This window comes from Desulfuromonas acetoxidans DSM 684, from assembly GCF_000167355.1.
Lineage (GTDB): Bacteria > Desulfobacterota > Desulfuromonadia > Desulfuromonadales > Desulfuromonadaceae > Desulfuromonas > Desulfuromonas acetoxidans.
Genome location: NZ_AAEW02000008.1, coordinates 57672 through 115342, shown reverse-complemented (window position 1 = coordinate 115342; position 57671 = coordinate 57672). Strand labels below are relative to the sequence as shown.

The following is a 57671-nucleotide window of genomic DNA, read 5'->3' as shown; positions in this document are numbered from 1 at the left end:
GCTTTGTTCAGGAGGCGGATGAGCTGCTTGAGACTGCGGAGCAAAGTCTCCTCGAATGGGAAAAAGAGCCGGACAGCCAGGACCATGTGGCCCTTATTTTCCGCAGCATTCACAGCTTCAAAGGCAACAGCGGCTTTTTTGGCTACGGCACCCTTGAAAAGCTCAGTCATCAGATCGAAAACGTTCTTGATGTGGTGAAAAGCGGCGGCTCTTTTGCCACGGAAAACCCCTTTGAAGTTCTCCTGAACTCAGTGGATGCCCTGAAAGACGGCCTCAACGCCCTGACAGAAGACGGCCGCGACGACATTGATGAAATCGACAGCCTTATTGACGCCCTCAAAGCCCTGCCATCACCACGCATTGGCGAGGTCTTAGTAGACAAAGGTGTTGTCGACGAAGAAACCGTCAACGCGGCACTCAACCAGCAGAAAAAACCGCTTGGTGATGTGATTGTGGACATGGGCAAAGCAACCAAAGAACAGGTTGACGAAGCCCTCACCACCCAGACCCAGACCAAAAAACCTGCGGCTCCGGCGCCAAGAGCCAAGCCCAAGGGCAGCGCAATTAAGCGTCAGGACATCCGGGTCGATCTGGAAAAACTCGACAACCTGATCAACCTGATCGGCGAGCTGGTTATTGCCGAGAACATGCTGATTCATAACCCCGACCTTGAAGGGCTGGAGCTGGAAAGTTTCAACAAGGCCGCCCAACAGATGGGCAAACTGGTGCGTGAACTTCAGGAGATGGCCATGATCATCCGGATGATTCCGGTGTCCGGCCTGTTTCGTCGCATGATCCGCCTGGTGCATGACCTGTCGGTCAAGTCCGGCAAGAAAGTTGACCTGAAGCTGTCCGGGGAATCCACCGAAGTGGACAAAACGGTCATTGAAACCATCACCGACCCACTGGTTCACATTCTGCGCAATTCGATGGACCACGGCCTTGAGCCCCCTGACGAGCGCATCGCCGCCGAAAAAGATGAAACAGGCGTCATCCGGCTCAACGCCTGCCATGAAGAGGGCGAAGTGTGGATCACACTGGAAGATGACGGCCGTGGCCTCAACAAAGAAAAAATTCTTGCCAAAGCCATCACAAATGGCCTGATTGAGGGAGATGGTTCCGATCTGACTGACAAAGAGATCTACAACTTGATCTTCCAACCCGGCTTCTCAACGGCAGATAAGATCACCGACATCTCCGGCCGCGGCGTCGGCATGGACGTTGTTAAGCAGAACCTTGAGAAGATCAAAGGTAAAGTTGACGTTGACAGTATTCCGGGCAAGGGAACCAAGATCAAATTACGCATCCCCCTGACCTTGGCTATTATCGACGGCATGCTGGTTCGGGTGGGCACAGCACGATGCATCGTCCCCATCTTGTCGATCAAAGAGGCATTCCGCCCGCAACCGGATGCCATCACAGTCACTCCGGATAATGAGGAATTGGTTCGGGTGCGTGAAAACTTCTTCCCGGTGGTTCGCTTGCATGAACTTCTTGAAACCACACCGGAGCATTCCGACCTTGTGGACGCGATTCTGATTGTTCTGGAATACCAGGGCCGCAGCATCTGTCTGATGGTCGATGAAATTATGGGCCAACAGCAAACCGTTATCAAAGGACTGTCCGAATATATCGGCAATGTCCGCGGCTGCTCCGGCTGCACCATTCTTGGCAATGGCGATGTCAGCCTCATTCTTGATGTTGGCAATCTGGTTGAAATGAAATAGATTGGGCCGAGGTTCTACATGACCCCTAACGACTCAAACGGCGTTCCGGAAATGCCACGCAGTGTGTCAATGATGACCATCAGCGATGAGGAATTCAATGCCTTGCGCCGGTTGATCTATGATCGCTTCGGCATCAACCTCACCGATGAAAAACGTTCGTTGCTGGTCGGCCGCCTGCAGAAGATGCTGCGAACCAGTAAAATCGCCACGTTTCAGGATTATTACGATTACCTGAAAACAGATACCAGTGGCAAAGCGGTCAGTGATCTGGTCAATATGGTGTCGACCAACTACACCTATTTCAATCGTGAAAAAGACCATTTCGACTATTTTTCAAAAACAGCTTTGCCGGCGATTTGCCAGAAACTTGAACAACAGAAACGCAAAGATCTGCGCGTCTGGTGCGCAGGCTGTTCCAGCGGTGAGGAAGCCTACACCCTGGTGATGCTGATGCATGAATATCTCGGCTCACAATACGGCAACTGGGATGCCGGCATCCTGGCCACCGACATCTCTGAGCGCGTCTTGGCGACAGCGACCCAGGGAATTTACGGTGCCGACAAAGTGGCCTCCCTGCCGAAAAACCTGCAGAAGTACTTTAACCGGCTGCCCGATGGCCGGATGCAGGTTATCGACAAAGTTCGCAAAGAGGTGACATTTCGCCGTTTTAACCTGATGAATACGACGTTTCCGTTCAAAAAGCCGTTTCAGATCATTTTTTGCCGGAACGTCATGATTTACTTTGACCAGCAAACACGCAACGCGTTAGTACAACGCTTTCACCGCAGCATGGAGCCGGAAGGATATTTCTTCATCGGCCACTCTGAAACTCTGGGCCGAGACAGCCAGCTTTTCAAATACATCATGCCTGCGGCTTACCAAAAAGGAACTTTGTGATGGCAAAACCGGTACGTGTGCTCGTTGTTGACGATTCCGCCCTGGTGCGGCAGATCCTCTCCAACGGCTTGGCCATGGACCCGGGGATTGAGGTTGTCGGTTCTGCGGCCGACCCCTACATGGCTCGCGATAAAATTGTTCAACTCAAACCCGACGTTCTGACATTGGACGTGGAAATGCCGCGCATGGACGGGGTTGAGTTTCTGCGCAAACTGATGCCGCAATATCCGCTGCCGGTGGTAATGGTCAGCTCTCTGACCCAAAAGGGCAAGCAGATCACCATGGAAGCGCTGGAAGCCGGAGCGGTTGACTTCGTCACCAAGCCGACGACCAATGTGGCTCAGGGGCTCAATGCCATGCTCATGGAGTTGCGCGCCAAAGTCAAAATCGCCTCCACGGCCAATGTGGCGCACTGGAAAGGAAAACGCGTTGAAAAGCGCGCTGCTGTCGCCAACGGAGCATCCAAGGCATTGGCCGAGTCGACCGATAAGGTCGTCGCCATCGGTGCCTCCACCGGAGGAACCGAGGCGATCAAAAAGGTGGTTACTCAGTTTCCAGCCACCATGCCCGGCGTGGTCATTGTTCAACATATGCCGCCCGGCTTTACCAAAATGTTTTCTGAGCGCCTGAACCAATTGTGCGCCATGGAAGTTAAGGAAGCCGAAAACGGTGATCGCATTCGACCGGGACGCATCCTGGTTGCCCCTGGCGCTTTGCAGATGGAAGTTGTCCGCTCAGGGGGCATTTATCAGGTCCGCTGCGCGCCCGGAGAAAAAGTCAGCGGCCATTGTCCGTCCGTCGACGTGATGATGCATTCCGTTGCCAAACACGTTGGTCGTAATGCGGTCGGCGTCATGCTGACCGGCATGGGTTCAGACGGCGCGGAGGGAATGCTGGCTATGAAAAATGCCGGGGCACGCAATCTTGCCCAGGACGAAGCATCTTCGGTTGTCTTCGGCATGCCCAAGGTCGCGTATGAAAAAGGCGGCGCTGAAAAGCTGTTTCCGCTTGACCGCATCGCGAGCCAAGTGATTTCCCTGCTGACGGAGAAATAAACACGATGAGCAATGTGATTCTAGGTGTTGGCGAATTCGGCGCATCCCGAACAGCCGGAGACATTGTAAAGACGTTCGCGCTGGGGTCCTGTGTCGCTGTCATCTTGATGTGCCCTAAAACGCGCACGGTTGGCATGGTGCATGTCGCACTGCCGGAATCCAAAATCAATCCGGAAAAGGTGAAAACCCGCCCGGGTTATTTTGCCGACACCGGTATCCCGGCACTGCTGAAACAGATGGCGGACATGGGCTGTGATCCCCGCGGACGCGGGTTTATTGTCAAACTTGCCGGCGGAGCAAAAATCATGGACCCCAACAACACATTCAACATCGGCAAACGCAACGCGCTGGCCGTCAAGAAGGTGTTATGGAAATATGCCCTAGGTCCCGTTGCCGAAGATCTCGGCTCAACGTACAGCCGGACCGTTTCGGTGTCGGTGTCCAGCGGAGAAGTCATTCTCTCCTCGCCCGGACGCGGCGAGTGGAAACTATAGAAAGGGGGACTACGCATGAAACAACGCGCCAAAAAAGAAGAGATTCTCAAAGCGATTGAAGATGTCCCTCTGCTGTCTCCAAGTGCCTCACGCTTGTTGCAGATCACATCTCAGGAAGATCACGACATCCATGAAGTTATCGACATCGTCAAGTGCGACTCGTCCCTGACAGCTCGGGTGCTCAAGATTGTCAACTCGGTCGCGTACGGATTGGCTCATGAGGTAACCACCATTGATCGTGCCGTCTCCTACTTGGGGGAACGCATGGTCGCGGGCATTGCCTTGGGCGACAGCGCATCGGCCCTGTTTCATAAAGAGCTGCAAGGTTATGAAGGTCCGAAAAGCGAATTGTGGAATCATGACTTGCGTACTGCCATTGCCGCCCGCGAGATCGCCCGATTTGCCAAAGTAACCCTGAGTGCTGACCTGGCCTTTACCGCCGGCATCCTTCATGCCGTCGGTAAAGCTGTTCTCTCCGACTTTCTCGGCCAGACAGCCAACGATGTTCTGGTCAGTATTGACGACCACGAGGTTGAAGATTATCTGGCCGGTGAGCGGGAACTTCTCGGCATTGACCACACTGAGGCCGGTTATGTTCTGGCTAAAAACTGGGAGCTTCCGGAGAGCCTGCAGATGGCCATCCGTTATCACCACATGCCCGCTGAAGCACCAGATGAGTATAAACCTCTGGTTTATGCGGTGCACCTTGGTTGCATTGTTGCCATGATGTGTGGTAGTCAAGCTTCCGATTCATTGCAATACCACCTGGATAAAAAATACACTGATTATTTTGATCTGTCTTCAGAGCAAATTGCATCTGTTATGCTTGAAGTCAATGAAGAGTTCGACAAACTCGACTGCGCGATGTCTGATACAAAGGAGAAATCCCGATGAAAAGGATAGTCATTGCTGACGATTCAGCCACAGCACGCATGATGATCCGGCGGTGCCTGGAAATCGTTGGTCTGATGGATGCGGAATTTGCCGAAGCGGAAAACGGCAAAGAAGCGCTAGGCCTGGTCAAACAGGAACAGACCGATCTCCTCGTCAGCGATCTGAATATGCCGGTCATGGACGGCGAAGCCTTGCTAAAATGGGTCAAGGCCAGCCCGAGACTGACTGATCTGCCCGTACTGATCATCACAAGCGCCGGCAATCCGGCCAAATCGCAGGAATTGCTCGACATGGGAGCATTCTCTGTGGTCAACAAACCGGTCAATCCGGCGATTCTCAGTGAAGTATTAACGCCGTTACTGGACTCGGAGGAAGACTAACATGCAGGAATTCGAACAGATCCTTCAGGAAAAAATCACATCCGTTCTCGCTGAGACACTCGAAAACATGGCTTTTCTTGATGTCGACGAAAGCAGCCGTGAAGAGCTTGAGGAACTTGATGGCAAGCGCCTGAGTGTCACCCTGATGGTTGCTAAGCCGATTCTACTGGAGATGCGTCTGGAGATGGGCGAAGAACTGCTAATGCAGGTCGTTGAAACCGTTTACACCATGGATCGTGATGAGATCACTGAACAACAGGTGGAAGACCTTCTAGCTGAATTTCTCAATACCTTGGCCGGTCGATTCATGGCCGAAGTGCTTCCGGAAGACCAGACCTTTGCGTTAAACCTTCCGGAGATCAACCAAGGCGATGATTTCAGCGAAACAGACTCCCACAGTTACTACTACCTGGCAGATGAACTGCCGGTTATCGTCGAACTGACTTCGGCTAATGGCGACGAACTCGCCGAACTTTTAAGCGACTCATAAATAAAAACACCAAGAAAGGATAGACCGATGGGGAAACGTGTACTTGTTATTGATGATTCCAGCACCATGAGAAAAATCGTATCTCGTTCTTTGCGCCAGGCAGGCCTGGACTTTGATGAGATTCTTGAAGCCGGTGACGGCCAGGAGGCATTGAATCTGCTTGAAAATGAGAGTGTCGACCTGATCCTCAGCGATATCAACATGCCCAACATGGATGGCATCGAATTTCTGCGCCAGAAAAAAGACAACGCCGCCATTGCCGGAATTCCCGTGGTCATGATCACCACTGAAGGCGGCTCCGACATCATTGGTGAAGCAAAATCCCTCGGAGCGGCTGGCAATATCAAGAAGCCTTTCACACCGGACAAAATTGAAGAAGTACTCGGTGGCCTGATTTAATCTGTCGATTTCAACCTCAGATCACAGGTTCTGAGATTGCATTGATGCAGGAGGAGAATTTTGGATTTACAAAAAAACATCACCGACGCCACCAAAGAGATCTTTGAAACCATGATCATGCTGGGCATCACACCTGGCGATCCTCTCAAAGAAAGCGTTAAAAGCTTTACCTGCTCGGTTTCCGGTGTAATCGGGCTTGCAGGCACCTGCCAGGGGATGCTGGCGATTCACACCCCGGACAACGTTGCCAAAGCTATTACCAGCAGTTTTCTGGGAATGGACGTTGATGAAATCAATGATGACGTCACCGATGCCATCGGTGAGCTGGCCAACATGCTTGCCGGTAATATCAAAATGGTTCTCGATGGCGCCGGTAAAGATGTCACCCTATCCATCCCGTCCTGCATCCACGGGGATGAATACAGCATGGACTGTGTTGCTGATGCGGATTGGGTTGTCGTACCCTTTACCATCGAAGCGGGGAGTTTTCTCGTCGAATTGCAGCTGAAAACCTGTTGACCTGCAATCACCTTCAGACCATTTAACAGGCTGTTGAAATACAGCCTGTGGAACCCATGGACGGGATTACAGACTCAAAGACATGTATTCTCAAATGCTTGAGTCTGTAAGCAAGACGGAAATCACATTTTCGGTTTGTGTCGTTAAAAGCCCCCCGGATGGGGCTTTTTCAACATCCTGTAAATAGAGAACTTGACCAAACCTGTCGCAATGACTTGTCTTAACAGACCTTTGCGACAGGTTCTGCTTCGGAGAGTTGCGTGGATTTAGACCTGCAAAAACAAATCATAGACAGCACTCAGGCGGTGTTTGACACGATGCTGATGATGCCGCTGACCCCGGGAATGAGCCTGGCGGAAAAAGTGTATGAATTTAAAAACAGTATTTCAGGCATGCTCGGCTTTGCCGGTGAGATCCAGGGTATGCTCACCATCCATTGCCCTCAAGAAGTTGCCTTTGCCATCACCAGTGCACTGCTGGGTATGGATGTTGATGAGGTTGATGCCGATGTCAAAGACACTGTCGGTGAGATGGCCAATATGATCCTGGGTGGCATCAAAGATGGCTTCACCGAGCACGGCGTTGAAATCAACCTCGCCGTACCAACGGTTCTCGCTGGGCGGTCCTATCGTGTCAGCGGCATGGACGACGCCTCCTGGACCACGGTTCCCTTTTATCTCGATGAAGGGGAACTTCTCGTCGAACTCAAACTCAAAGCACCCAAGTAGACAGGTAACTTTGTGGCGGTTTCAGCAGTTGTACAAAGTGTTTTCAACACAATTTTAGAACAACTGGCGGAGGAAGTCGGTGCCCTGCTCGGCACGACAGTCGACCTGACCGACCACCGCATGGACGTCCTGAACAAAGAAGAGCTGTTTGCCATCAACCGTGGTCGTTCCGTTTTATCGACCATGGTCATCTCCGGCGATCACACCGGAGATGCGTTCATTATCAGCGACCTCAAGGATTCCGTCATTCTCGGCGGCACCCTGATCATGCTTCCCAAAGATCAGATTGAGGAAAACTGCAAAATGCGCACGTTTGAGGGGGAAGCAGCCGATGCCTATGGTGAAGTTGCCAACATCATTGCCGGCGTCTACACCTCGGTTTTTCTGGATATGTATCCGGAAAACATGCATTTCAAACGCACCACCGTCGACGACTTTATCCCTACCCAACTGGACCCTCAGGCAGACCAACCGTTCCCTCCGGGCGAATACTTTCATACCAGTTGCGCGATCACTCTTGACGAATACGAGATGCACCGTCTCGAAGTCATTATTCCGGCACAACTGCTTGGCTTGGGCAGCCAACCTGCCGAACCGCAAGTGGCGCCGGAACCCGAACCGGAGCAGGGGCAGGGGCAGGAGCAGCCACAAGCCACTGCTGAGCCTGAAGAGCAACCGACTGACGCAGATGAAGAGGTCGATGAGCCCGCCGTTGAGGAACCGGCTGAAGAGGTCAAATATGTCGACTGTCCGACCGCTGATCGCGCTCTTAAAGCATCATTGACTCAGTGCGCTGAAGAAGTTGGCAGCATGCTCGGCCTCGAACTCGAGCTGGAAAACCTGACGACACGCTACGTGTCCAAGGAGGAATACTTTTCCCGCCCCGGTAAAAAAGCCATTGCCGCTGAAATGCTCGTCACCGGGGATAGCGAAGGAACCGGTTATTTCATCACCGAGTTGAAAGATGCCATCTACTTCGGCGGCACCATGATCATGCTGCCGGAAGAGGAGATTGAAAACCACACCAAATCCGGGGAACTTGGTGAAGATCTCGAAGATGCCTTTGGTGAAGTCGCCAACATCATCAGTGGCGGCCTGGTTCAGAACTTTGATGAGATGTATCCGCGCAAGTTCCATCTCAAAAAAGGAGATCTGCACCTCTTCACACCGACCAAGGTTAAAGTCGAAGACCCAGAGCCCTTTCCCGATGATGAATACTACCAGGTCTCAGCCACGCTCAACTGCGAAGAACGTGACTTGGGGGAACTCAGCTTTTTATGTCCAATCTCTGTGTTGCATCTTGCACCACGTCCAGCTCCCACCGGTGGCTGGGGCGAGCCAGAGCAAGCTGCACAACCGGAGAAAAAAGCTACTGCAGCGCCGGCAGCAGCAACGGAACCGGCCGAAAAAGCAAAACCGGCGGCAGCCCCAGAGGAAAAACCGGCCGCCATCGTCATTGTTGGTGATGACGATGCTCAAAAGAACTTCTTTGCCTCCAGCCTCACAGCGGCTGAGCCGGCAATCCTTCAATTCAGCACCGGTGACAATTTCAGTGAGGCACGCCAGTTTTCCGTACTCGGCGCGTTTCTCATCATGAACAATGTTGATGAACAAAGCTTTGCTCACATGATCAAAGTGCGTTCTGAAATTCCGGCGCAGAAGCCGCTCATCGTTGCCGGCCCCCAATGGACCCGCTCCGATGTCATCAAGGCGGTTCGCTACGGCGCAAACGACATCCTGCTGACTCCGGCAACAGAAGATGAGATCCGTGAAAAAGTCGAAACAAACCTGAAAACATCTTGCCAATAGCGCCTCAAACAGCGACAATAACACCACGTTTTTTTCTGTGTTAACCCGTTTCACATCTCTGGAAACAATCGTGTCCCACATTCTTCTGTTTGACAGTGATAACAACACGCGCACAGCCCTCAATGAGGTCATCCGTGGTGAAATTCCAGCACCGGTCCTGACGGCTGATACGTGCCCGCACGCGCTCGAACAGATTCGTAATCACAGTGTGACACTGGCCTTTTGCCAACTTGGCGACCAAAACGATGATGCTCTGGAGTTAATACAACAGATCAACACCCTCAACCCGCACATTGTCACCATTTTGCTGGTGCCGGAAGAAACCACCATCGGCACCAAACGGATTCTCCAATCCGGCGCCCATTTTTTCCTACACGCACCGACAACGCCGCAGGAGATCATCCAGCTGACCCACAGGGCCCTGCAACATGCCCTGCTGCTGCAACCTGCCGTTGAATCCGAGCCCAAACAGGACGACGGATTCTCCGACATCATTGGCCAATCGTCGTCCATGCAGCACCTGTTCACGATGATCACCCGACTCGCCGATGACGGTGAGAGTACCATCCTCATCCAGGGAGAAAGCGGTACCGGTAAAGAGCTGGTTGCCAAAGCCGTTCACCTCAACAGCCCACGGCGCAACGCCAACTTTGTACCGCTCAACTGTGCGGCGATTCCCGACGAGCTGCTGGAAAGCGAACTGTTTGGTTATGAAAAAGGGGCTTTTACCGGCGCCATAAACAATAAGAAAGGCCGCTTGCAGCATGCCGAGGGCGGCACCCTGTTTCTTGATGAAATTGGCGACATGAAGCCATCTCTGCAAGCCAAGCTGTTGCGCGTAATTCAGGAAAAAGAGTTTGAACCCGTCGGCAGCGTCAAAAGCATCAAAGTCAACGTCCGCATTGTCGCGGCTACCCACCGCAATCTGGAAGAGGCCGTCGCCAAAGGATCGTTCCGCGAAGACCTGTATTATCGGCTAAATGTCATTCCACTGCAGATTCCGCCGCTACGCGACCGTAAAGATGATATCGCGTTGTTGCTCGAACACTTTACCCAGAAATTCTGCACCAGCAAGAAACGCCACATCTTCACCTATTCCGACCAGGCCTTAAACTGCCTGAAACGTTATCCATGGCCCGGCAATGTCCGCGAACTGGAAAACCTGGTTCAGCGGCTCTCGATCCTTCATATGGGCGAAACCGTAGCCCCCAAAGACCTGCCGGAAAAATACCTCCATGAGGAAGTGGCTCCCAGTCTGCTGACCCGCTTCAACGAACAGGGCACCACCGACTTCAACTCACGCGTCAGCGAATTTGAAGACCGCCTGATCCTTCAAGCACTGATGCAAACCGGTGGCAACAAAAAAGAGGCCGCGGAGCTATTGAACCTCAAACGCACCACGTTGTTGGAAAAGATCAAGAAAAAGCAGCTCGATAAAGCTTTAAACAAACTGGAAAACCAGTCCGGGCTGTAAACGATACGATTGCGGTTGCAAATTGTGCCGCAATAAGCTATACACTTGCCTCTATGCGCGATTAGCTCAGCTGGATAGAGCGCTGCCCTCCGGAGGCAGAGGCCATAGGTTCGAATCCTATATCGCGCGCCATAAACATCAAAGGGTTAGCCGTTTTCGGCTAACCCTTTTTTTGTTGCAATAGTTACTGCCCGAGGCGGCGCATGGCTTGGATGCGTTGATACAAACTGGGATGGGAATAATGAAAGAAAACATAGGCCGGGTGCGGCGTCAGATTGCTCAGATGATTAACCGACAGCTTCTTTAAGGCCGTAATCAAACTTTCCGCATCATGGTGTTCGACAGCAAAAGCATCGGCCTGATACTCATTGTGACGCGACCACAGATGCATCAGTAATCCCGTCACCAACGAAATGGGGCTGTACAACAGAGCAAAGGCCACCAGCCCGACATGAAAGGCCGCCTGATCAACACCAAGAGCCTGACAAAACAGCGCATGCTCCAAGAACAACGACATCAGATAGAAGATCACTCCGGTCTGGACGATGGAAAGCACCACGCCCTGCAACGTGTGCTTTTTCTGGTAATGGCCAATCTCATGGGCCAACACCGCCACCACTTCGTCGCAGCTCAGATCCCTGATCAGTGTGTCAAACAGCACAATGCGCTTTTTCGCCCCTAAACCGGTAAAGTACGCATTGGCCTTAGTGGAGCGTTTTGACCCGTCCAGAACGTAAACATCCTTCACCGGAAAAGAAACTCGTGAACTAAACGCTTCGATCGATGTTTTGAGTTCGCCCTCTTCCAGCTTCGTCTGCTTGTTGAATAGAGGAACAATCAGATTGGAGTAAAACAGGGTGAAAAACAGACTGAATCCGGTCACGGTGATCCAGCTATACAACCAGAACAGCGCCTTGGTCTGATAATAAAACCAAGCAATTCCCGTCAGAATCGCACCACCGAGAATCACCGTTAGCAACCAGCCCTTGAGTTTATCGGTGACAAAGGTTTTGCCATCCATGGTGTTAAAACCGAAACGCTGCTCAATCACAAAGGTCTGGTAAAGATCAAACGGCGTGGACAACAGATCTTGAGCCAACCATAACGCACCAAAAAAGATCAGCGCCTGGATAATCCCGTTGCCGGACAGTTGTTCGGCCATACCATGCAGCCAGGCAAAACCATCGACACCCAGAAACACCAGTACCAGAACCAGGCTGAAGGTTGATGTGGCAAAACCGAAACGGGTGGTCACCCGTTGATAGTTCTGTTGCTGGCGATACTTTTCCGCGTCATACAAATCCTGTAGTTCAGAAGGAGGAGTGTGCCCCATCCACCGACTATTCAGGACATCGACAACACGCTCCAGCGCATAATCGGCAACCAGAAGAATAACAATGATTGTGAACAGGATCGATGCCATGGTCATGGGTCAGATGGTGGATCTATACAGGGAAAGGATACGACTCAAGAAGGTGAGCCAAAAACTTTACGGACCAGCGGATAAGCTTTACAGGCCACACAAAAACTGAATGCAGCCTCCAGTGAGGCAAAAAAAGTCAGACAGGCAGCAAAAAATACGGCAACACCTTCATAACCCGCCAAACGGCTTAACAGCATGATAACAACAAAGACAAATGCCAGCTTTGCCGCAAACAGTTTGGGACCGGCATTCGTCATTCGGGGGCTCACATTACACTGACGCAGCAGGGCATCGCTGGCCATGTTGAATGGGCTGAACATCGGATTCAAAAAAGCACGAATCAAAAGATCCGCAGCCAATGGCAAAAGAACCCATTTTGCCGATGTAAATAAAAATACCACAAGACAGACCACCGTAAACAGTGCGTTGATTTGGCACGCCTTGCCATTGACTTGCTGCATTGATATTGGACACGCTTGTGCCATACGACCCCCTCCTCAAAACAAAAAAAAGCATACTTCCATAAACTGAAGGGTTATACCTTGAGGCGACGGATTTGTCCAGAGCATTCTACCTTCCAATACAAGATATAGCAGACACTAATTCATTACTCCACAGCCTCCCGTCATCCCAAAACAAAAGGGCTAGCTGATAACCAGCTAACCCTTTTACATAACACAAACATCTCAACAGAAAAGCCCTGTGGCATTCTCTGAATGGGCTTTTGCAGCCTGTTAGAAATATTTGGCGTTGATCAGCATATGAACGGCAATACTCGCCGCATAGCCCAAGGCAACGATCGGGGTGTAGACCAAGTGACGGCCAAAAGTGTAAATGCCGCGCGCAGTCCCCATCAGGCCGACGCCAGCCGCAGAACCGATTGACAGCAGACTTCCGCCGACACCAGCGGTCATCGTAACCAGCAGCCATTGGCCATGGGACATATGTGGTTCCATGGTCAAAACGGCAAACATGACCGGAATATTGTCGACAATTGCCGACAGAATACCGACAAGAACGTTGGCATTAAAAGCGCCGAGATCGTGATACATGAACTGGGATGCCGAAGCCAGGTAACCAAACTGGCTTAAGCCACCTACACACATAATGACTCCATAGAAGAACAGCAGGGTATCCCATTCAGCGCGAGCAATCTTACGAAACAGATCAAACCCTTCATGCTCCCCTTCCGATGAAACCACGGAGAGATCAAGGGCCGGATCAACATTCTCGGCAAATTGCTCATGGCGTTTGATGAAGTAGGAGAACAGGCCCAGATAGCTCAGGCCCAACATCATCCCTGCCGCAGGCGGCAGATCGAGAAAATTGTGGAAAGAAACGGCTGTGACAATGGTCATCAGAAACAGCACCATGATCCGCTTGGCACCAAACTTCATCACAACGGCTTCATCAGCAGCCTCTGGTTTCTCCTTGCTGATCATAAAGTTCATAATGAACGCCGGAACCAGCCAATTCACCAGCGCAGGGACAAACAGAACAAAGAACTGACCAAACTGAACAATCCCCTTCTGCCACACCATCAGGGTGGTAATATCGCCGAAAGGTGAAAATGCGCCCCCCGCATTGGCTCCGACTACGACATTAATGCACGCCATAACGACAAAACGCTGATTGGAACCACCCACGGCCATGACCACGGCACCCATAAGCAGAGCTGTCGTCAGGTTATCGGCGATTGGCGAGATAAAAAAGGCCAGTAAACCGGTGATCCAAAAGACGACGCGCAGAGAAAATCCACGCGACACCAACCAGGAACGCAGAGCCTGGAAAACATTGCGCTCTTCCATAGCATTGATATAGGTCATGGCAACCAGCAAAAACAGGAATAACTCACCATATTCAAGCAGATTGTGAGCAATAGCTTCATGAGCAGCAGTGGGTTCGCCCAAAGCATTGAAGGTAATAGCCACCAGCACCCAGATAATTCCAGCGGCCATCAGTACCGGCTTACTTTTACGCAGGTGCAGCTTCTCTTCCAAAATCACCAGCATGTAGGCGGCAACAAACAAAATCAGGGCGATAATCCCCAAAGGTGTTGTGGTAAGGTCATGCACTGCGCCTCCACCTTCATTGGCCATAGCCGGCAAAGCGATCAAACAGAACATCAGTGTCAAAAAACTTTTCATAAATCCCTCGTCAAATTCCTCGTCAAAAATATATCAAGATTGCAGACAGCAATCAGTCATCGACTATTTCAGCAGATCAAAACAGGTCCATAGCATGTTCGGCACAATAAGCAGGTCAGTGCATGGCCAACCTGATTCGGCAGTGCAGCAAATCCAGAAGGCCGCGCAACAACAATCAGCCACGCGCCACGACGGGCACATCGCGCATGAAAAAGGTCTGTCATTCACGAACACGGCACAGCAGAACACACAACGACGCTACAAACGCATACGGCTCTAACGAATGCAGAAGAACCGATGCCGGGAAACATCATTATTCAGCGGTATAACAAAGACGTTTTAACTAAGATGGGGTAAAGACAGCGGCGGAGGCCGCGGACAGGCGGGAACCCGCCAGTAATCCAGGAGTGAAATCGGGTCAGAAGAGGACAGAACGGTAAACCACACTGAGACCACAGGGTGTCGCGTCTCACACGGAACCGCTGAAACAACAAGAATCTCTTTGTTAAACTCGGTTTCCGCTTCGAACTGTTGTGGAGTATCAGCAACGTGTTCTCCAGGCTGATCAGGAGCACTCAGCGCAGAGGGAACAGCAAAATCACTCAACCAACAGGTTGTCGCAGCCGGACCAATGACAGAGACCATAAACAGAAAAAGCCAAAGACTAGCCAATCTGCCAAAAATCAATGCGTCGGGCAATTTTTGCTGAGAACAGGAGGAAACAGTCACTTTTTCTATCGCTCTTCAGGGTGGTACATCATGCCCCGGAGAGGGTCGGTGATGTATTCTAATATATGAACTCTGTGCTGTAATGAAAAACTTGTCAAGCCTTTTATTAGCCGATGACCGTCGTGAAAACCGTTTACGTTATTCATATTGCGTTAGAATTTATTATTGTCATTTTCCCGTTGGTCATATCCGCGCCGCGGCCACACAGAAAAACCTTAACCGGATCGCACCAAGGAATCCTACGCAACAAGCGGTCGGCACAATTGTTTACCCATATATTTATGGGGATGACAAGCCATCCCTTTTTTGCTACCGTCTTGGCCGTTAACATAAAAAATAATCGGTTCCGTGGAAGACGGTGCAAATCCGTCGCGGACCCGCCACTGTGTTCGTCGCTGCTATGCGACGTCAGTCAGATACACGGCCGATTCATTTGTTCGCCCCCATCTTCGTGGAATAAGATGGCAGAACTCGACACGCGGATTAAATACGGAATCCCCGTAACCCTTTTTGTGGTTACGGGGATTTTTTTGCTTTGGACGGTTCTCTTGATCATGAAACAGCTCACCCTCATCCGCCATGCAGCCATCGCTGCCGAACTGGATGGGCACTATATCGGTCGCAGTGATGTCCCCCTGAGTGATCACGGTGTATTGCAGGCCAAACGCCTGGTGCATCAGCTGAATCGTCACGGCGCACCCGCCATCGACGCCCTGTGGTGCAGCCCGTCCCAACGCGCCCGCCAAACTGCTGATCCTCTGATCCGCCAACGGGGCTGTCCGGTGACCATTGATGCTCGACTGCAGGAGGTCGATTTCGGTGAATGGGAAGGACTGAACTTCGACCAGATTCGCCACAAGGACCCGCAACGCGTCAATCAATGGGCCGCGTTTGCCGATGACTTCTGCTTTCCCGCCGGTGAATCGCTGGAGCAATTTCGTCAGCGGGTCGATGAGATTGTTGACGCCATTCACTCCGAACCATCTTCCCACCTGGCCATCATCAGTCATGGTGGCGTCCTGCGCAGCTTGATCTGCCGCCTGCTGTGCTGGCCGTTGCAGGATTATTTAAAGTTCACCCTTGAACGGGGCAGCTACGCAACACTGCACATTGACGGCCCTCATGCCGTCCTCACCGGATTGAATAACCATGGCAGCTAATCACCTTCTCTACATCAGCGGCGGTGCGCGCAGCGGCAAGAGCCGTTACGCCGAACAACGCGCCCTGGCCCTGGCCGGTCCACGCAGCTACATTGCCACCTGTCCGATCATCGATGACGAAATGGCCACGCGCATCGACCGCCATCGCCAGCGTCGTGATGGGCAAGGCTGGCATACCATTGAAGAACCGCAGGATCTCACTGCGGCCCTGCAAACCACACGTGACAGCCGCGTCGTGCTGGTCGACTGCATCACCCTGTGGATCAACAACTTGCTCTATGCCGCTGAAACGGAGCTGAACACAATTGATGAAGGCGCTATTCAGGCCCTCACCCTCCAGATGATTGATGCCGCTCGCCAAGGAGAGCGCACGGTGATTTTCGTCTCCAACGAACTCGGCATGGGCATTGTCCCGGCGGAAACCCTGTCGCGTCACTACCGCGACCTTGTCGGTCGTTGCAATCAAACTCTGGCTGCGCATGCCGATGAAGCCGTTTTTATGGTTTCCGGCCTGCCGCTGACACTAAAATAGAAAGAACTGTTTATGTCCCCGAACACGTTACTGACCCAAACGCTCACGGCCATCACCCCGGCCGACAGCGCCATGCGTCAACAGGCCCGCGCCCGCCTCGACCAGTTGGCCATCCCCCACGGAGCCCTCGGCCAGTTGATGGACGTGGCTGAAGACCTCGCCGCCATCACCCGCACCATGACGCCATCCGTAAAACGCAAAGCCATTGCCGTCATGGCCGGTGACCACGGCATTGTCGCCGCTGGAGTCAGCAAATTCCCCCAGGCCGTCACCGTCGAGATGGTGCGCAACTTTCTCAACGGCAATGCCAGCATCAATGCCCTGGCTCGCCAGGTAGACGCCAGCCTCACCGTGGTCGACGCCGGAGTTGCCGGGGATTTGACCGAGCTGTACCAACACAACGCGCTGTGGAACCGCAAAGTCGCCCCAGGCACCGCAGATTTTTCCCAAGGACCCGCCATGAGCCGCGCCCAGGCCATCCAGTGTCTTGAAGTCGGTATCGAAGTGGCGAACTATCTCGCAGAGACGACAGACATTTATGCCACCGGCGACATGGGCATCGGCAACACAAGCCCGTCCAGCGCCATCATCGCCTGCCTGTGCGGCTGTGACATCGCCACTGCCACCGGTCGCGGCACCGGTCTCGACGATGAAGCTCTCAACAATAAAATTGCTGTGCTCGACAACGCTTTGGCCATCAACCAACCCACTGCCGACGATGGTCTCGATGTGTTGACTAAAGTCGGCGGCTTTGAGATCGGTGCCATTGCCGGGCTGATCCTCGGTGCCGCCGCCCTGCGCAAGCCGGTGGTGATCGACGGCATTATCTCCACCGCCGGAGCCCTGATCGCCGCCAGTTTATCCCCGGCCTGCCGCGACTACATGATCGCCGGACACTGCAGCGTCGAACCGGGCCATCGCATTGCCCTTAATCATCTCGACAAAGCTCCGCTTCTCGATCTGCGTCTGCGCCTCGGCGAAGGTACCGGCGCGGCACTGGCCATGAATCTGGTCGACGCCGCCGTGGCCGTACTGACCGAAATTGCCACCTTTGAAGAGGCGGCAATCTCTCAAGCCGACACAACCATCACCACACCACAGAGTCAGGAAAACGCCACATCATGAAAACACAGGTTGAACACGCCGTTGACGGCATTATTACCGAGCAGATGGCCACCGTTGCCCACGATGAAGACCTGAGCCCCGAATACATCCGCACCATGGTCGCCGAGGGCAAAATCGTCATCCCCAACAACAGCAACAGCACACCAAAACCGGTCGGCATCGGCAAAGGGCTGCGTACCAAGGTCAACGCGTCCATCGGCACCTCCTCCGACATCGTCAACTACCAGGCCGAGGTGCGCAAGGCGCGCATCGCCGAACAAGCCGGGGCCGATACCCTGATGGAACTGTCCGTCGGTGGCAACCTTGACCGAGTGCGTCGTGAGGTGCTGGCCGCCGTCAATCTGCCGGTGGGTAACGTGCCCTTGTATCAGGCGTTCTGCGATGCCACGCGCAAATACGGCAGCGCCGACAAACTTGACCCGGAGGAACTGTTCGACCTGATCGAGCAGCAGTGTGAAGACGGCCTGGCGTTCATGGCCATCCACTGCGGCATCAACCGCTACACCATTGAGCGGCTGCGCAAACAGCATTACCGCTACGGCGGTCTGGTCTCCAAAGGCGGCACCAGTATGGTGTCATGGATGGAACACAACAACCGGGAAAACCCTCTCTATGAGCAGTTTGATCGGGTGGTAGCCATCCTCAAGAAATACGACGTCTGCCTGTCCCTCGGCAACGGCCTGCGCGCCGGCGCCATCCACGACAGCCACGACCGTGCCCAGATGCAGGAGCTGATCATCAACTGCGAACTGGCCCAGCTCGGCCGCGAGATGGGCTGCCAGATGCTGGTGGAAGGCCCTGGCCACATGCCCCTCGACGAAGTGGAAGCCAATATCCTCATCCAGAAGCGGATGAGCAACGAAGCCCCTTACTACATGCTCGGCCCCATCTCCACCGACGTAGTGCCCGGTTTCGACCATATCAGCTCCGCCATCGGCGCGGCTCAATCCGCCCGCTACGGCGCCGACCTGATCTGCTACATCACCCCGGCCGAGCATCTGGCTTTGCCCAACGAGGACGACGTGCGCAGCGGTGTCGAAGCAGCTCGCGTCGCCACCTATATCGGCGACATGAACAAATATCCGGACAAAGGGCGGCAGCGTGACAAGGCGATGAGCAAGGCGCGTCGTGACCTGCAGTGGGACAAACAGTTCGAGCTGGCCCTGATGCCGGAGCAAGCCAGACAGGTGCGTGATTCTCGTCTTCCCGAAGAGGAGCACAGCTGCACCATGTGCGGAAATTTCTGTGCCGCGAATGGCAGCAAAACCTTGTTCGATGGGGATTTGCAAGGGGATAAATGTTAACGCATAAGGAAGGGACTCGCGTTCTATTTGAGGAAAGATGTTTTTTCTCTAACGGAACTGTTTGCACTGGCGAAGTGCATCCGTTCGCACTGTTGGTACGCACATGACGCGGGCTTCCGCGCCCGCACGTCGGGTCCCTTTTGCGTCGTCAAAAGGGACGAAAAAACGACTCCCGACCATTGCGCCCTACGGGTTCCCTCTCTGCGTTCACTCACACCGCGATGTCGGCAAAACTCGCTAACGCTCAAACATGTTGCAGACGACCATCGCGCTGACCGTTCTCTTCGTTCGGCGCTACTGAACGGGAGGGCTGAGTGCTAAATAACACACAGCTGAAGGGTGGGCACCGTCCCACCCGTTAGATCGGTGCCACACCTGAGATAAAGAAAGACGAAAGAGTGTTATCAACGTTTTACGGAAAAGATGATGAAGCGCACGATTCGCCGACCTAAAGGTCGACGAGCCGAATCTGAAACGCACAACGGAAACCGACTCAGAGTTGGTTGATCCAGGTTCAGGAGAAGTTCAAGCCGGTTTTTGCATCCTTTTGAGCGGCAAGTCAAAAGGATGTCGCCTGCCGGGGCGAATCCCGGCGACTTTGATCTTGGTTTTTCGTGGTTCGCATTTTGGAACCATTTGCGCTGGCAGAGAGCAACCGTTCGCATAGTTGGTACGCACGTGACGCGGGCTTCCGCGCCCGCACGTCGGGCCACTTTTGCGTCGACAAAAGTGGCGCAAAATCGACTCCCAAGGGGGTAGTCATCAATCAGAGTTCACGGAGTTGTTGCAGATCTTTTTTAACGTCAGCGGCGTTATCGGTTGTCGCCATAGAACCACTATGGCTCCGCCCTCTGCCTTGCTGACGCAAAAAATCTCGTGCAACAGCTCACGTTCATCTGATTAATAACAACCCCAATGCGCCCTACGGGTTCCCTCTCTTCGCGAGCTTGGGTTCGGCGCTGCTGAACGGGAGAGCTTGGAAGCAAAATAAAAACAATGGTGTCACGAAAACAACAAAAATCAGCATAGGCGCATTGCCAACGCACCCAATAGAAAGAAACAACATGCTGCAACCATTTTTTTCCGCCCTCAGCTTCCTCACCATCGTGCGTGTCCCGCCCACTTGGTGTGGCGACAAAACCGCGCTATCGCGCAGCCTCGACTGGTATGCCGTGGTCGGCCTGCTCATCGGTGCGGTCATGGCGCTTCTCGATCACCTGTTGTGCGCCACGATCCCGGGGACCCTGCTGTCCAGCGCGCTGCTGGTGATCGCGTTGATCGCCGTTAGCGGCGGGCTGCATATCGACGGCGTGGCCGACAGTGCCGACGCCTTTATGAGCTCGCGCGACCGCGACACCATGCTCACCATCATGAAAGACAGCCGCGTCGGCGCCATGGGCGCTCTAACGCTGACCGGATTGCTGCTGATTAAATTTGCCGCCCTCGCCTCGCTGGCCAGCGAGGCCCGCTGGCCGGTGATCCTGCTCACGCCTCTGGCCGGACGCGTCGCCCTGGTATTGCCGCTGGTCAGTCTGCCCTACGCCCGCCCCGGCGGACTGGCCACCCTGTCCCACCAGCAAGCCGAGCCACGTCACGCCTGGCTGGCCGTTTCGCTGTTGCTGGTAACCGCCCTGATGATGCTGCAGGGACGCGGTTTGATCATCGCCGCCCTGGTTCTGCTGGCCACGCTGCTGTTCGGCCGTTACTGCCGCGGCAAGATCGGCGGTTTCACCGGCGACACCCTTGGCGCGACCTGTGAGTTGGCCGAACTGGTCACGCTGATTGCGGCGGTGCTGGTACTGCCCCATGGAGGGTTGTCATGACGTTGAACCAGCCTCCCCGCCACCAGCACGGCGGCAACCTCAGCCAATTGCGGCAACGCAGCGGCACGGACACGCTGGTGGATTTTTCCGCCAATCTCAACCCGCTGGGGCCGCCGGAATGGCTGCGCCCGCTGATCAGCGCCCACATCAGCGACCTGGTTCACTACCCCGATCCACACTGTAGCGCCCTGACCCAGACCGTGGCCGAGCACTTTACCACCACCCCGGATCAGGTGCTGATCGGCAACGGTGCCAGCGAACTGCTCCATCTGCTGATCCGCGGTCTGGCCAAAACGCGGTTGGTGGTGCCGGTGCCGAGCTATGCCGATTATGACGAAGTCGCTCGCCTCCACGGCATGAACGTCGAGTCCATTGCCTTAACCGAAAGCAACGGCTTTGCACTGGAGTTGGAGACCCTGGAAACGTGTCTGGATGAAGGTCGCGCCGCCGACACGCTGGTGATCCTCGGCCAGCCCAATAACCCCACCGGAAGCCAACTGGCCGAGGAAGAGCTACGCGGCTTGGTTCGACGACATCCCCACACAACATTCCTCATCGACGAATCGTTCCTCGATCTCAGCGATGCGCCCGCCAGTCTCGGCCATGAGCGACCGGACAACGCCATCGTTTTACAATCGCTGACCAAGACCTACGCCATCGCCGGATTGCGCCTCGGCATCGCCCTCGGCAATGCCGAGCTCATGGCGCGTTGTCGCCGTCTGCAACCGTTGTGGAGTGTCAACACCCTGGCACAGGAGGTGGGCCAAGCCGCCCTGGCCGACGACGACTACCGCCAACGCAGCCGCGCCTTTGTCCGCGAGCAACGCCAGGCACTGGCCGAGATGTTGGCACAACTGCCGGGCGTCAGCGTGTTCCCCGGTAACGCCAACTTTCTGCTCTGCCGTCTCGATCATCCCCGGTTCACTGCCGGGCACCTGACGGAGCAGGCCCTGCAGCAGGGCATCGCCCTACGCGCCTGCGATAACTTTGCCGGACTCGACACCCGCTACTTCCGCGTGGCCGTGCGTCCAGCCGCAGAGCAGCAACGGCTCGAACAGGTGCTGACCGGCCTGCTCGCCCCGCGCCGGGCCACGCCGCAACGTCGCAAGACTCCGGCCATCATGTTCCAGGGCACCGGCTCCAATGCCGGCAAGAGTGTCCTTACCGCTGCCCTGTGCCGCATCCTCTATCAGGACGGCTTTGATGTGGCACCGTTCAAAGCACAGAACATGTCGCTCAACTCCTTCGTCACCCGCGACGGCGGCGAGATGGGCCGCGCCCAGGTGATGCAGGCCCAGGCCTGTCGCCTCGACCCGGACGTGCGCATGAACCCGGTGCTGCTCAAGCCCAACAGCGACACCGGCTCGCAGATCATTGTCCTCGGCAAGGCAGTCGGCTCACTGCATTTTCGCGCCTATGCCGAACAAAAGCGCGACATCTTCGAACAGGTCAAACGCAGCTACGACAGCCTGGCCGCCGAGCATCAGGTGATGGTACTCGAAGGCGCGGGCAGCCCGGCCGAAATCAACCTCAAATCCGGTGACATCGTCAACATGAACATGGCCCGTTACGCCGACGCCCCAGTCCTGCTGGTGGGCGATATCGACCGCGGCGGCGTGTTCGCCTCGTTCGTCGGCACCATGGAACTGCTCAACGAAGCGGAGCGCCATCAGGTAGCCGGGTTCGTCATCAACCGTTTTCGCGGTGATGTCACCCTGCTCGGCAGCGCCCTCGACGCCACCCTGCGCCATAGCGGCAAACCGGTGCTCGGTGTGGTCCCCTATCTCGATCGCCTCGGTCTGCCCGAAGAGGACTCGGTGTCGTTCAAGCAGGGCACGCTCCATACCGCAGCGGATGCAATAACGGAAGACGGCCTCGACATCGCGATCATCGACCTGCCACATATCTCCAACTTTACCGACATTGATGCCCTGACCATTGAGCCGGATGTGCGGGTGCGCGTGGTGCGCCACGCCGACCAGTTGGGCCGCCCGGACGCGGTGATCCTGCCCGGCAGCAAGAATGTCGCTGCCGATCTGATCCATCTGCGCCACAGCGGCCTGGCAAACAGGCTTTTGCAACTGGCCGATGACGAGCGCTGCGAGATCGTCGGCATCTGCGGCGGCTTCCAGATGCTCGGCACCACCCTGCGCGATCCCCATGCCATCGAAGGCAGCAAGGAGCCTCTGGCGGGCCTCGGTCTGCTGCCCCTCGATACCTGCCTGGAGCCGGACAAAACCACGCTGCAAACCCGCTGCCAGCATCTCCCTTCAGGCCATGAATTGGTCGGCTACGAGATCCACCACGGTCATACGACCGCTGACGGTCTGCAACCGCTGGCCTACAACGCCGCCGGGGAGCTGATCGGTGGGGCCATGCGCGACGGCCGGGTATGGGGCACTTATTTGCACGGTCTGTTCGATGCCGATCCGTTCCGCCGCTGGTTCATCGACCGCCTGCGACAGCGGCGCGGCTGGCCGTGCGATGGTCGCATCCGTGCCTGTTACGATCTGGAACCGGCCTTTGACCGCCTCGCTGACACGGTGCGCGACGCCCTCGACATGGACGCCCTGTATCGGAGGATCGGCCTGTGATACCACTGTGGATGCATCTGTTGGCCGCCCTGGCCCTCGACGCCCTGTGTGGTGATCCCCGCTGGTTGCCCCACCCGGTGCAGGCCATCGGTCACGCTGCCCTGGCCGTGGAAGCTCCGCTGCGCCGCCGGCTGGATGACGGCTTTCGCGCCGGGCTGGTCGCCGTCATGGTCATGGTCGGCGGCACCGCCCTGCTCAGCGCTGCTGTGGTGTATGGCGCGGCAGCAATCCACCCGCGCCTTGGCGACCTGGTTTCCATCCTCGTCCTCTACACCACCTTGGCGACACGCAGCCTCAGCGATCATGCCCGCGCCGTGCAGCTCCCATTGCAACAGGGCGATCTGACCACGGCCCGCGCCCAACTGGCGCGCCTGGTGGGACGCGATACCGAACAGTTGAACGAGGCGGAAATCAGCCGTGCCACCGTCGAAAGTGTGGCGGAAAACACCGTGGACGGCGTCACCGCACCGCTGCTGTTCGCCGTGGTCGGCGGACCGGTGGCAGCCATGACCTACAAGGCCATCAACACCCTCGATTCCACCTTCGGCTACAAAACCGAGCGCTACCTCCATTTTGGTCGTGCTGCCGCGCGTCTCGACGATGCCGCCAATTTCATCCCGGCTCGGCTCACCGCATTGCTGACCATTCCGGCGGCAGTGCTGGCCGGACGTGATGGCCACAACGCCTGGCGCATCCTGCTCCGTGACCGCCACAACCACCCCAGCCCCAACGGCGGTCAGATCGAGGCGGCCGTAGCCGGAGCGCTGCATGTGCGCCTCGGCGGCGAAAACCGTTATTTTGGCCAACCGTCATTTCGCCCTTATCTGGGCGACGCCGACCAAACCTTGACCGCGCAGCATATCGGTGCGGGGTTGCGTCTGATGTTCTGGACCACCGCCCTGATTACCGTGGGCGGTTTAATCAGCCGCAGTGCTTTTATCGCCTTTTTTAACGGGAGTTTTACCCCATGACATCAACTCAAGACCCGACACCACCCACGCGACCGTTGATCTACGATCTCTATGACCAGCCGGTCAGCGGCGCGGAGATCGAACGCCGCTCGTTTGCCGCCATCGACGCCGAGGCGGATCGTAGCGGTTTTACGAACGCGCAGTGGCAGGTGGTACGCCGCCTGATTCACACCACCGCCGATTTCAGCCTCGCCGAACAGATCAGGTTCAGTGACGACGCGTTCAGTTCCTGCGCCGCAGCCCTGCAACGCGGGGCGACCATTTACGCCGACAGCAACATGATCCGCTCCGGCCTGTCCGTGGCGCGGCTGCAACAGATCCATCCCGGCTATCAGCGCGACAGCATCCTGTGTCACGTCGCCGACACTGATGTCGCCGTGCAGGCCAAAGACAGCGGACTACCACGCTCGCTGTTCGCCGTGCGCAAGGCCGCCGCCCAGCTCGACGGCAGCATCATCCTCATCGGCAATGCCCCGGTGGCGCTGCTGGAGATCAACCGTCTGATCCTCGAACAGGGACTGCGCCCGGCGCTGGTGATCGGTATGCCCGTGGGATTTGTGCATGTGTTGGAGAGCAAGGAGGAGTTGCAGACCACTGGCGTGCCCTACATTGTCATTGATGGGCGGCGGGGTGGGAGTCCGTTGGCGGTGGCTTGTTTGCATGCGTTGTGTGGGTTGGTGGGGGATTGATCAGGTCAGTTGCTTTAGCGGGGTTCATCGCGGTGACATTCACTGCGCTCGGTGCTGCTGAACGGAAGGGATTAGTTGCTAAATAACAGACAACCGAAGGGCGGGCACCGTCCCGCCCGTTAAATCGGTGCCACACCAGAGATAAAGAAAGGCGAGAGAGTGTTATCAACGTTTTACGCCAAAAATGATGAGTTGCACGATTCGCCGACCTAAAGGGCGGCGAGCCGAATCCGTGTAGCACATCGGAAACAGACTCAGTGTAGGTGGGTCCAGGTTCAGGAGAAGTTCAAGCCGGTTTTTGCATCTGTAGTGGTCTACTAAACTTGGACACCCACAAAGGTGGTAACATCCACCTAAACGAGAAAGGGGTCTAAGGACTATGGGAAGAAAAATATTCACAAATGAATTCAAGGTTGAATGTGCCAGCCTTGTTTTGGATCAGGGATACAGTGTCCCAGATGCTGCCCGAGTTATGGATGTTGGAGAAACGGCCATGCGTCGTTGGGTAAAGCAGCTCAAACAGGAACGAGCTGGGACGACACCGGAAACTCCAGCCCTTACAGAGGACAAAAAGCGTATCCAGGAACTCGAAGCCCATATTCGTCGTCTGGAGAAAGAGAAGCAAATCCTAAAAAAGGCTACCGCTCTCTTAATGTCGGAAGACAAGCTTCGTTTGAGTTGATCAGTACATTGAGAGAGCATGACTGCGTTTGTGTCCTTTGCCGTCTTTTTGATGTTTCGCGTTCTAGCTACTATGCCTATTTGAATCGTCGAGCTCATCCAGATACTGAACGCATCAAGTTACGTATTCGGATCAAGGAGTTGTTCAATAAAAGTCGTTATTCAGCTGGAAGCCGCAGTCTTACCAACATGTTACGCAGTGAAGGCATCACCATAGGACGTTTCAAAGTACGTCGTCTGATGCGTGAGGCGAGCTTATTCAGTAAACAACCTAAACCACGTTTGTACAGAGTTGCCAAAGTAGAACATCCAAAGATTCCGAACCTGTTGAATCGGGATTTTGATGCGAAGAGGAAAAACCAGACATGGTGTAGTGATATTACCTATGTTCGAGTTGGAAAACGGTGGATTTATGTCGCTGCGGTATTAGATCTTTACACTCGGCGTGTTGTTGGGTTGAGCTTATCAGAAAACTGTGACGCACAACTTGCAGTTAACGCTGTCAAAAACGCTTATCGGACAAGGAAAAAGCCAACTGGGGTTTTGGTTCACACAGACCAGGGACAACAATATGGCAGTGATTTGTTCTGTCTCCAGCTTCGATGCTATCAGATGAAACAGAGCATGAGTCGGCGAGGAAATTGCTGGGATAATGCACCAATGGAGCGTTTGTTTCGCAGTTACAAAAGCGAATGGATGCCAAAAGGTGGCTATCAAACGTTTGCAGAAGCACAGCTCGACATCGAGCACTATTTTATGAACTATTACAACTGGAGCAGACCTCATCAAAGAAATAAAGGAATGGCTCCGGCTGTAGCGGAAAAAGAACTTATATCTGTGTCCAAAAATAGTTGACCACTACAATCCTTTTGAGCGGCCAGTCAAAAGGATGTCGCCTGCCGGGGCGACTCCCGGCGACCTTGATCTTGGTTTTTCGTGGTTCGCATTTTGGAACCATTTGCGCTGGCAGAGAGCAACCGTTCGCATAGTTGGTACGCACGTGACGCGGGCTTCCGCGCCCGCACGTCGGGCCACTTTTGCGTCGACAAAAGTGGCGCAAAATCGACTCCCAAGGGGTAGTCATCAATCAGAGTTCACGGAGTTGTTGCAGATCTTTTTCACGTCAGCGGCGTTATCGGTTGTCGCCATAGAATTACTATGGCTTCTTCCTCTGCCTTGCTGACGCAAAAAATCTCAAGCAACAGCTCTCGTTCATCTGATCAATAACAACCCCAATGCGCCCTACGGGTTCCCTCTCTTTGCGAGCTTGGGTTCGGCGCTGCTGTACGGGAGGACTGAGGTGCTAAATAACACGCTACTGCAGGGTGGGCACCGCCCCACCCGTTTAGTCGGTGCCACACCAGAGATAAAGAAAGACGAAAGAGTGTTATCAACGTTTTACGCCAGTGCTGATGAGTTGCACGATTCGCCGACCTAAAGGGCGGCGAGCCGAATCCGTGTAGCAAAACGGAAACAGACTCAGTGCAGGTTGGTCCAGGTTCAGGAGAAGTTCAGCCGGTTTTTGCATCCTTTTGAGCGGCAAGTCAAAAGGATGTCGCCTGCCGGGGCGAGTCCCGGCGACCTGGACCTTAAGCTCTCGACCCTGAAGCCAAAAAACAAAAGGAGAAACAAAATGCGCATCCAACTGCTCGTATTAACAATAGTTCTACTCATAGGAGGCACCATGTCCACCACATTCGCCAACACACCATCCAGCTCCACTGAACGCCCAGCCATCGTCCTAGTCGCCTTCGGCACCTCCGTCGACGAAGCCCGCAAAGTCTTCGACTTCATCGACACCCAGGCCCACCAGCGCTACCCCGACGACGACATCCAGTGGGCATTCACCTCACAGATCATCATCAACAAACTCAAACAACGCGGCATCACCACCCACACAGTCGCCGAAGTGGTCGCCGACCTGCGCGCACGCGGTGTCGACAAAATCGCATTCCAGAGCCTGCACGTGGTTCCCGGTCAGGAGCATCATTCCATCCTCAAAGCCGACACCGAAGGCCTGCAGGTGGCATTCGGCGATGCCTTGATGACCAGCAATGCCGACATTGAAGCAACCATCGCCGCCCTGGCCCCAGAGATCAACGCCAACCAAGACACCATTGTGGTTGCCCACGGCAACGACCACCATCCTGAATTCAACGTGCAACTGGAAAAATTCGCCACTGCCATCGAAGCGCGCTATCCCAAGCTGACCGTGGCCAGTGTCGAGGGAACGCCTGGAATTTCCAGCCTGGAAACCGTCAAAGCCCGCCAGCCTGCGCAGGTGCACTTTGTGCCGCTGATGATCGTTGCCGGCGATCACATCATGAACGACGTGCTCGGCGACGAAGAGGACAGCTGGAAAAACATCATTCAGGCTCCGTTGACCAGTTGCAGCCGCTCCCTCGGCTGGAATCCGGCCATTCTGGCGATCTACTTTGATCACCTCGACCGCGCCCTGGCCGAACTGACCGGAGAAACTCGTTAAGTGAGACAGCTTGTTCTGATCCTGATCAGCGCCGCACTGCTGACGTGCGCGGCCAACACGTTGGCCGCAACGCCGTCGCAGCACAGCGCGATCGTTGCCACAGCGACCACACCATCGGCCCAGGTCGAAAAGAGTCGCCGTGCAACACCGGAAGGTCAGACCGGAAAAACCCTGGCCGCCGAACGTAAGAAACGCCCCACATCGTCGGCCTACACCCGCTGGAAACGTCACCTGCCCTATTGGCCACGCAAAGGGGTGATGCTGGCTGAGTTGCTGGCCTACATCATCATCGGTGTGCTCATCGGTCAGGCTCTGGAGGTGTCGGGCTGCGTGCGTTGGCTGTCGGTGCTGACTCTGCCGCTCACCGGCCTCGGTCGTTTATCGCGCGAGGCCGGACCGGCGTTTCTCATGGCGTTTCAGTCCGGGGCCGTGGCCAACAGCATGCTGGCGTCGCATCGCGACACCGGCCAGATCAGCAACCGCGAGTTGTACACGTCCATCTACGTGGTGTCGGCGCTGTCGTTGTTTGCCCACTTGCCCACCTTTATCGTGCCCATCGGTCTGGCGTTCGGCTGGGAAGCCACTGCCGCCCTGTTCGGCGTACGCGTGGTGGCCATTATCGCCCAGATCGTCGTGACCCTGCTGGTCAGTCGCCTGATCGTGCTGCGTCTGGGCATCGGCGAGCAACACGAGGTGCGTGTCGTGGATGAGACGGACGCGTATCAGCCGCGCCACCGCAAACGAGGCACGTTCTGGGCGACGGTGTGGAAGCGTTCGCGCTTCACCCTGACCCGGTTGATCGTCTACCTGATCCCGACCTTTGTGGTGATGGCCGGGCTGGAATATTACGGCGCGTTCGCCTGGCTGGCGCAGGAAATGCCGGGGTTGTTCACCTTTGATTTTCTGCCGGTGCAGTCGCTGGTGGTGATTCCAGCGCAGGCGCTGAGCCTCTACAACGGCGCCATTGCCGCGGCCAACTTCATCGACTCTGGTGCCATCACCACCCAGCAGGCGGTAATCATCATCCTGTTCGGTTCCATGGTCACGGCACCGCTGCGCACACTGCGCCATGCTCTGCCGACCTATGTGGCAATTCTCGGGCCGCGGCCTGGTTTGATTATGGCGGTAAGTGCGCAGGTGTTGCGGATGATGTTTTTGTTGGTGTGTACGTTGGGGTTGATGAGTTTTTGGAGTTAGATGAACGGAAGGGCGTGGATGCTAAATAACACACGACTGTAGGGCGGGCACCGTCCCGCCCGTTTAATCGGTACCACACCAGAGATAAAGAAAGACGAGAGAGTGTTATCAACGTTTTACGCCAAAAATGATGCGTTGCACGATTCGTCGACCTAAAGGGCGGCGAGCCGAAACTGTGTAGCACATCGGAAACAGACTCAGTGTAGGTGGGTCCAGGTTCAGGAGAAGTTCAAGCCGGCTTTTGCATCCTTTTGAGCGGCAAGTCAAAAGGATGTCGCCTGCCGGGGCGAGTCCCGGCGACCTTGCTTTTTATGGTTTGCAGTTTGGAACCATTTGCGCTGGCAAAGAGCTTAAGTGCTAAACAACAACTAGTTGTAATCATAAAGGAAAACGCATGACAAAGTTCACCGCAACAAACCCACAACCCGGCCACTTCTACGCCGTCGGCATCGGCCCCGGTTCCCCAGACCTGCTCACCCTGCGCGCCGCACGCCTGGTCGAACAATGCGATGTCATCCTGTCGCCCCAGGCCAGAACCGCCACCAAAAGCCTCGCCCTCGAAGCCGTGCGCCCGTTCCTCAGCAATCAGGAGATCATCGTTCTCAACTACCCCATGGAGCGCAACGACCAGAGAACCCGCCAGCGCTGGCAACAGCTGGCCGACGACGTGGTGCAACGCTGCGCACACGGGCAATCCGTGGTCCAGGTGACCCTCGGCGATCCGTTGATCTTTGCCACCAGCTCCTACCTGTTGCAGGCCCTGGCCGATCAGATGCCCGCCGACCACCTGCACGTGGTGCCGGGCATCAGCGCCTTCCAGACCTCGGCCAGTCGCTTTGGCGAAGTGCTGACCCTGCAGGAGGACCGCCTGACCCTGATGTCGGCCACCAACCTTGACGCCGTGGCCCAAGCCCTTGACCACTGCGAAACCCTGGTGTTGTACAAAGCAGGCGGCTGTATTGACAGCCTGATGGAATTGTTGCGCCAACGCAACCTGCTCAGCCAAGCACGGCTGGTAAGCTGCGGCGAACAGGGTGATCACGAACTGCTGGTCGACGACCTGAGCCAATGGACCATGACGCCTTTGAGCTACATGACCACCCTGATCGTCAAAATCGGCCAACGCGGCTGGCAGGAGAACGCCGCGTCATGAGCGCCGAGCTGAAGGGTGGCATCACCACCGGCAGTTGTGCGGCGTTGGCGGCCAAGGCCGCAGCCTTGTTGCTGTTTCGCCATGAGCGGGTAGAACAGGTGGAAATCCCGTTGCCCGACGGCAGTCGTCTGATGTGGCCCGTGGCTTCGCTGGAGCAAAGCAACGACACCGCCGAGGCCAGCATCATCAAGGATGCTGGTGACGATCCCGATGTCACCCACGGCGCACGGATTCGCGTACGCCTGACGCGACTCGACGACCATAACGTGATGTTCCGCGCCGGACACGGCGTCGGCACCGTCACCGTGCCCGGCTTGGCTCTGGCTGTCGGTGAAGCCGCCATCAACCCGGTGCCGCGCACCATGATCACGGCGGCCATTCGCGAGGTCACTGATCACGGTGTCATGGTCACTGTGGCCGTGGACGGCGGCGAAGAGCTGGCGGCAAAAACCTTCAACCCAAAACTCGGTATTGAAGGTGGCATCTCCATCATCGGCACCAGCGGCCGAGTTCGCCCGTTCAGCGCCCCGGCCCTGCAGCAATCGCTCAAGTGCGCCCTCGACATCTGTGTTGCCAGCGACACCACCGCCCCGGTGTTTGTGCCGGGCAACATGGGGCGCAACGCTGCCCTGCGTGCGTTCCATCTCAAGACACAACAGGTGGTGGAGGTGAGTAACGAGTGGGGCTACATGCTCGAACAGGCGCAAGCGCACCCGTTTACAGCGCTGCTGATGCTCGGGCACCCCGGCAAGCTGGCCAAGCTGGCCATGGGTCAGTGGAACACCCACTCCGGCCAGTCCGACAGTGCCGTGCCCTTTGTCGCTGATCTGGCCCATCAGGTGGTACATCACTCCTTGGCTGACACCACCACCGTTGAAGGAGTCTTCATGGAGTGCCTGACCGCGCCGCAGCGTCGCCGGGTGGCGGATCGCCTCGCCGCAGCGATTCAACGCAACACCGCCGAGACATTCCCCGCCTCCTGGCTGCCACAGGTGGTGTTGATCAACCTCAGAGGCGAGATTCTCGGCAGCGCCGGAGACTTGCAGCCTTGGCTGCGCCATCTTGAGGAGGAGAGCCTATGACACCGCCTATTATCATCGCCGGTTGCGGCCCCGGCCATGGCGACTATCTGACTGCGGCGGTTCGCAATGCCGTGACTGATGCCGACGTACTGATCGGAGCACGCCATCTGCTGGAGCTGTTCCCAGAGGTCAAAGCCACGCGCCTGACCGTTGGGGCCGATATCCCGGCGGTGCTCGTGGAGATGGAAAAACACCGCGACCAACAGATGGTGGTGCTGGTGTCCGGCGACAGCGGCCTGTTCAGCTTGGCGCGCCGCGTTCAGCAGCATTTCGGCCGCGAGCACTGCCAAGTGATCCCCGGCATCAGCTCGGTGCAGGTTGCCTGCGCCCGGTTGGGCATCGACTGGAACGATCTACGCATCATCAGCGCCCATGGCCGCGCGCCCGAAACCACCGTTGACGAGCTGCGTCACTGGCACAAAATCGCCATCCTCGCCGGTACTCGGGCTGCCACCGAGTGGGCCGCTGATCTGCTGGATCAGTTGGGCACAGACTACCGGGCCGTGGTGTGCGAAAACCTCACCCTGGCCGAAGAGAAAATTCAACAATGTGATGCCACGGCATTGCGTGAGGCCAGCTTGGCGTCGCGCACCATCATTATGCTGCTGCATCAGGAGGTGACGCTATGACCCAGCCGCAACAGGGAACGTTTTACGGCGTCGGTGTCGGCCCCGGTGACCCGGAACTGCTCACCCTCAAAGCGGTGCGCGTGCTGAACCGGTGCGACGCCATCTACGTGCCGACCTCGCGCCTCAGTCGTCAAACCTATGTCGCCGACATTGCCGCCAGCCATGCGGCGGCGGATTGCGCCATCGTGCCGGTGACCTTTTCCCTGGCCGATCACGCCGCCACACGCCAGCAGCACTGGCATGAGACCGCGCTGGAGATCGCCGGTCGCTTGCAGGCCGGGCAGGATGTGGCCCTGGTTACGCTGGGTGATGCGCTGCTCTACTCGACCTACATCTACCTGCTACGCGCCTTGTATGCGGTGTTCCCGCAGGCTCAGGTTGAGACGGTGCCGGGCATCAGCGCCGTCAGCGCGATTGCCGCGCTCACTTGCTGCCCTCTCGGTGAAGGGGAGCAGCCGCTGACCATTATTCCGGCGGCCAATGATCTGGAAAAGCTGCGCACGTTGATCACTTCGGGCAGCGGTGTGGCCATCATGAAAATTGGTCGTCGTCTGGCGCAATTGATTGAACTGCTCGATCAGTGTGAGGCTCTGGAGCGCAGCGTGTTCGTTGCTCGTGCCGGGTTACCTGAGCAGCGGATGGAACTGGATCTGAACCAATTGCGCGATGCGCCTGAGGATACGGGGCATCTGTCGGTGATTTTGGTGGCGCCCAAATGTGAAGAGGAAAGTTAAACGCCGTGGCTAAACGCACAGCACCCAAAGCTCTCCCGTACTGCAGCGCCGAACGCAAGGAACGTCGCCGTGATGATCGTCGGCAACTGTCTGAGCGTCAGCGAGTTTTGCCGACATCACGGCGTAAGTGACTGGAGTGAGGGAACTCGGAGAGCGCGAAGCCCGGGAGTCGATTTTGCGTTACTTTTGTCGACGCAAAAGTGACCCGACGTGCGGGCGCGGAAGCCCGCGTCATGTGGGCACCAGCAATGAGAACAGATGAGGTTCGCCAAAGCAATTTGTTCTATATCGCGGGCCACAGAGGAATCAAGGGCAAGGGCAAGAGCAAAACCAGGGTCAAGATCGCCGGGATTCGCCCCGGCAGGCGACATCCTTTTGACTTGCCGCTCAAAAGGATGCAAAAACCGGCTGAACTTCTCCTGAACCTGGATCAACCTATACTGTGTCGGTTTCCGTGATGCTTCACAGACTCGGCTCGCCGCCCTTTAGGTCGGCGAATCGTGCAACTCATCAGCTTTGGCGTAAAACGTTGATAACGATCTTGCGGCTCACTCTATTTTTTTCGTGGCACCGATCAAACGGGTGGGACGGTGCCCACCCTACAGTAGCGTGTTATTTAGCACCAAGGCCCTCCCGTTCAGCAGCGCCGAACAAAGAGAACGGTCACCGCGATGATTGTCGGCAACCTGTTTGAGCGTCAGCGAGTTTTGCCGACATCGCGATGTTAGTGAACGCAGAGAGGGAACCCGTAGGGCGCAATGACGGGAGTCGATTTTGCGCCACTTTTGTCGACGCAAAAGTGGCCCGACGTGCGGGCGCGGAAGCCCACGTCATGTGGGCACCAACAATAAAAACGGAAAAGGTTCGCCGGAGCAAAAAGCTCAAACAAACGAACCACAGAGGAACGTTAATCACAAGGCTAACTTAAGAGGGAAAAAGCAGCAAAACCGGGACGGTCCCCGCACGGGGGCTGTCCCAGGCTTTTGCGGTGCAAACCGCCACCGTTCCATGGCCTGTAAACATCTGGGACAGCCCCAGATGAGGCTTGGGACAGTCCCGAGTTTACTACGAAATTGCGTAACAAGGAGAAACCCATGAAAGTCATCTTCGTCGGCGCCGGTCCCGGCGACCCGGACCTGCTCACCGTCAAGGCCCAGCGCCTGCTGCGCCAGTGCCGCATCTGCGTTTATGCCGGATCCCTGGTCAGCCCGGAAGTGGTCGGCCTGGTCCCCAAGGACGCCGCGCTGCACGACTCCGCATCCATGACCCTGGAGCAGATTGAGGCGGTGTTCGTCAGCGGTCAACAACAAAATACCGACGTCATCCGCCTGCACACCGGCGACCCGGCCATTTACGGTGCTATCCGTGAACAAATGAACGTCCTCGACCGCCTCGGTATCGACTACGAGGTGGTGCCCGGCGTCAGCTCCTTCCAGGCTGCGGCCGCCGCGCTCAAGACTGAACTGACAGCGCCGGAGATCGCCCAAACCATCATCCTCAGCCGCACCTCGGGGCGCACGCCCATGCCCGCCAAGCAGGAGCTGGCCGAGCTGGCACGCACCGAATCGACCCTGTGCCTGTTTCTGTCGGTGCACAAGCTGGCCACGGTGGCGGATGAGCTGATCCCCTATTACGGCGCGGACTGCCCTATCGGCGTGATCTTTCGCGCCAGTTGGCCGGATGAAATGATCGTCGAGGGCACCTTGACGGATATCGCGCCCAAGGTGACGGAGGCGGGCATCACCAAGACGGCCATGATCATTGTCGGCCCGGCCTTATCCCGTGACATTCCGGTGTCGAAACTGTATCACCGCCACTTCAGCCACGGCTATCGTAGCGCCGATGGCAGTGCTGAAACCAGCGACGGAGCCGAGTCATGACCACGGCCGTGATCACCTTTTCACCGCAAGGTCTCAAGGTGATGCAGCGCATTGCCGCCCACATGGCCGTGGATCAGTACCTGCATCAGGCCATTGCCGCCCCGCCCGGCGTGACGCCGTTTGAGCGGGTTGTCGCCCTGACCGGTGAGATTTTCAGCCGCTACGAAGGCCTGGTGTATGTGGCACCATGCGGCGTGGTGGTGCGCGCTATTGCCCCGCTGGTCGACAGCAAACTGCGCGATCCGGCCGTGGTGTGCCTTGATGTCGGCGCGCGCCACGCCATGAGCGTGCTCAGCGGCCATGAGGGCGGCGCCAATGATCTGGCCATTGCCGTGGCGAATGTCACCGGCGCGGAACCGGTGATCTCCACCACCACCGAGGCGGTCAAGGATCTCATCGTCGGCATCGGTTGCCGCAAGGGCAAAAGCGCCGCAGATATTATCAATGCCATTACCACGGCCCTAGCCGGGCTGGATCTGCCGCTGGAGCGGGTGCGCTTTCTCGCCACCGCCGATGTCAAGGCCGAGGAGGCCGGGCTGCTGGAGGCAGCAGCGCAACTCAACATCCCGCTTCGGGTGATCGACTCTGACCTGATCCGCCACAGCACGCGGCCGTTCGGCCATTCGGAGTTTGTCGCCAGTCACGTACAACTGCCCGCGGTGAGTGAACCCGCGGCCCTACTTGCAGGACGGAGGACGTCATTACTACTTCAGAAAACAGCCTTCAACGGCATCACCATCGCCATTGCCCGGGAAAACTGTCCCTCATTGGCTTAGGCCCCGGCAGCATCGTCGACCGCACCGCCCGCGCCACCGAGGCCATTTGCGCCAGCGAGGTGATCGTTGGCTACGGCCCTTATGTGGACAGCATTGCCGACCTGATCACGAATCAGCAGGTGATCACCTCAGGGATGATGAAAGAGTCTGAGCGTTGCCGCGCCGCCCTCGATGCAGCCCGCTCAGGCAAACGGGTGGCGCTGATCTCGTCGGGCGATGCCGGGATGTACGGCATGGCCGGGCTGGCCATGGAGATGGCGGCGGCCGATGGCGACCACATTGCCATGGAGGTGATTCCCGGTGTGACCGCAGCCAACTCGGCGGCAGCCCTGCTCGGCGCACCGCTGATGCTCGACAGCGCCACCATCAGCCTCAGCGACCTGCTGGTGCCGTGGGAGATGATCGTCACCCGCCTCGAAGCCGTGGCCGCCGCCGATCTGGTGGTGTCGCTGTACAACCCGCGCAGCAAAAAGCGGGTGATGCAGCTCGAAGAGGCAACGCGCATTTTCCGCGCCCAGCGTCCCGGCACCACGCCGGTCGGCATTGCCACAGCCGTGGGCAGCGCCGATCAGCAGGTGGTGCTCACCGACCTTGACCATCTGCTGGAGCAGGAGGTGGGCATGCGCTCGGTGGTGATCATCGGCAACTCCACCACCTGCGTGATGGATGGCCGCATGGTGACGCCGCGCGGCTACTATGAGAAAAAAGATCGCGAACAGGAATAACGGATGAATGACGCACCCCACATACTGCTGCTCGGCGGCACCAGTGAAACCGCGCCCCTGGCCGTCAAACTGGCCACGGTAGGCTATCAGGTGCTGGTGTCGACAGCCACGGATGCCGATCTCGCTGTCGGTGATCATCCGGCCATCTGCCGCCGCTGTGGTCGTTTGGACCGCGACCAGCTTGCCGCGCTGATCGAATACGACCGCATGGCGGCGGTCATCGACGCCACCCACCCCTATGCCCGCGACGTGCATCAGGCGGCACGGGATGCGGCCACGCACAGCCAGCGCCCCTACCTGCGCTACCAGCGTCAGGCCTTGGTGGAAGCGTCCGGCGCAGTGGTGACGGCCCGCGATCATGACGAAGCGGCACAGCTGGCCTGCGCCGCTGGGCGGCCGGTGCTACTCACCACCGGCTCGCGCCATCTCGGCCCCTATGTGGCGGCGGCCCAGCACAACGGCATCGCACTCTATGCCCGCATGCTCAATCATCCCGAGGCCGTGGCCGCCTGTGAGCAGGCTGGGTTAGCCGAGCAGGGGCGCATCTTCGGGCGCGGCCCGTTCAGCCTCGAACAGAACCGTGCCCTGATCCGCCATTACCACATCGGTGTGCTGGTCACCAAGGACAGCGGCCGTGCCGGTGGCGTGGCGGAAAAGCTCGCAGCCGCCCGCCAGGAACAGTGCCGGGTGATCGTGGTGCAACGGCCCGACGAAACAACGGACAATACTTTTGACGACATGGACCGGCTGATCGCGGCACTCCAGCAGTGCTGCCCGCCGATCCCAGCGGTCTTAAAAACAGGAGAATTGAAGTGAATAAAACAACGCAGGTTTATCTGGTGGGTGCCGGTCCCGGCGACAGCGGCCTGATCACGGTCAAAGGCAAACGCTGCCTGCAACGCGCCGACGTGGTGCTTTACGACCGGCTGTGCAATCCAGCCCTGTTGGGCGATGTGTCCCCGGCAGCGGAACAGATCTACGTCGGCAAAAACATGGGCCATCACGCCCTGCCCCAGGAGCAGATCAATGCGTTACTGGTCGAGAAAGCGCGTGAGGACAAAGTGGTGGTGCGCCTCAAGGGCGGCGATCCGTTTGTGTTCGGCCGTGGCGGCGAGGAGATCGACACCCTGGCCGAGGCGGGCATTCCGTTTGAAGTGGTGCCGGGCGTCACCGCCGGGTTCGCCGCCGGAGCCTACGCGGGCATCCCCCTGACCCATCGCGACTTCACCACCAGCGTCACCCTGGTCACCGGTCATCTCAACACCCGCAAAGACCCGCAGCGCGATATCGACTGGCCCGCTCTGGGTCGCGGTCACGGCACCCTGGTGTTTTACATGGGCTTGACCAACATCGCCACCATCTGCGACGAGCTGATCCGCCACGGCCGCGCAGAAGACACGCCGGTGGCCGTGGTCAGCCATGCCTCCACCCCGCAGCAACGCACCCTCATCGCCACCCTGGCCGATGCACCGCAACAGGTCGCCCAACAGGGCGTCACCAGCCCGGCGGTGATCCTGATTGGTGACGTGGTGACACTGCATGAGCGGTTGGACTGGTTCCAGAGCAGCCTGACGACGGAAGCAACATCAGCGGAGTCCCCCTCCAAAGCGGCCGACACCACGCCGCAGGATGACACCGCGCGCACCAATATTCTCATCTTTACCGGCAACGGCAAGGGCAAGTCCACTGCGGCCTTCGGCATGGCGTTGCGCGCCGTCGGCCACGGCCAGCGTGTGCACATCCTCCAGTTCATGAAGAACGACCCCGATGTCGGCGAACTGGCCGCGCTGGAACGGCTCGGCGTGCCCGTCGAGCAATGCGGCCTCGGCTTCGTGCCCAAGCCGGATCATCCCCTGTACGCCGCCCACCGTGAAGCCGCCGAGCAGGGGCTGGCCCGCGCCGAAGCCGCCATCTTCAGCGGCAACCACGACCTGATCATCCTCGACGAACTGTGCGGCACCGTGGCACGGGGTCTGCTCGACGAACACAAGGTGGTCGATCTGCTGCGCCGCGCCCCGGCCCCGCTTACCCTGGTGCTCACCGGCCGTCACGCCGTGCCCGCCCTCATCGATCTGGCCGATACGGTCAGCGAAATTCAGCCCGTCAAGCACGCCTTTGAGCAGGGCATTCCGGCACGCAAGGGGGTGGAGTTTTGACCGGCTGTCCACGGCTGGTGATCGCCGGCAGCCACAGCGGCGTCGGCAAATCGTCCCTGACCTTGGCGCTGGTTGCGGCCCTGCGTCAACGCGGCCTCACCGTGCAGACCTTCAAGGTCGGGCCGGACTACCTCGACCCCGGCCACCTCAGCCGGGTGTCGGGCCGCCCGTGCTACAACCTCGACGGCTGGATGTGCGGCCGCGACTACGTCACCCGCCTGTTTGCCGAGCGCAGCGCCGATGCCGACATCGCCATCATTGAAGGAGTGATGGGCCTTTACGACGGCAGCAGCCCGGCCAGCCTCGACGGCAGCACCGCCCAGATCGCCGACTGGCTCCAGGCTCCCGTGGCCCTGGTGGTCAACAGCCACGGCATGGCCCGCAGCCTTGCCGCCCTGGTCCACGGCTACGCCAGCTTTGAGCCCGCCATCACCCTGGCCGGAGTGATCGCCAACTTCTGCGGCTCCGACTCCCACGCCACCCTGCTCACTCAAGCATTGCAGGCCGCCAACCTGCCACCGCTACTCGGTGCCGTACCGCGCAACGCCCTACCGGCTCTGCCCAGCCGCCACCTCGGTCTGGTCTCCGCCACGGAAACCTCATGGAACGCTGCCCTCATCCAGCAACTCGCCGGTGCCGCGGAGCAGCACCTCAACCTCGACCACCTGCTGCAACAGGCACGCAATGCGCCATCACTGCCACCAATACCGCCCGCGCCCCCGATCAAAGTTATCGCAAACGGCACTGTGCGTCTGGCTATTGCCCGCGATGCCGCCTTTCAGTTTTACTATCAGGACCTGTTCGACGCTCTGGAGCAACGTGGCGTGCAGTTAGTGTTTTTCTCGCCATTGGAAGACAAGGAACTGCCCGCCGGCTGCAACGGCCTCTACCTCGGCGGCGGCTACCCGGAAGAACACGCTGAGCAACTATCGAGCAATCACACCATGCTCAACAGTATCCGGGAGTTCTGCAACAGTGACCGCCCCGTGTATGCCGAGTGCGGTGGATTGATGTATCTCAGTCAGGGGTTACTGAAAGAAGAGAAAAGCTGGCCGTATGTCGGCATCCTGCCAAGTTGGACCCGAATGTGCTCACGTCGTAAGCGTCTTGGGTATATGGAAGTGACTTTGCAGCAGTCTACGTTGTTTGGTGCTACGGGTGCGCAACTACGTGGGCATGAGTTTCATTATTCGGAATTGTGTAATTATCCGTTGAATAATCCGGTCTGGGAAGCTGCTTATCAGGCACGTGCTAATCGTGACGGGTCGTTACACGATGAAGGGTATTCCTCAATGCAAGTTTTAACGAGCTATATCCATTTGCATCTGACTTCGTCACCAAATGCATTAGATAGATTTCTCTCGGTGTTGCAAGAGGTAGTGTCGACTTCAGAACATAAAATGCAAAGATGAATATACTGTCCCCGGAACTCCTATAGCGCCAGCGCGCATCTCACCTCTGCCCATGATGATCTTTTACATTTACCCTCTTGGCTTGACGGCAAGGACAGGTCTGCCTATGCCGATTTTGTCCTACAAAGTGACGACAAAGCTGAAGACAGCTTGCGCAGCGCAACCCGGACAGGTCGTCCGTTCGGTTCTGAGGGGTTTATCGATAAAATGGAAGAGACATTGAAGACCACATTAAGGCCCCGCAAACCGGGCAGGCCAAGAAAAACCGGGGAGTGTCCCTAGTTTAAGTTCATTTACATCTTGCCTCATCACACAAAGCTTTGAACAATTTCATCTCTGTGTTGCAAAGTTAAGTTCTGGCTTTCAACAAAGAATGAAAAAAGGTAGACTATCCTCAGTAATTCAAATAATCATAATAAACTATCATCCAAACTGTTGGCATATGTTATAAATATTAGTTTTTAAAAAGGAATTTCTTATGGATAGAATCAATGAAATCTGCAAAAAATATGAAGAGAACAGGAAAAAACATTATTTTTCATCTTGGCTAAACTGCTCTGCATTACTAGAAAGAATTTTTTACTTACCAAAACGAGAGCATCCTAATTATCAAAAAACTCGACGAACAGATTTCACATTTGATCAAAAGTTTTCATCATCGATATTCAAGGAAAATCCTCCAAAAAATATTGAACTAAAAAAATGGATATTTATTCTAAAAAATCACAGCAGCAGAATTACAAACAGAATAAAGTTCCTTTTAGTTTATGTTGCATTTACAGGTGTTATTTCTTCAATACTTCATCTATTTAATATGGAAAATTTTGCATTACTAGCTCTCTCTGTTGGCTTGTTATTAACAATAATTGAGCGAAGCATGCTTATTGACAAGCAATCAACCATCGAAGAGCTTATTAATTTACTAGAATATGAGGAATCAAAAGAAAGTGGAGAGAGGTGAATCCAAATTGCAAGTGCACCACGTGCCTCTCCCAGTTTAAGCTCCTAAATGGAGGACTGATAACGATGAACACCATCAATACCGCTTTTAACAAATCAGCCAATTTAGAGGCTTTAACTCTTGACAGTAAAGCTTTTGATCGTATTGACAGCAAGGTTGAAGCGGGCAGAGAGGATACAGTTCATTTTTCATCTGAAGCCCAATTCAAGCTCAATCTACAAACATATGCTTTTGGCCTTTCAGACACAGAGAGGGGTAAATTTGTTGACGCCCTGGAGCAATCAGACGAGGCGTTTTTTGACGAAAATTTTCTTCAATGGTTAAGAAACCCTCCGAATAGTGAAACTTTCAGGCTTACAGTTGACCCAGAACTGGAAGCGCGAATAAATGACGTGGGGCCGATTACCGGAGGAGTTGCCAGCGATTCAGAGATTATTATCCAGTACTCCGGCTCGACATTGATTGGCGAATGGAGTTTCCACGAAGCTTTAAGTTCGAGCGGTGACATTCATGAAACCGATCATCTGACTGAAAAACTGGACCAGCTCACAACAAAGGCTTCAGAAGAACTTTCCGGGCAAGATCAGGCGACCATCACAGGGGCAATGGATTCTGCCATTCGCTCTTCGAGAAACTATCTAAACTCAAGTTTCTCTCTGTTTAAAGCAAATTACGATTATGAAGTTGCTGCTCAGGCCATTGCAAAATTGCCGATGAGCGATGGGTTAAAAGAGGAATATAGCAATTTTCTCTCTGAAATTCGTGCGTTTCAAGAGCAACTCATGACAGATCACATTGATCAACAAGAGAGAAAAATACAACGATTCCCCCAATTTTCCGAAGCTATCGGGGAAGAGATTCAAGCCCTGGAGGAGGGACTTGAAATCAATGCAAAGTTACAACAGAGTATTTCGAACTCTGAGAATGGCTTGTTAGGGGCAGAGGATTATTTCCAAGGATTGATTGAAAATGCAGAATATATCAAGCGAGATAGTTCTGAGCAAATTTCCGAGATGTTCAATCATTACGCAGAAAATCTAGGGGAGTTTAATCGAATTTACATTGAAAAAGATTGGGGACTAAGCTCCAGTCAGCAAGCCAAGAGCGACCCGGCTTTGGATTTGGTTTTTCAGGAAACGCAAGAACTGACCAATCACTATATATCCGCAATTAATGCCTATATGGCAAATACCGGGTCGGCCTGATTCGATGGCACACTACTCCGTAACCATCGCCCCCCTCCCCCCTTTTGATTTACCGATAATTTGCTATCCTGTCAGACAATAACCAAGGGAATTTCATTTCGTCAGATGAGTTTTCAGCTCAGGAGGTGACCATCGTGCAACGTCCCCCCATTTCCAAAACACAAATCATCGCTTTTGGACTGATCGTACTTGTGAGCCTGCTCATGGGCTGCCAACAGCAGGAGAGAGAACTGACCGAGGAACAGAAGGCCTTGCGTATGGAGGGGAAACGAGGGACATCCATGATAAGTAAAGTCAAGGGGAAAACGGAGGTTTCCCTTTACCTCACGGGCCTACTCCCGGTGGCGACTTTGTTTTTCTTTACCCTTTGCACCCTTCGATCTTTTTGATCTGTTCTTTCGGTCCGCCACATCGGCGACCAGACATCCATGTGCTGTCTCTGGGATATCATCCCTTCACAGAAGATTGAGTTAGGGCCAACCCGCCGGCCTCGAAACACTCCCAATGTCGTGCAGCGAAGCTCACGTAGTCCCTCGTTCTGCAAGGCCCGGCGGGAAGATCGTTTGATACAAAGATGATCTGTTTTTCTTCAGCTCAGGCGACCTGAGATTGTCTCTCCTCAAAAGCTGTACCGCGTCGATCAACGGCCAACAGATATTCAACCAGTTTGCGTGCAACCGCTAAAGTGGCTCGGTTGCGATTGCCTTTGGCCAACTCTTTTTCATGTAATTCTGCCAGTTGAGCATTCCATCGTGGAGCCAGTTCGGCGGCTTCGATCAGTATGGTCTGGAGGTGCTTGTTGCGCTTTTTGGAAAGCGGTCCTCGTTGCTCTTTCCCGGCAGACTCTCGCTGTGCGCTGCACAGTCCGCAATAGCTAATGGCTTCCCGGCTTGAGTGAAAGCGGCTTGGATCGCCAATCTCCAACACCCAGGAAACGAGGAGGAAACGAGGAGGAAACGAGGAGGAAACGAGGAGGAAACGAGGGGAAACGAGGGGAAACGAGGGACACTCCCCCTATTAAATTGCTTTTAACACGAAACAAGTCTATCCTTCACGCATGCCAAGAATAGCCCGCATTGTCGTTCCCGAATATCCCCACCACGTCACTCAGCGCGGTAACAACCGTGCGACTGTCTTTTTTGACAATGAAGATCGCCAGCAATACCTCAAACTGCTGGCAAAATACAGCAAGGCGTTTTCTTTGCAGATTTGGGCTTATTGTTTAATGGACAACCATGTTCATTTGCTCGTGGTTCCCGAAAATGAGGACTCTTTGGCTCGCGGCATTGGCCTGACAAATCAAGTCTATACGCAATATCTCAATCGCAAATTGAAGCAAAGCGGTCGTATTTGGCAAAACCGGTTCTTTTCATGTCTGGTTGAACAGGATGACTATCTGTGGACGGTGGCACGCTATATCGAACGGAACCCGGTCAAATCAGGCACAGTGGAAAAGGCGGAAGATTACCGCTGGTCCAGCGCCAGGGCTCATCTCACCTCTGGCTGTGATGATCTTTTACATTCACCCTCCTGGCTTGATGACAAAGACAAGTCAGCCTATGCCGATTTTGTCATGCAGAGTGACGACAAAGCTGAAGACCACTTGCGTAGCGCAACCTGCACGGGTCGCCCGTTCGGCTCTGAGGGGTTTATCGATACGATGGAAGAGACATTGCAGACCACATTAAGGCCCCGCAAACCGGGCAGGCCAAGAAAAACCGGGGAGCGTCCCTAGTTTACCCTACCCTAGTTTACCCTAGTTTACCCCTGGGTCGGCGGTGAATTCAAATTGCAAGTGCACCACGTGCCGCTGACCAGAACACTTCATTAGGCGTTCGGTATCCAAGGCATTTGCGTGGTCGATTATTTAACTTTCTTACGGCCTCAGTGACTGCGATTTCATCTGTTTTGCGAAAATCTATTCCTTTTGGGAAATATTGTCTCAACAAGCCGTTGGTATTTTCATTCGCACCGCGTTGCCATGCGGCATACGGATCAGCAAAGTAAATGCTCAATCTTGTCTTTTTCTCAAGCTCTTTGAAGTTTGCAAATTCAGAAAACGAGGGACACTCCCCCTATTAAATTGCTTTTAACACGAAACAAGTCTATCCTTCTCTCATGCCAAGAATAGCCCGCATTGTCGTTCCCGAATATCCCCACCACGTCACTCAGCGCGGTAATAACCGCGCGACCGTCTTTTTTGACGATGAAGACCGTCAGCAATACCTCAAGCTGCTGGCAAAATACAGCAAGGCGTTTTCTTTGCAGATTTGGGCCTACTGTTTGATGGACAACCATGTTCATTTGCTTGTGGTTCCCGAAAAAGAGGACTCTTTGGCTCGCGGCATCGGCCTGACAAATCAAGTCTATACGCAATATCTCAATCGAAAATTGAAACAAAGCGGGCGCATTTGGCAGAACCGGTTCTTTTCGTGTCTGGTGGAACAGGATGACTATCTATGGACGGCGGCACGCTATGTCGAACGAAACCCGGTCAAATCGGGCACGGTGGAAAAGGCGGAAGATTACCGCTGGTCCAGCGCCAGAGCTCATCTTACCTCTGCCCGTGATGATATTTTACATTCCCCCTCCTGGCTTGACGGCAAGGACAGAACTGCCTATGCCGATTTTGTCATGCAAAGTGATGACAAAGCAGAAGACGGCTTACGCAGTGCAACCCGCACAGGTCGTCCGTTCGGTTCTGAGGGGTTTATAGACAAGATGGAAGAGACATTGCAGACCACATTAAGGCCCCGCAAACCGGGCAGGCCAAGAAAAACCGGGGAGCGTCCCTAGTTTACCCCGGGGAGCGTCCCTAGTTTACCCCTGGGTCGGCCCCCATGCGGGGAGATTCCCGTTTTTGCTGTTTTTCCCCTTTAAACCAGTACGTCAGGATATTTGAAATTATATATTGTAGGAGCGGCTTCAGCCGCGAATTCCCATCATGAAAAGGATCAATGACCAGAACAATTCGCGAATAAATTCGCTCCTACAGGTGGTCACTCCGATGAGCATCAACTGCTGTGCCAACAGCGACGAAACCGGTGATTGAGCAGAAGAAGTGGCACTCATGTCGTGGGGATATCCAGGGCCGTTTTCTGCAATCGTTTGTAACAAAAATTTTGGCCGTAAAGGACACTGGCCGGATTATGCCCGGTGACACGGTCTTTGGCGACCAAGGTCGTCACAGGTACTTTGGAATATTTGTTAAACAACATGTCGTGCCCTACACACAGACCAACCAGAATATTCATTTCGCTTGCCGAGCGGTTCAGTAGCTCGGCTTGGGCAATCGGGTGGCACGCCGCCTCAAAGTGCTCAGGGCGCACCTTGTCACTTTCGGCGAGGCCCAAGTCCCGCTTGTCATGCCCACCCGCCTTACAGCACACCGTCACCACATCAAAGCCCTGTGCTTTAAGAATTTTAACCAATTGCTCTGTTTCCAACAACAAGCCAAGGCAGGTAGCAATGCCGATCGTGTGGAAACCCATCAGCTTGGCGAAGGCAATAGTCTCCTCAACCCGTGTCCAGCGTGTCGTAACATAACCTTCATCTGGGTTTGCTTGGCACCCCATCCCCTCGACACGAGCTGCGACCTGCGCGAGACGTGCATCGTCTCCCGTCCCAACATAGTGCTGAAACGCCTCATCAATCACACCAGACTCTGCCGCAGGGCAATGGGCCGGTTGAGGCAATGCCCCTTCAGGGCTGGTACAAAAAGTTTTTCCTGTTTTACTCCAAACCGTGCTGCATTGCTGGCAGCTGAACACATTGTTGTCTGTCATTGATGTCATCCTTTATTTGATATGAATTGTTAGATCATATTACAAATTGCATAAATTAGACCAATGGATGGTTTCGCAATAAAGAACGATAACTATTTGTTTTAAGAGTTTTTTAGGATATTTTTGAATGGTGCGTGGCGATAAGAAAATCTCAAAACGAGATACGGATATAAAAAGTTTCTTTCAACAAAAGACACTATCAACTTGCTGCAAAAGGCTTTTTCTATGGCTGGGGTCAATTTGCTGCAGGGAGTTACGGGGACAGTATACTCATTAGTCATTCGGCTCAGGTCTTGAATTGCCACATCTCAATCCAAATTCATTACACAACATAGCTATTTTCAACAACGATGTCCGGCACGTAGGCTTCTGTGAACATCGATGCTCTCCCCCTTTTGAAATGACGATAATTTGTTATCCTGTCAGACGATAAACGAGGAAATTTTATGTCGTCCAAGAAACATTCATATCAGGAGGTGACCATCGTGCAACGTTCTCCCATCGTCAAAACACAAATCATCGCTTTGGGACTGATCGTGCTTATTAGCCTGCTCATGGGCTGCCAACAGCAGGATAGAGAACTGACTGCGGAACAGAAGGCCTTGCGCTTAGGGAGTCAACTGTTTGATAAAAGCTGTGCGTCCTGTCATGGTGCGCGGGGGAATGGTCTGGGTTCGCGGGGCGGCCCTTCTCTTCAGGGACCGGATTTTCGTTACGGCAACACGCCTGACGCGATTCGCCAGTCGATTCTGCAGGGGCGGCCTGATGGCATGCCTGCGTTTGACACGGTTTTTACCGCTGAAGAGCTGGACAACCTGACCGACTACGTTCTTTATCTGGGCACAACGAACTAAATTTTTACAAGGGGGTTTTAAAGTGCCGTGCCGCAAGGCGGCACTACACCGAGTAGCCATAGTCAGCGAGGATATCCGCCACGGCATCCTTGTTGATAAAGCCTCTGTTTATTTCGTTGATAATGGTTTGAACACCAGCCTCAGCACTGTGCATCTCATTATAGCGGGCATCGTCCGGTGTGAGCATGATGTAGCCGTCATCGGTATGGCTATAGACAAGCTTGACGTCATCACCGTAGGACTCTTTGAGTTGGCGCTCGACGCCAACGACCTCCATGTATTCCTCGGTTCTTCGGCGATAATACGGATCTTGACTCTCATTGTCGGTTTGCAGCAGCAAGGGGCCTTCCGCCCATCGCCCGGCGGGCCTGAAGAGATCGATATCCATATAGGTGAAGTTGACACCATCTGGTAGAGGTCCAAGAGCGATGGATTCAATGACCGTCATGCCCGGAACATTTTGCACCGATGCTGCGCCATCGACGGCGGCGTTACTCTCCGATTCATGTGTTTCGGCACAGGCGGCCAGTTGCGAGAAAAAGTCTTGGCTTTCCGACTCGGAAACGGTTTCCAAAAGCGACACGCCATCCCTTCGGTCGAGGCTATGGCCTGATGTGATCACGCTTATGCCGTCGATGGTGACGGTCGAGCGTTGCTCAATTGGGGCCATAAAGGCAGTGAATGCTTCGTCTGCCCTTGCCACATCAGCCTGGGTGTTAACGGTGTGGCCTGTCGAAGAGGCTGTGTTTTGCTGCCCGTTGACTATTTGCTCCAAGACCGTTTGAAAATCATCGGCAGATTTATCGGCTTTTTGCGAAGCGGCAACTGATGATGGCGCGGAGGTAGCGTTTATTGCAGAAATGGTCATGATTCTCTTCCCTTGTCAGCAGCAATGATGAAAAACAGGAGTCGCACGCTTTATAAGGTGATCTGCCCCAGTTCTTGCATCCGCTCCAACAACGCATTGGCACTCGGGTCTGATTCAAAACGTGCCATCACGGCCTGTTGCAAGGCTTCAGAATCGCGAATCTGGACATAGTTCGCAGAACCATCATCAGTCAAACGGGCAACTTCATCATGGAAGAAGGTCAACAGCTTGCCACTGTAATCATTGATGCTCTGCTGATCTTGCTGCGAGAATTGTGAAAACGCATAAGCCTGCGTCTCACGATAAGGTGCGCCAATCTGTTGCTGACTTAAATCGATTGTTCTCGCTAGCGGCAGCATATCCGCATACCAATCAGGCAGGCGATACGCCTCAAGTGATTGGGAGCCCTGCTCGATCGCTTTTGCTTCATCGGAGATGGTGACGGTATCACCCTGAGTCACGGTTGTTGCGGCCGATTCTGTTGAAGTTTTTTGCTGACGGTTGTAGGAAGATGAAACATTTTGTGCGGATGTAGCTGTCGTGACATTCATACGCCGGTCTCCCCAGAAGCTCTGATATCAATGATGACATTTGCCTTGCAATGCAAATCCGTTGATGGTTCGATAGCTCTTCTCTATCCGACTTATCGGCGAAGAACTACAATTCTTTATGGGCGACTGTCATTTTGTCTATAACCATGGATAAAACAGCTTGTTTTTTCTGTATGCGCAGACAGGGCAACGGCCCAGCACCAAAATTTTTGTGTTAATAACCAACTGGGATCAGCCATGTACTCTGATTTTGAAACCATCTCATCTTATTATGACGATCTGTATGTCAAAGACGAGGAATACGCTCCGGAAGCCGCCAAAACGAAGGAATTACTGTGCAAGCATGGTATGGCCCCGCAGTCTGATCTGCTGATTCTGGCCTGTGGAACCGGTGGTCATATCCCCTATTTCACCGATGACTATCAGGTGAGCGGGCTGGACCTGAGCGAGGATATGCTAGCTGTAGCAGAAAGAAAATTCCCTTCCCTCACCTTTCACCGCGGCAACCTGATTGATTTTGATGTAAAGACAGAGTTCGACGCCATGATCTGCCTGTATGGTTCCATCGGCTTTGTTAAATCGGTCGATAACCTGCGCACCACCATGAAACGGGTTGCTGCCCAGCTACGCCCCAATGGCATTGCGTTGATCACGCCATGGAGCACCAAAGAGGATTTTCAGGAGTGTCTCGTCGTCGACGCCGTGGATGAGCCGGATATGAAAATTTCGCGCATGGAGCAAGTGCGCCTTAAGAAACCGAATATCGTCGAAGTGACCTTTCACCACCTGATCGGCAAGGGCACGGATGTGAACTACCATCAACAATCGGTAGAGATCGGCCTATTTTCCCGTCAGGATTACCTCAGTGCCATGACCGAGGCCGGGCTGACAGTCGTGGAGGAGTACACGGGAAGCGACGTGCGCGGTGGCGCGTATATTGGCAAACGGGTAGTCGATTAGACAAACACACTCCGTTGACAAACGCCTCTGTTCTCTGCCCCGCACACACCGAGAAGTCTCCCTATTTAATCCTGAAAAGGTGTCGGTTTTCTTTACAGACCGCGTTTTATCCACAAAAACCTTGAGCAACTCTTTGATTTATCGGCAAACTTTTCACTGGCTTCATTTTTGCAAATAGACACATTAAGTTACCAATGTTTTTGCATACGATATTTTTTTGTGCCGTTCAGGAGATTGCTATGAAAAAAACCTTATTCCTTCTATTCATTTTCACAACCTGTTTTATTTACCCAGCCTGTGCAACACCAGTGTATTTCGATATCAATGCAGGCGGGTGGGGCTATGAGACAAGTTGGTCAATTACTGGCCCCTCTTTTAATGCAGGGGGGACAAATCTGACGAGCCATTATACGTATTCTTACAATTGGGACCTCGACCCGGGTGACTATACCCTGTACATGACCGATTCATATGGGGATGGCTTGGATAACGGAGGATCTTTACACTTGATTGTCGATAGCGTGAGCCTGCTGGACTTTGACTATCCAAGTAGCGTATTTGGCTCTAGTTACCGTTATCTCTTTGACATCCCGGAATCTCGAATTTCAGCGGTTCCCGAGCCAGCGACAGTTTTGCTCCTCGGCTGTGGCCTGGCTGGGCTTGCGTATTACTCACGAAAGCGAAAAAAAGCTTAGTCAGACTTAACCCGAGTAAGCCATTTTGATAAAAATCGGGATCAGCAATGGTCCCGATTTTTTTTTGTATATCGCCTCTCCGTCAAGACCTTAGCAGCTATTTACCTTTGACTCACCGCCCCCTTAGGCTACAATCTGCCGCTATGAAACCCACAACTCATGATTCCCCAAAAATCCACTACGGCTGGATCATTGTCGGTGTCGGCACGCTAATCGTTGCCGCCTGTCTGGGGCTGGCGCGTTTTGCCTTTGGCATGATCCTGCCGTCCATGGGAACGGACCTGCAGCTTTCCTACAACCAGATGGGTCTGCTAGGAACAGCGAACTTCGCCGGGTATCTGACCGCCGTGGGGTTGACACCGCTGTTACTACGGCGGATGACACCACGCATGTTAATTGCCGGTGGGCTGTTTGTCATTGCCCTGTGCATGGTGGGCATCAGCGCCAGCCAGATGTTTTTCACCATCCTGGCCTTGTACACCATTGTCGGCATTGGCACCGGGCTGTCCAATATTCCGCTGATGGTTTTGGTCTCATACTGGTTTCGGCGTGAACGGCGCGGTCTTGCCGCAGGAATCATCGTTACCGGCAGCGGCTTTGCCATTATTTTATCCGGCTTTCTGATCCCACTACTCAATGATATGTATGGCGCACAAGGTTGGCGCATCAGTTGGATGGTGCTTGCAGCGATAGTGCTGATCATTGCGGTGATTGCAAGTCTCTTGATGCGCAACCATCCGCAGGAAAAGGGATTGGAGCCAGTCGGCAATAGCACTCCGACACCCTACGACCCAAGTGAAACGCACGGTCACTACAAGGCGAGCCAGGTTCTGGTTCGCCTTGGCCTGCTTTATTTTGCCTTTGGTGCCACCTATGTCATTTACGGCACCTTTATCGTCACCTCCCTCATTGAGGACTACGGTTTTTCCGAGAAAACGGCTGGGTATTTCTGGTCGTGGGCGGGAGTTATCAGCCTGTTTTCCGGCGTGGTGTTCGGCACCCTGTCGGATCGCATCGGTCGCAAAAAAGGGTTGATGGCAGTATTTGGGGTGCATACCTTGGCCTATCTACTGGCGGGAGTCCATTGAGGCGCCACAGCCATCACCTGCTCGGTGGCCTTTTACGGGCTGGCGTCCTCTGCCATTCCCGCTATCATGGCTGCCGCCATTGGTGATTACCTGGGGCAGGCGCGCGCTGCCGCCGGGTTTTCAATCATCACCTTTTGTTTTGCTGTCGGTCAGGCCGTAGGACCGGCCGTGGCCGGGGTGGTCGCCGAACGCAGCGGTTCTTTCAGCAGCAGCTATCTGGCTTCGGCGCTGTTAACAGCCGCAGCGATCGGTGTTGCTCTAACCCTGCCCGCACCAACAGAACATTGAGCGTGGTCATGCCATGAAAAAACTCCTCGGTGTAGAAATCTTCGGCGGGATCGCCTTTGCCATAGGCTTTGTAAGCCTGAGTTATATTGCCCTCTCGGAGAAAGCCATCACAACCGGCGATCCACGAACCGGCATCATTCATACCGCAACCGGCAACAATGCAGTGATATTGGGGTTCGCATTTTTGGCTTTGGGTCTTGCATCATTGGCCTATCTGGTGCGCTATAGCCGCTACCAGTTTATTTACTGGATTTTGTTGGCCGCATTGTGGCTGGGAATCACCCTCTGGTATTGGCTGGCCTATCTTTAACAGGCCCGGAAAAACGTCGCCGCTGTTGTCGGAAAAGCTTACACTCCCCACAGGCCGAATACAGGCATGTCTAAAAGACATAAGACTGATCAAGTCGCAAAAAATCCCATTCAGCACAAAGAATTATGTAAAGAAAATCGACACATCCTTCTTCTCCGATTCTCCGCCAGCGCGATAGCCCACATTTCCCTACCGAGCTCGTCTAACAATAAATCAGTAACCTGTTTGAATCATAGAGAAATCACTAAGAACAAAAGTCTTTTCCCCTCTCCCGCGTGCGCCCCAAAAGATTCAGGAACACATATTGCAAAATAAGCGGCATAGCTATTCATTACAGTTGAGCCCTTTATAAGACACTGACGTAAAAATAAGTCTCATCGACATCGTTAAAGGTCTGCAGAACGGCTCACCTCACTCTTTTAAGGGACGTTCAACAATGAAAAACCTCTGTATCTCGGCTTTGATTCTCCTTATGGCTGGCCTGACTGCTGCCCCCGCCTCGGCCACACCTCTGGGAAATGACATTACGATCTTCGACGGCAACGCAACCAGCGCAGCTTGGTATGGAACAGGTGAAGATCAGGAAGTTGAACCGGGGATGGTCAAGAATCAGGTCTGGGATCTGGAAGCTTTTTTCATTGATAGCGAAAACACCTTGTCTTTGTCCGGTGGATTTAATTTTTCGACAGGTGTCAACGGCTATACCTCCGGCGATATTTTCATCGCTGTTGTCGACTCTGAAAATGATCTCCCCGCTTACGGCGACATCCACCGTTCAGACACCGATGGCAACAACACCCATATCGGCAGCTACGGCTATAACTTTGTCCTTGATCTCGATATGGCAACGGGATCTTACACGGCTTATCAACTGGATGAGACAAGTGTGCTGCAAACCGCTTACTATCAGCAGAACGAAGGTTCCAGTCCATGGCAGTATAATGCTGAAGATAATGACGATGCCGCATTGCTTACCGGCTCTTTTGCTTTTCTCGACAGCAATCTTAATGACACGGTTACCGCCTTTGAAGGGGAAACCCATTATCTGCTCACCGGCTTTGATCTATCGTTCCTCGGTCATGGTTCGGAATTCTATTCCCACTTCACCATGGGCTGCGGTAATGACAACTTGATGGGACACGGCGTTGTTGTTCCCGAGCCCGGTACCTGGCTGCTTTTGGGCGCCGGACTGATCGGATTGGCTTTGGCTCGGCGACGCAACAGCTAATTACAGACAAAATACAACCTGTAAAAAAAAAGCGAACCGCATCTTTCAGTGCGGTTCGCTTTTTTTATCTTTAGCCGTCCCCGTTATCCTCAACAAAACCTAATCCGATTTCAACCTGTTTCCAACACGCTCCTGTTTATATGACGGATCACCCAAATCGCAGGATGGAGCGATATGATCGGAACAGACAATACTCTGGCGAGTCCTTTTCTTCTTTCGCGACAACCCGTTTCCAGTGTCCCGGCGCGGTTGAAAAAACCTTTGTTGATGATGGCGGAACACCTGCTGGGCCTACAGCGTTGCCAGCGACTTTACGACCGGGTCAGCGCCCAAGACACTGAGATCTCTTTCGCCGAACAGGCATTGAACACCCTTGACGTTCGTTATCAGTTGAGCGACCACGAACAGGCACGCATCCCAACCTCAGGGCCATGCATCCTGATTGCCAACCATCCGTTCGGCGGTATTGAGGGGCTGATCCTCATGGCCTTACTCGGCAAAGTGCGCCCGGATTTCAAGGTGATGGCCAACTTCATGCTCAGCGGCATTCCGCAATTGCGCGATCAGCTGATCAATGTCGATCCGTTTGGTGGCGCTGACGCGGCCCGCACCAACCTGACCCCATTACGTCAATCGTTGAACTGGTTGAAACAAGGCGGCATGCTGGTGATCTTTCCTGCCGGAGAAGTGTCCTCCCGTCAAGCGACGGGCGAGATAACTGATCCGGTCTGGAGTTCGACCCTGCCGCGCCTGGTCCGTCGCAGTAAGGCCCCGGTACTCCCCGTGTTCTTTCCCGGTGAAAACGGGGCGTTGTTTCAATGGGCGGGACGCCTTCATCCACGCCTGCGTACCCTGCTGTTGCCGCACATGTTGTTGAACAAAGCAGGACAAACCTTGCCACTGCGCATCGGCAATCTGCTGCCCAGCAAAAAACTGATCGGCTTTGCGACCAGTCAGGAGTTAAACAACTATCTGCGTCTGCGCACCTATGGCCTGAACCTGGCAACGAACACCCGCGCAAAAACCGTGGCCAAATCAGAAAACGACGAGCCGCAGCCCATTTCCGCGCCCCGGCCTGCTGAGACCCTGAAAAACGAAATTGCCGCCCTGCCCGAGGCGCAGCACCTGGTGCACAGTGGTGACTTTGCCGTCGTCGAATTCACTGCGGCACAAGCCCCTGGGCTCCTCAACGAAATCGGCCGATTGCGGGAAGTCACCTTCCGCGATGTGGGTGAAGGAACCGGCCACAGCATTGATCTTGATCGTTTTGACGAAACCTATACCCACCTGTGCTTGTGGAACCACAAACAAGGCGAGCTGGTCGGCGCCTACCGCATCGGACGGGTGGATGACCTGCTCGGCCACTACGGCGCCGAAGGCCTCTACACCTCAACGCTGTTCAATTTTCAACCGCAACTTTTGGAGCGGCTGCACAACGCCCTGGAGCTGGGACGCTCGTTTATCCGCCCGGAATACCAGCGCTCTTATGCACCATTGCTGCTACTGTGGAAAGGGATCGGTCATTATCTGGTCAACAATCCACATTACCGTTACCTGTTCGGCCCGGTGAGTATCTCCAACGACTACACCGCCAACTCGCGCCACCTGATGGTCGACACGTTGACACGCTACTTCATGGTTAAGGAATGGTCCGGGCTGGTATCGCCGCGCCTGCCGGTGCCGGTGACACCGCTGAAGATCCAAGGCCTATCCGCGCAGCAGAGCGACCCGTTGCTGCGCGATATGGACGAGATCTCCGCGCTGATTGCCGACCTGGAGAGCGACAGCCGCGGTATCCCGGTGCTGCTGCGCCACTACCTGAGCCTTGGCGGCAAGCTGCTGGCCTTTAATCTTGATCCGGATTTCGGTCATGTGATTGACGGCCTGCTGCTGGTCGATTTGCAACAGACCGAACGCAAACAGTTGCAACGCTACATGGGACGGCAAGGTTACGCGAACTACCTGGCGGTACAACAGCACCAGACGGCGGCCTGCGCCTGACTCTTTGAGAATTATTTTTTCCCCTAAAAACAAGAAAGCTGTTGCGAGCATCGCCGCAAATCAGCTATACCTATCTCCGCCATGGCCTTTTTGTATACACGACAGGACATAGCTCACAACAATTAAATACGTTCACCACGACAGTGTTCAGCCATAGGAGCCACCAAGCCTCCGCGGCTGCTGAAAAGGGAATCCCGTGAAAATCGGGAACGGACCCACCGCTGTAACCGGGGACAACAATCGCATAACGCCACTGAAGAATGACTTCGGGAAGGCGCGATTGGAGGATGATCCGGAAGTCAGAAGACCTGCTATCGTGGTTTAATGTCAACAGTACCGAAGGGGATGATTCGGTCGACATGCGCAAGGTCAAGGGTCACAATGGGAGCCCGTAACCGTCTGGTTACGGGCTCTTTTTTGTTTTCCACCTCGCCTGATGGTCTGAATCCTCCCCGTTTTTTATCCTATGTATTTTTTGTAATTACTCAGGGAGTGTTTCACCATGAAAAATCGCCACATTATTCGTTATGTCCTTTTTATATGTCTGCTGATTACGACACTGAGTCTCTCCAGCGCGTTTGCCGATGCAACAACGGACAGCATCCGGCTCGATGACATGGTGGTCACCGCCACCCGCTCGGAAAATTCCGCCTTTGCCACGCCGGTGACGATCAGTGTTGTCGATCAGCAAGAGATTCAGGAACAGAACGCCACCACCTTCACCGATCTGCTCGACGGCGTGGCCGGCGTCACCTTGAGCGGCGCCGGGCCGTGGGAAACCACGCCAACCATTCGCGGCATGGGCACCAACCGGGTGCTGGTGCTTTTCGACGGCGACCGCGAGACCAACCTGTGGGCGGGACGCGCGCCGCTGACACCGTTTATCGACAGCAGCGACATTGATCGGATCGAAGTGGTCAAGGGTCCCTCCTCCGTGCTCTATGGCAGCGACGCCCTCGGCGGCGTCATCAACGTCATCACCAAGGAGGTGGCTCTGGCCGATGGCGACACCTGGCAGGCGCAGCACCACATCGGCACACGCTATTCATCGGTGGATGACGGTGTGGTCGGCAATTACACGGTCAACGCCGGTGGTCACGGCCTCGGCATCCGCCTCAATGTGGCGGCCGAGGATCACGACGACTATGAAGTGGGCGATGGCGACGAGCTGCCTCACAGCCAGTTTGAGAATAAAAGCCTCGACTTGAAAACCCTCTACAACATCAACGACCACCACACGGTCAAGGCGGAGCTGCGCATTAACGACATCAACGACATGGGGGTGGCGCAAAAAGACCCGAGCGCGCCGGAATCCCACTTTACCCTGTACAATACCCGCAGCTATAAACTCGGTTATGTCGGCACCGACCTCGGTGCAGTACAGCGTCTGGAAACCCGTGTGTTTCATGTCGATCAGAAACGGCGCTTTGTCGGCGATTTTCCCAACACGGCCAAACAGGTCCACAACCTGAAGCAAAACACCATCGACACCACCGCCACCGGCGGCTCGCTGCAGGCCACCTTTGCGCCGGGACGGAATCAACAGTGGGTCACCGGCCTGGAGATTGTCCATGAAACCACGGATTCCAATGAATCGCAGCAGATCTTCAGCACCACCAACGAATCGCTGAAAAAGCTGCTCACTTTTCAGCCTTTGCCCGACGGCGAACGTGACCATCTGGGGCTGTTTGCCCAGGATGAAATCATGATCAGCGAAGATTGGAGCCTGACCCTCGGCGGTCGCTACGATTACTTTGCCGCCGATGCCGACGATGTCACCATGAGCCAGACCAGCTACGGCAGCAACGGTGCCGCCACAATCGCGTCGGTCAATAAATTTTCCCGCGAAACAGATCAAGCCGTCACATTCAGCCTCGGTTCACTCTACGCCCTGAGCAACACCCTGCACCTGACCGCTAATCTGGCCACAGCGTTTCGTGCTCCGGATCTGTTTGAGCGCTATTCCACCCGTGGCGGCGGCAGTCAGGTGATTATCGGCAACCCGGATCTGGATGCCGAATACACCTACAATGCCGATCTGGGTCTCAAATACCTGTCATCCCGCGCCAGTGGCTATGTCAGTGTGTTTTACAACCGCATTGATGACTACATTGATCTGGTCAAACAGGACAGTTCATTCCTCGGCTCTATTCCCACCTACGGTTACGTCAATGTCGAGGATGCGGAGCTGTACGGCATCGATGCCGAAGCCACCATCAGTCTGACATCACGGCTGGATGTGGAAACGGCCATCGCCTGGGTGGAAGGCAAAGATCGTGACACGAATGATCATCTCAGTGCCATTGCCCCGCTCAACGGCCGCATCGGTCTGCGCTACGCTGCGCCGTTGAGCAACGGCATGCGCTACACCCTGCGCGCCCAGGCCACCCTCTACGACCGTCAACGCAATGTGTCGGACAGCGAAAAAGAGACGCCGGGCTATACCACTGTTGATCTGCATGCCGGGCTCAACCTTGGGGCCTGGGCCATGTTTGACGCCATCGACCTGAACGTCAGCCTCAAAAACCTGCTTGACCGCGGCTACCGCAGCCATCTGCGTTCCAGCCAGGCGACCTGGATCTACGAACCGGGCCGCAATATTGT

At 55.0% G+C, this 57671-nt stretch carries 56 protein-coding genes, 1 tRNA gene, 1 pseudogene and 2 riboswitches (2 of these 60 cut by a window edge); of the genes and pseudogenes, 49 read left to right on the top strand and 9 right to left on the bottom strand.

Annotated elements, in window-relative coordinates; genetic code table 11:
* The 13 genes from DACE_RS08380 to DACE_RS08320 all read left to right on the top strand — a co-directional run.
* Positions 1-1727, top strand: the 3' portion of a protein-coding gene (locus DACE_RS08380; protein ID WP_006000259.1) for a chemotaxis protein CheA. The gene continues 598 nt to the left of window position 1, outside the view; 1727 of the gene's 2325 nt are visible here — the last part of the coding sequence; its start codon lies off the left edge, out of view; its stop codon occupies positions 1725-1727.
* A gap of 18 nt (positions 1728-1745) precedes the next feature.
* Positions 1746-2624, top strand: coding sequence for a CheR family methyltransferase (locus tag DACE_RS08375; protein ID WP_006000257.1), 879 nt, complete (start codon positions 1746-1748; stop codon positions 2622-2624).
* A complete protein-coding gene (locus DACE_RS08370; RefSeq protein WP_006000255.1) occupies positions 2624-3679 on the top strand; it encodes a protein-glutamate methylesterase/protein-glutamine glutaminase in 1056 nt (351 codons plus the stop codon). The genes DACE_RS08375 and DACE_RS08370 overlap by 1 nt, the downstream gene beginning before the upstream one ends.
* A gap of 5 nt (positions 3680-3684) precedes the next feature.
* The gene (locus DACE_RS08365; RefSeq protein ID WP_006000253.1) at positions 3685-4173 is read left to right on the top strand and encodes a chemotaxis protein CheD; all 489 of its coding nucleotides are present in this window, start codon (positions 3685-3687) and stop codon (positions 4171-4173) included.
* A gap of 15 nt (positions 4174-4188) precedes the next feature.
* Positions 4189-5067 (top strand): HDOD domain-containing protein, encoded by an 879-nt coding sequence (locus DACE_RS08360; RefSeq protein WP_006000251.1) that lies wholly within the window; start codon positions 4189-4191, stop codon positions 5065-5067.
* On the top strand, positions 5064-5447 hold the full coding sequence (locus tag DACE_RS08355) for a response regulator (protein WP_006000248.1): 384 nt from the start codon (positions 5064-5066) through the stop codon (positions 5445-5447). The genes DACE_RS08360 and DACE_RS08355 overlap by 4 nt, the downstream gene beginning before the upstream one ends.
* 1 nt (position 5448) lies before the next feature.
* Positions 5449-5937, top strand: coding sequence for a chemotaxis protein CheX (locus DACE_RS08350; RefSeq protein WP_006000246.1), 489 nt, complete (start codon positions 5449-5451; stop codon positions 5935-5937).
* A gap of 27 nt (positions 5938-5964) precedes the next feature.
* The gene (locus DACE_RS08345; RefSeq protein WP_006000243.1) at positions 5965-6336 is read left to right on the top strand and encodes a response regulator; all 372 of its coding nucleotides are present in this window, start codon (positions 5965-5967) and stop codon (positions 6334-6336) included.
* 60 nt (positions 6337-6396) lie between these two features.
* On the top strand, positions 6397-6855 hold the full coding sequence (locus DACE_RS08340; RefSeq protein ID WP_006000241.1) for a chemotaxis protein CheX: 459 nt from the start codon (positions 6397-6399) through the stop codon (positions 6853-6855).
* 260 nt (positions 6856-7115) lie between these two features.
* Complete coding sequence (locus DACE_RS08335) at positions 7116-7583, top strand: chemotaxis protein CheX (protein WP_006000239.1); 468 nt, start codon at positions 7116-7118, stop codon at positions 7581-7583.
* Between the two features lie 12 nt (positions 7584-7595).
* Positions 7596-9392 carry a hypothetical protein gene (locus DACE_RS08330; RefSeq protein WP_006000237.1) on the top strand — a complete coding sequence of 599 codons (1797 nt, stop codon included), beginning with the start codon at positions 7596-7598 and terminating at the stop codon, positions 9390-9392.
* A gap of 70 nt (positions 9393-9462) precedes the next feature.
* Entirely contained in the window at positions 9463-10866 is a 1404-nt protein-coding gene (locus tag DACE_RS08325; protein WP_238326408.1) for a sigma-54 dependent transcriptional regulator, read from the top strand.
* Between the two features lie 55 nt (positions 10867-10921).
* Positions 10922-10998, top strand: a tRNA-Arg gene (locus tag DACE_RS08320).
* A 52-nt stretch (positions 10999-11050) separates the two neighbouring features.
* Here the strand turns inward: DACE_RS08320 and DACE_RS08315 are convergent.
* The 3 genes from DACE_RS08315 to nhaD form a co-directional block, all read right to left on the bottom strand.
* Positions 11051-12289 carry a M48 family metallopeptidase gene (locus DACE_RS08315; protein WP_198912570.1) on the bottom strand — a complete coding sequence of 413 codons (1239 nt, stop codon included), beginning with the start codon at positions 12287-12289 and terminating at the stop codon, positions 11051-11053.
* 44 nt (positions 12290-12333) lie between these two features.
* A complete protein-coding gene (locus tag DACE_RS08310) occupies positions 12334-12774 on the bottom strand; it encodes a DUF4395 domain-containing protein (protein WP_006000230.1) in 441 nt (146 codons plus the stop codon).
* Positions 12775-13023: 249 nt separating this feature from the next.
* Entirely contained in the window at positions 13024-14436 is a 1413-nt protein-coding gene (gene nhaD / locus DACE_RS08305; protein WP_006000227.1) for a sodium:proton antiporter NhaD, read from the bottom strand.
* Positions 14437-15489: 1053 nt separating this feature from the next.
* Positions 15490-15608, top strand: a riboswitch (cobalamin riboswitch).
* A 111-nt stretch (positions 15609-15719) separates the two neighbouring features.
* On the opposite strand from nhaD, the gene cobC reads away from it, so the two are divergent.
* The 25 genes from cobC to DACE_RS08175 all read left to right on the top strand — a co-directional run bounded on the left by cobC (position 15720) and on the right by DACE_RS08175 (position 42439).
* Entirely contained in the window at positions 15720-16325 is a 606-nt protein-coding gene (gene cobC, locus DACE_RS17225) for an alpha-ribazole phosphatase (RefSeq protein WP_162013598.1), read from the top strand.
* Complete coding sequence (gene cobU / locus DACE_RS08290) at positions 16315-16857, top strand: bifunctional adenosylcobinamide kinase/adenosylcobinamide-phosphate guanylyltransferase (RefSeq protein ID WP_006000222.1); 543 nt, start codon at positions 16315-16317, stop codon at positions 16855-16857. Before cobC ends, cobU begins: the two co-directional genes overlap by 11 nt.
* A 12-nt stretch (positions 16858-16869) precedes the next feature.
* Positions 16870-17982, top strand: a complete 1113-nt coding sequence (gene cobT, locus DACE_RS08285; protein ID WP_006000220.1) for a nicotinate-nucleotide--dimethylbenzimidazole phosphoribosyltransferase — start codon at positions 16870-16872, stop codon at positions 17980-17982.
* A complete protein-coding gene (gene thiC / locus DACE_RS08280) occupies positions 17979-19286 on the top strand; it encodes a phosphomethylpyrimidine synthase ThiC (protein WP_006000218.1) in 1308 nt (435 codons plus the stop codon). Before cobT ends, thiC begins: the two co-directional genes overlap by 4 nt.
* A 1064-nt stretch (positions 19287-20350) precedes the next feature.
* Positions 20351-21109 (top strand): adenosylcobinamide-GDP ribazoletransferase, encoded by a 759-nt coding sequence (gene cobS / locus DACE_RS08275; protein ID WP_006000216.1) that lies wholly within the window; start codon positions 20351-20353, stop codon positions 21107-21109.
* Positions 21106-23703 (top strand): cobyric acid synthase, encoded by a 2598-nt coding sequence (locus tag DACE_RS08270; RefSeq protein WP_006000214.1) that lies wholly within the window; start codon positions 21106-21108, stop codon positions 23701-23703. Before cobS ends, DACE_RS08270 begins: the two co-directional genes overlap by 4 nt.
* Positions 23704-23714: 11 nt before the next feature.
* On the top strand, positions 23715-24674 hold the full coding sequence (gene cbiB / locus DACE_RS08265; protein WP_198912572.1) for an adenosylcobinamide-phosphate synthase CbiB: 960 nt from the start codon (positions 23715-23717) through the stop codon (positions 24672-24674).
* Entirely contained in the window at positions 24671-25363 is a 693-nt protein-coding gene (locus tag DACE_RS08260) for a precorrin-8X methylmutase (RefSeq protein WP_006000210.1), read from the top strand. The genes cbiB and DACE_RS08260 overlap by 4 nt, the downstream gene beginning before the upstream one ends.
* Positions 25364-25742: 379 nt before the next feature.
* Positions 25743-26899 (top strand): IS3-like element ISDac1 family transposase gene (locus tag DACE_RS17870; protein ID WP_155808926.1). Its coding sequence is split into 2 segments (ribosomal slippage): positions 25743-25992 and positions 25992-26899, totalling 1158 coding nucleotides; the frame shifts between segments, so codons are not numbered across the junction.
* Positions 26900-27344: 445 nt separating this feature from the next.
* Positions 27345-27482 (top strand): hypothetical protein, encoded by a 138-nt coding sequence (locus DACE_RS18145; RefSeq protein ID WP_155809046.1) that lies wholly within the window; start codon positions 27345-27347, stop codon positions 27480-27482.
* A gap of 246 nt (positions 27483-27728) precedes the next feature.
* Complete coding sequence (locus tag DACE_RS08245; RefSeq protein ID WP_040366626.1) at positions 27729-28529, top strand: sirohydrochlorin cobaltochelatase; 801 nt, start codon at positions 27729-27731, stop codon at positions 28527-28529.
* The gene (locus DACE_RS08240; protein WP_006000207.1) at positions 28530-29726 is read left to right on the top strand and encodes a hypothetical protein; all 1197 of its coding nucleotides are present in this window, start codon (positions 28530-28532) and stop codon (positions 29724-29726) included.
* 394 nt (positions 29727-30120) lie between these two features.
* Positions 30121-30879 carry a precorrin-2 C(20)-methyltransferase gene (gene cobI / locus DACE_RS08235; RefSeq protein WP_006000205.1) on the top strand — a complete coding sequence of 253 codons (759 nt, stop codon included), beginning with the start codon at positions 30121-30123 and terminating at the stop codon, positions 30877-30879.
* A complete protein-coding gene (cbiD, locus tag DACE_RS08230) occupies positions 30876-31961 on the top strand; it encodes a cobalt-precorrin-5B (C(1))-methyltransferase CbiD (protein WP_006000203.1) in 1086 nt (361 codons plus the stop codon). The genes cobI (DACE_RS08235) and cbiD overlap by 4 nt, the downstream gene beginning before the upstream one ends.
* A complete protein-coding gene (cbiE, locus tag DACE_RS08225) occupies positions 31958-32590 on the top strand; it encodes a precorrin-6y C5,15-methyltransferase (decarboxylating) subunit CbiE (protein WP_006000201.1) in 633 nt (210 codons plus the stop codon). Before cbiD ends, cbiE begins: the two co-directional genes overlap by 4 nt.
* A complete protein-coding gene (gene cobI, locus DACE_RS08220) occupies positions 32587-33324 on the top strand; it encodes a precorrin-2 C(20)-methyltransferase (RefSeq protein ID WP_006000199.1) in 738 nt (245 codons plus the stop codon). Before cbiE ends, cobI (DACE_RS08220) begins: the two co-directional genes overlap by 4 nt.
* A 5-nt stretch (positions 33325-33329) precedes the next feature.
* Complete coding sequence (locus DACE_RS18825) at positions 33330-33455, top strand: hypothetical protein (protein ID WP_272940868.1); 126 nt, start codon at positions 33330-33332, stop codon at positions 33453-33455.
* Between the two features lie 963 nt (positions 33456-34418).
* Positions 34419-35204 (top strand): precorrin-4 C(11)-methyltransferase, encoded by a 786-nt coding sequence (gene cobM / locus DACE_RS08210; protein WP_006000195.1) that lies wholly within the window; start codon positions 34419-34421, stop codon positions 35202-35204.
* On the top strand, positions 35201-35980 hold the full coding sequence (locus DACE_RS08205; protein WP_006000193.1) for a cobalamin biosynthesis protein: 780 nt from the start codon (positions 35201-35203) through the stop codon (positions 35978-35980). Before cobM ends, DACE_RS08205 begins: the two co-directional genes overlap by 4 nt.
* Positions 35905-36705 carry a precorrin-3B C(17)-methyltransferase gene (cobJ, locus tag DACE_RS08200; RefSeq protein ID WP_420196333.1) on the top strand — a complete coding sequence of 267 codons (801 nt, stop codon included), beginning with the start codon at positions 35905-35907 and terminating at the stop codon, positions 36703-36705. Before DACE_RS08205 ends, cobJ begins: the two co-directional genes overlap by 76 nt.
* Positions 36706-36708: 3 nt before the next feature.
* Positions 36709-37521, top strand: a complete 813-nt coding sequence (gene cobK / locus DACE_RS08195) for a precorrin-6A reductase (RefSeq protein ID WP_006000190.1) — start codon at positions 36709-36711, stop codon at positions 37519-37521.
* A complete protein-coding gene (gene cobA, locus DACE_RS18695) occupies positions 37518-38861 on the top strand; it encodes a uroporphyrinogen-III C-methyltransferase (RefSeq protein ID WP_006000188.1) in 1344 nt (447 codons plus the stop codon). Before cobK ends, cobA begins: the two co-directional genes overlap by 4 nt.
* A complete protein-coding gene (locus DACE_RS08185) occupies positions 38858-40273 on the top strand; it encodes a cobyrinic acid a,c-diamide synthase CobB (protein ID WP_006000186.1) in 1416 nt (471 codons plus the stop codon). Before cobA ends, DACE_RS08185 begins: the two co-directional genes overlap by 4 nt.
* A gap of 478 nt (positions 40274-40751) precedes the next feature.
* Entirely contained in the window at positions 40752-41234 is a 483-nt protein-coding gene (locus DACE_RS08180; protein ID WP_006000184.1) for a hypothetical protein, read from the top strand.
* Between the two features lie 65 nt (positions 41235-41299).
* A complete protein-coding gene (locus DACE_RS08175) occupies positions 41300-42439 on the top strand; it encodes a hypothetical protein (RefSeq protein WP_006000182.1) in 1140 nt (379 codons plus the stop codon).
* Positions 42440-43033: 594 nt separating this feature from the next.
* Here DACE_RS08175 and DACE_RS08165 read toward each other — a convergent pair.
* A complete protein-coding gene (locus DACE_RS08165) occupies positions 43034-43366 on the bottom strand; it encodes a transposase (RefSeq protein ID WP_006000179.1) in 333 nt (110 codons plus the stop codon).
* Positions 43367-43496: 130 nt separating this feature from the next.
* On the opposite strand from DACE_RS08165, the gene DACE_RS08160 reads away from it, so the two are divergent.
* Positions 43497-44174, top strand: a complete 678-nt coding sequence (locus tag DACE_RS08160; RefSeq protein WP_006000177.1) for an REP-associated tyrosine transposase — start codon at positions 43497-43499, stop codon at positions 44172-44174.
* A gap of 49 nt (positions 44175-44223) precedes the next feature.
* On the opposite strand, the pseudogene DACE_RS18140 reads toward DACE_RS08160, so the two are convergent.
* Positions 44224-44493 (bottom strand): annotated as a pseudogene (locus tag DACE_RS18140) (IS30 family transposase); the annotation flags it as partial.
* Between the two features lie 64 nt (positions 44494-44557).
* On the opposite strand from DACE_RS18140, the gene DACE_RS08155 reads away from it, so the two are divergent.
* Positions 44558-45235 carry an REP-associated tyrosine transposase gene (locus DACE_RS08155; protein WP_006000175.1) on the top strand — a complete coding sequence of 226 codons (678 nt, stop codon included), beginning with the start codon at positions 44558-44560 and terminating at the stop codon, positions 45233-45235.
* A 129-nt stretch (positions 45236-45364) separates the two neighbouring features.
* Here DACE_RS08155 and DACE_RS18135 read toward each other — a convergent pair whose 3' ends face one another.
* Together DACE_RS18135 and DACE_RS08150 are read right to left on the bottom strand one after the other, a co-directional pair.
* A complete protein-coding gene (locus DACE_RS18135; protein ID WP_155809044.1) occupies positions 45365-45511 on the bottom strand; it encodes a hypothetical protein in 147 nt (48 codons plus the stop codon).
* Complete coding sequence (locus DACE_RS08150; RefSeq protein WP_006000174.1) at positions 45508-46224, bottom strand: DUF1847 domain-containing protein; 717 nt, start codon at positions 46222-46224, stop codon at positions 45508-45510. The genes DACE_RS18135 and DACE_RS08150 overlap by 4 nt, the downstream gene beginning before the upstream one ends.
* A gap of 446 nt (positions 46225-46670) precedes the next feature.
* On the opposite strand from DACE_RS08150, the gene DACE_RS17220 reads away from it, so the two are divergent.
* The gene (locus DACE_RS17220) at positions 46671-47078 is read left to right on the top strand and encodes a c-type cytochrome (RefSeq protein WP_006000172.1); all 408 of its coding nucleotides are present in this window, start codon (positions 46671-46673) and stop codon (positions 47076-47078) included.
* Positions 47079-47121: 43 nt separating this feature from the next.
* Here DACE_RS17220 and DACE_RS08140 read toward each other — a convergent pair whose 3' ends face one another.
* Positions 47122-47946 carry a hypothetical protein gene (locus tag DACE_RS08140; protein WP_006000170.1) on the bottom strand — a complete coding sequence of 275 codons (825 nt, stop codon included), beginning with the start codon at positions 47944-47946 and terminating at the stop codon, positions 47122-47124.
* A gap of 50 nt (positions 47947-47996) precedes the next feature.
* Entirely contained in the window at positions 47997-48497 is a 501-nt protein-coding gene (locus DACE_RS08135; protein WP_006000167.1) for a hypothetical protein, read from the bottom strand.
* 237 nt (positions 48498-48734) lie between these two features.
* Between DACE_RS08135 and DACE_RS08130 the strand changes: the two genes are divergently transcribed.
* From DACE_RS08130 to DACE_RS08100, 8 genes are all read left to right on the top strand, one after another.
* Entirely contained in the window at positions 48735-49457 is a 723-nt protein-coding gene (locus DACE_RS08130; protein ID WP_006000165.1) for a class I SAM-dependent DNA methyltransferase, read from the top strand.
* 239 nt (positions 49458-49696) lie between these two features.
* Positions 49697-50152 (top strand): PEP-CTERM sorting domain-containing protein, encoded by a 456-nt coding sequence (locus DACE_RS08125; protein WP_040366614.1) that lies wholly within the window; start codon positions 49697-49699, stop codon positions 50150-50152.
* A gap of 143 nt (positions 50153-50295) precedes the next feature.
* Positions 50296-51240: an MFS transporter gene (locus DACE_RS08120; RefSeq protein ID WP_275942515.1), complete on the top strand. Its 945-nt coding sequence runs from the start codon at positions 50296-50298 to the stop codon at positions 51238-51240.
* A 24-nt stretch (positions 51241-51264) separates the two neighbouring features.
* Complete coding sequence (locus DACE_RS18895; protein WP_006000160.1) at positions 51265-51528, top strand: YbfB/YjiJ family MFS transporter; 264 nt, start codon at positions 51265-51267, stop codon at positions 51526-51528.
* A 13-nt stretch (positions 51529-51541) separates the two neighbouring features.
* Positions 51542-51838 carry a hypothetical protein gene (locus tag DACE_RS08115; protein WP_006000158.1) on the top strand — a complete coding sequence of 99 codons (297 nt, stop codon included), beginning with the start codon at positions 51542-51544 and terminating at the stop codon, positions 51836-51838.
* Between the two features lie 436 nt (positions 51839-52274).
* A complete protein-coding gene (locus tag DACE_RS08110) occupies positions 52275-53066 on the top strand; it encodes a PEP-CTERM sorting domain-containing protein (RefSeq protein ID WP_006000155.1) in 792 nt (263 codons plus the stop codon).
* Positions 53067-53240: 174 nt separating this feature from the next.
* Positions 53241-55067, top strand: a complete 1827-nt coding sequence (locus DACE_RS08105; RefSeq protein WP_006000154.1) for a lysophospholipid acyltransferase family protein — start codon at positions 53241-53243, stop codon at positions 55065-55067.
* Positions 55068-55191: 124 nt separating this feature from the next.
* A riboswitch (cobalamin riboswitch) is annotated at positions 55192-55397 on the top strand.
* Between the two features lie 172 nt (positions 55398-55569).
* Positions 55570-57671, top strand: partial view of a TonB-dependent receptor plug domain-containing protein gene (locus tag DACE_RS08100; RefSeq protein WP_006000151.1) — the 5' portion only. The gene runs 25 nt beyond the window's last position; 2102 of the gene's 2127 nt are visible here — the first part of the coding sequence; the start codon lies at positions 55570-55572; the stop codon falls past the right edge of the window.

Bases quoted from the DNA above. Each gene is read 5' to 3' on its own strand.
- cobI (WP_006000205.1), top strand. From the start codon at position 30,121: ATGACAAAGTTCACCGCAACAAACCCACAACCCGGCCACTTCTACGCC.
- DACE_RS08105 (WP_006000154.1), top strand. From the start codon at position 53,241: ATGATCGGAACAGACAATACTCTGGCGAGTCCTTTTCTTCTTTCGCGA.
- DACE_RS08205 (WP_006000193.1), top strand. From the start codon at position 35,201: ATGACCACGGCCGTGATCACCTTTTCACCGCAAGGTCTCAAGGTGATG.
- DACE_RS08135 (WP_006000167.1), bottom strand. From the start codon at position 48,497: ATGAATGTCACGACAGCTACATCCGCACAAAATGTTTCATCTTCCTAC.
- DACE_RS18135 (WP_155809044.1), bottom strand. From the start codon at position 45,511: ATGAGTGCCACTTCTTCTGCTCAATCACCGGTTTCGTCGCTGTTGGCA.
- DACE_RS08130 (WP_006000165.1), top strand. From the start codon at position 48,735: ATGTACTCTGATTTTGAAACCATCTCATCTTATTATGACGATCTGTAT.
- cobT (WP_006000220.1), top strand. From the start codon at position 16,870: ATGTCCCCGAACACGTTACTGACCCAAACGCTCACGGCCATCACCCCG.
- DACE_RS08350 (WP_006000246.1), top strand. From the start codon at position 5,449: ATGCAGGAATTCGAACAGATCCTTCAGGAAAAAATCACATCCGTTCTC.
- DACE_RS08175 (WP_006000182.1), top strand. From the start codon at position 41,300: ATGAACACCATCAATACCGCTTTTAACAAATCAGCCAATTTAGAGGCT.
- DACE_RS08355 (WP_006000248.1), top strand. From the start codon at position 5,064: ATGAAAAGGATAGTCATTGCTGACGATTCAGCCACAGCACGCATGATG.
- DACE_RS08365 (WP_006000253.1), top strand. From the start codon at position 3,685: ATGAGCAATGTGATTCTAGGTGTTGGCGAATTCGGCGCATCCCGAACA.
- cobM (WP_006000195.1), top strand. From the start codon at position 34,419: ATGAAAGTCATCTTCGTCGGCGCCGGTCCCGGCGACCCGGACCTGCTC.
- DACE_RS08115 (WP_006000158.1), top strand. From the start codon at position 51,542: ATGAAAAAACTCCTCGGTGTAGAAATCTTCGGCGGGATCGCCTTTGCC.
- cobU (WP_006000222.1), top strand. From the start codon at position 16,315: ATGGCAGCTAATCACCTTCTCTACATCAGCGGCGGTGCGCGCAGCGGC.
- cbiE (WP_006000201.1), top strand. From the start codon at position 31,958: ATGACACCGCCTATTATCATCGCCGGTTGCGGCCCCGGCCATGGCGAC.
- cobC (WP_162013598.1), top strand. From the start codon at position 15,720: ATGAAACAGCTCACCCTCATCCGCCATGCAGCCATCGCTGCCGAACTG.
- DACE_RS08315 (WP_198912570.1), bottom strand. From the start codon at position 12,289: ATGGCATCGATCCTGTTCACAATCATTGTTATTCTTCTGGTTGCCGAT.
- DACE_RS17220 (WP_006000172.1), top strand. From the start codon at position 46,671: ATGTCGTCCAAGAAACATTCATATCAGGAGGTGACCATCGTGCAACGT.
- thiC (WP_006000218.1), top strand. From the start codon at position 17,979: ATGAAAACACAGGTTGAACACGCCGTTGACGGCATTATTACCGAGCAG.
- nhaD (WP_006000227.1), bottom strand. From the start codon at position 14,436: ATGAAAAGTTTTTTGACACTGATGTTCTGTTTGATCGCTTTGCCGGCT.
- cbiD (WP_006000203.1), top strand. From the start codon at position 30,876: ATGAGCGCCGAGCTGAAGGGTGGCATCACCACCGGCAGTTGTGCGGCG.
- DACE_RS08125 (WP_040366614.1), top strand. From the start codon at position 49,697: ATGAAAAAAACCTTATTCCTTCTATTCATTTTCACAACCTGTTTTATT.
- cobK (WP_006000190.1), top strand. From the start codon at position 36,709: ATGAATGACGCACCCCACATACTGCTGCTCGGCGGCACCAGTGAAACC.
- DACE_RS08245 (WP_040366626.1), top strand. From the start codon at position 27,729: ATGTCCACCACATTCGCCAACACACCATCCAGCTCCACTGAACGCCCA.
- DACE_RS08150 (WP_006000174.1), bottom strand. From the start codon at position 46,224: ATGACAGACAACAATGTGTTCAGCTGCCAGCAATGCAGCACGGTTTGG.
- DACE_RS08270 (WP_006000214.1), top strand. From the start codon at position 21,106: ATGACGTTGAACCAGCCTCCCCGCCACCAGCACGGCGGCAACCTCAGC.
- DACE_RS08375 (WP_006000257.1), top strand. From the start codon at position 1,746: ATGACCCCTAACGACTCAAACGGCGTTCCGGAAATGCCACGCAGTGTG.
- cobS (WP_006000216.1), top strand. From the start codon at position 20,351: ATGCTGCAACCATTTTTTTCCGCCCTCAGCTTCCTCACCATCGTGCGT.
- DACE_RS08155 (WP_006000175.1), top strand. From the start codon at position 44,558: ATGCCAAGAATAGCCCGCATTGTCGTTCCCGAATATCCCCACCACGTC.
- cbiB (WP_198912572.1), top strand. From the start codon at position 23,715: ATGCATCTGTTGGCCGCCCTGGCCCTCGACGCCCTGTGTGGTGATCCC.
- cobI (WP_006000199.1), top strand. From the start codon at position 32,587: ATGACCCAGCCGCAACAGGGAACGTTTTACGGCGTCGGTGTCGGCCCC.
- DACE_RS08160 (WP_006000177.1), top strand. From the start codon at position 43,497: ATGCCAAGAATAGCCCGCATTGTCGTTCCCGAATATCCCCACCACGTC.
- DACE_RS08360 (WP_006000251.1), top strand. From the start codon at position 4,189: ATGAAACAACGCGCCAAAAAAGAAGAGATTCTCAAAGCGATTGAAGAT.
- DACE_RS08140 (WP_006000170.1), bottom strand. From the start codon at position 47,946: ATGACCATTTCTGCAATAAACGCTACCTCCGCGCCATCATCAGTTGCC.
- DACE_RS08345 (WP_006000243.1), top strand. From the start codon at position 5,965: ATGGGGAAACGTGTACTTGTTATTGATGATTCCAGCACCATGAGAAAA.
- DACE_RS08180 (WP_006000184.1), top strand. From the start codon at position 40,752: ATGGATAGAATCAATGAAATCTGCAAAAAATATGAAGAGAACAGGAAA.
- DACE_RS08260 (WP_006000210.1), top strand. From the start codon at position 24,671: ATGACATCAACTCAAGACCCGACACCACCCACGCGACCGTTGATCTAC.
- DACE_RS08310 (WP_006000230.1), bottom strand. From the start codon at position 12,774: ATGGCACAAGCGTGTCCAATATCAATGCAGCAAGTCAATGGCAAGGCG.
- DACE_RS08370 (WP_006000255.1), top strand. From the start codon at position 2,624: ATGGCAAAACCGGTACGTGTGCTCGTTGTTGACGATTCCGCCCTGGTG.
- DACE_RS08110 (WP_006000155.1), top strand. From the start codon at position 52,275: ATGAAAAACCTCTGTATCTCGGCTTTGATTCTCCTTATGGCTGGCCTG.
- DACE_RS08120 (WP_275942515.1), top strand. From the start codon at position 50,296: ATGAAACCCACAACTCATGATTCCCCAAAAATCCACTACGGCTGGATC.